Origin of the sequence: Aliivibrio sifiae (assembly GCF_002954715.1) — a bacterium.
Lineage (GTDB): Bacteria > Pseudomonadota > Gammaproteobacteria > Enterobacterales > Vibrionaceae > Aliivibrio > Aliivibrio sifiae.
The window spans coordinates 1-57,671 of the sequence record NZ_MSCP01000003.1 but is presented as its reverse complement, the minus strand read 5'-3'; the positions used below and the strand labels follow the sequence as shown (position 1 = coordinate 57,671).

Below are 57,671 nucleotides of genomic sequence, written 5' to 3'. Positions count from 1 at the left end.
TACCCGCTTGATAAATACCATAACGTGTTACTGATGATGGTCCAGGATCAGAATAGGATAGATTGTCATCAATATAACTCTTACTGACATAACGGTAATTCGCTTGGATATAACCACGATTGTGACGATATTCTAAGGTACTGTTTGCTACTTGAAGCTCACTTTCATTAGAGTCGTATTGGATACCACCGTGATAGAACAGATAGTCATCATAGTTAAAATCACTTTCTATTGCCCACGCAGATGAATTTTTATTATCATTGTTTTCAGACGTACCAGAACCATCCATATATAAGATCTGTCCAAAAGATATATTCATTCGCTCTTTATAAGCATCATCATAAAATCGAGATGTTGCACCAATACTAAATTGGTTTGCAGCAGCAATATAATCAACACCACTGTATTGACGGTCTCGGAATAAGCCATAATAGTCTAATTGAAGTTTACTACTATCATAACCACCTTCACCCTGACCGCCATAGATCTCACTTTGATCAACTTCAGGCACGTATAAGTATTGTATTTTAGGTTCTAAGGTTTGTAAGTATTCACCTAAGAATTTTTGCGTACTGTCTAAATAAATTGCACCATTAACTCTTACTTCTGGAATAGTTCGAGATGTATCTTCTTCTAAACTGGATAGTGAAGCATTTTTCTTATCAAATTCTTGGGTATAATGAGTATAAAGTAAGCTGGCTTCTGGAGTTAAAGACCACCAAGTGTCACTTAATGGTAAGCTTAATTTTGGTTCCATATGAACGCGTGTCGCAGATGGTTTAGTATCATCATCTGTGGCAAATTCACTAACATGGCTATGAAAGTTAAAATCCAGGGAATTATAAAATTGAGGTGCGTAATAGTTAAACTCAACTTGAGGCATTAGTCTATATGGTTTTTGACTTTCGACTAAAACTTGGAAGTCGCGAACTCGCATGGAGAGGTCCCAATCTTGAGAGCGATATGATACTTCTCCTGATTGTGTTAATTGGCCTTCATCACGGGTACCAATACTAGAATTTAGATCTTGGAAATAAGTAACATCACTAACTTGAGCGTATTCAACTTCAAATTTCCAGTGTTGTCTGAATATTCCTGAATGATTCCAACTGGCTCCCCAACGAGCGCCTTTATCTTGGTTTTTGGCATCGTCACCAAGGTATTCTGCATTGAGTTCACCAGCACCTAGGTCAGTTAAATAGCGGAAGTTCCCTTCTAACTGAGTACCACGTTTTTCCATGTAATTAATCGTTGTAATCGCATCATAATTTGGTGCAATATTCCAATAAACAGGTATAGAAAGTTCAAAACCATCTTTACTGTCTAAACCTGCACTTGGGATTAAAACGCCTGTTTTACGCTTATCGCCAACAGGGACAGTAATATAGGGAAGATATAAAATAGGGACGTCAAGAACTTCAAAACGAGCATTATAAAAAGTTGCCCATTCATCTGATTGGTCGAGTTCAATATCACTGGCTTTAAAGCGCCAGCTTTTATCACCAGCAGGACAAGTTGTGAATGAGGCGTCTTCTAATTGATAGATTTCTTGGCCTGTTTTTAATACACGACTAGCCTGTCCTCGAATTGGTTGGCACGACATTTTATATGCCGCATTAATCATGGTAGTGTCTTCTGTAGTTAAATCAGTTGTTACTTTGTCTGATTTTGACCTCATATCCATACTTGAATAGTCAACATTACCTTCTGCAATCGCAATATTTTCTTGTTGATGTAAAGTAATACTATCTGCTTTTATTTCTTGGCGGCCTTTAATAATATGAACGTTACCTTTATAGGTCGCTTTTGAATTATTAAGAGCTTCAAAGCTATCAGATTGAATTAATACAGGTTGTTGATCTTCTTCCTCTTTAGATGTTTTTTCAGGCACAGGGCAAGAGTTAACTGCATTAGTTTGTAAAGGGAAGATAATGCTATTTTCTGGAGATACGATTGTGCTTCCATCATCGGCAATGACGGGAGAACCGTAAAGAAGGCATCCAGCAAGTGAAGCAAGTAGGCTGCGAGAGGTAAAAGGCATCGAGTTAGACGTTCCTGTTCGTTATATTAATCCGCTGATATACTCAAAGAGACTAGACAGAGTCACTTGTTTATAATAAAGCAAAAGCCATGCCCAAACCACCCATAAGATGTCGCTATCATCGATTAATGGTTGTAAAGTAACAGGCTGCGTTTGCTCAGAGTGTGACAGAGTAAAAATAGAATAATTCATTAATTGGAATATAAAATGCAAATATTTGGCAAAATATTAGGTGGTTTTTTTGGTTTCCTATTTGGCGGCTTTTTTGGCGCGGCATTAGGGATCTTTATTGGCCATCAATTTGATAAAGCAAAGCGCATGGCAAACAGCGGTTTTACCTTTCAAACTGGCGGGGCTTCTCAAACTCAAAAACAAGCTGAGTTTTTCCATGCGGCTTTTGCCGTTATGGGTCATGTAGCGAAAGCAAAAGGGCAAGTTACCGCTCAAGAAATACAACTTGCTGCGATGATGATGGAGCGTATGAATCTAAATGCTGAGCAAAAAAGAGAAGCTCAAGAGGCATTTAGAGAGGGTAAAGAAAATGACTTCCCATTACGTGAAACATTACAAAAAATCCGCTCGATCACTGGTGGTCGTTATGATCTATTGCAATTCTTTTTAGAATTACAAATAGCATCGGCGATTGCAGATGGTGACATTCACCCTAGTGAACGAGACATTTTACATATTGTTGCTGAAGAACTTGGCTTTAGTGCTGATCAGCTTGAAAAACGCTTAAAAATGCAAGAAGCAGCATTCCGTTTTCAACAAAGCGGCGGCTTTTCTGGCCAACAAGGAGGTTCTCATCAAGGCCATGGTCAATGGCAAAAAGCGAGTTCTGCTGACCAGTTAACTGATGCTTATAATTTATTGGGTATTAGTGAAGATGCAGATGCAAAAACAATTAAGCGTGCTCATCGTAAGTTAATGAATGAGCATCACCCTGATAAATTGGTGGCAAAAGGTCTACCACCAGAAATGATGGAAATGGCAAAAGAGAAAGCACAAGAAATTCAAGGTGCTTACGATTTAATTAAGAAAGCTAAAGGGCTTAAATAATCTGATCTCTTATTGTTTATTTAACTTCCAATTATAGTCGTAACTGATATCGCCTTTGAATGATTTTAATTCAGGGCGATATTTTTTTAGATGCTCAAAAAGTTGCTGTTGATTACCAAAATCGACCGCAAACCAATCATAAATAGATGAGAGTTGGATTTTGTTATCAGTAATGAGTATTCCTTTTTCACTATTAATGAATTCAGTTGCGGCTTTATCTAATAGTTTATCTCTGTTTCTGGCTGTAAATGCTTTGGATTGTAAGTTAGGGCAGCCAAGGCTAGCGCAATTTACGGCGTAGTGAGTTCTAGGATCATTCCAAATAGGCCTTAAAATTCGATGCTCAATATCATTAAGTGTTAGTGCTTTACCTGCGACCACAACCACTTCTTCATCCCAAGGCCCAAAGCTAAACAATCCTCCCAATTTTGTGATCGATTTGATTGGATAGTTATCCAAAATGATTTTTACGGTAATAGCATTATAAAGATTTACCCAATAAGCGTATTGTTCAGATTTTTTGTAATCTCTTGGATCGATTCTTCGCATTTGGCGTAAGTAACTATTTAATGTTCGCTCATCTGCATCCGTGATATTGGCATAATCAAAAAGAGTATATTCCCCTTGAGTGATAAGGTATTTATCTAACGTTTGTTGCCAATATTGATGTGATATTGTGGTGGCATTTTTTTCATTGCTTACATCCCAATAATCCCATAATTCAGATTTTGGTGCAGCGAACGCATTGAATGAGAAAAGCAAAAGTAACGAGGAAATAAGGGTTTTCATAAAAGGTACCTGACTTTTGTTTACTAATAATTATTTAGTATAGATTGCCTGTGTTTTATAGACAAAAAAGAGGTTGATACGTTCATATCAACCTCTATTATTTCCTAAATCCTAAATCCTAAATCCTAAATCCTAAATCCTAAATCCTAAATCCTAAATCCTATTTCAAGAAACTCGGGATCTTCGCCTCATACTCTGAAATCTTATCGGCATGTTGTAACGTCAAACCAATATTATCTAAACCATTTAACAAACAGTGGCGACGGAATTCATCAATCTCAAAGCTGTATTGTTTATTGTTAGCAGTTACTAACATAGCTTCTAAATCAACGTTAATTTCAGCGTCTTCATTTGCTTCAACGAATTGGAAAATTTCATCCACTTCCGTGTCAGTTAAACGAACAGGGATCATCTGGTTATTGATTGAGTTGCCATAAAAAATATCCGCAAAGCTTGGTGCGATCATAACTTGGATACCATAATCAGCTAACGCCCAAGGTGCGTGTTCACGAGATGAGCCGCAACCAAAGTTTTCACGAGCAAGGAGAATGCTAGCGCCTTGGTAGCGTGGTGCATTCATCACAAACTCAGGGTTTGCTTGCTCACCAGCATCATCAAGAAAACGCCAATCGTGAAATAGGTGTTTACCAAAACCAGTGCGATTTACTTTCTGTAGAAATTGTTTTGGAATGATCGCATCGGTATCAATATTCGCCGTATCTAAAGGAACGACTAGACCTGTATGTTGCTTAAAACCTGACATAGTAAATTCCTTTATGCATTTTCAGTAATAGTACGGATATCAACAAAGTGACCCGCAATTGCAGCAGCGGCAGCCATTGCAGGGCTCACTAGGTGAGTTCGACCATCACGGCCTTGGCGGCCTTCAAAGTTACGGTTTGATGTAGATGCACAACGCTCTTGTGGACCTAAGCGATCGTTGTTCATAGCAAGACACATTGAACAACCAGGTAGACGCCATTCAAAGCCCGCTTCTTTAAAGATCACATCCAAACCCTCTTTTTCCGCTTGTGCTTTTACTTGCTCAGAGCCGGGAACAATTAACGCTTGAACATGAGCTGCAACTTTATTGCCTTTGGCAACGGCTGCTGCTGCGCGCATGTCTTCGATACGTGAGTTAGTACACGAGCCAACAAACACTTTATCTACATTGTAATCAGACAGGGATTTTCCGGCTTCAAGGCCCATGTAAGCTAATGCTTTTTCAGCTGATGCTTTTTCTACTGGGTCAGAAAAACTCTCAGGTGCAGGGATTGGTTGGTCAACAGCAATTACTTGTCCTGGATTTGTTCCCCAAGTTACTTGAGGTTTAATTTCAGAGGCTTCAAGTATTACCACTGCATCAAACTCTGCATCCTCATCTGTTTTTAGTGATGACCAGTATTCGATAGCTGCGGTTAAATCTTCCCCTTGAGGTGAGAATTTACGATCAGTAATGTAATCAAACGTCGTTTGGTCTGGAGCAATTAAACCGGCCTTTGCACCTAGTTCAATTGCCATGTTACATACCGTCATACGACCTTCCATTGTAAGGTCGGTAATCGCTTCACCACAGAATTCAACCACATAGCCAGTACCGCCAGCAGCCGTTGTTTTACCTATGATTGCTAGCACGATATCTTTTGCCGTAATGCCTTCGTCTACTTTTCCTTTAACTTCGATTTTCATGGTTTTAGCACGTGCTTGTTTTAGCGTTTGTGTCGCTAATACATGCTCTACTTCAGATGTACCAATACCAAATGCTAACGAACCAAATGCACCGTGAGTAGCTGTATGTGAATCACCACAAACAATTGTCATGCCTGGTAGAGTAATCCCCAGTTCAGGTCCCATTACGTGCACAATACCTTGGTATTTATGGTTTAAATCATAAAGGGTAACGCCAAATTCTTCACAGTTTTTAGACAGTGTTTCCATTTGGATTCGTGCCATTTCACCAGAGGCATTAATGTCTTTGGTTTGTGTCGATACGTTATGGTCCATTGTTGCGAAAGTTTTACCTACTTGGCGAACTTTACGACCTTTTTCACGTAGGCCATCAAACGCTTGTGGTGACGTTACTTCGTGCACCAAATGGCGATCGATGTATAAAATTGGGTTTTCGCCTTCTGCCGCTACAGCAACATGGGCGTCATAAATTTTTTCGTATAATGTTTTTGCGTTAGACATTGCTTCTTCCTTGAATTACGAATTCAAAATATATTCAGCGATTTTATCGCCCATTGCTGAGGTAGTTAGTGCAGGTTTATCACCGGCAAGATCTGCAGTTAATTCACCTGCTGACAGCGCTTTAGATACGGCAGCTTCAATACTTTGTGCTGCTTCTTCTTCACCTAGGCTGTAGCGTAGCATTAGTGCTGCAGATAAGATCTGAGCCACTGGGTTAGCAATATTCTTTCCTGCGATATCCGGTGCTGAACCACCTGCTGGTTCATACAGACCAAAGTTGCTCTCATTCAGACTTGCAGAAGGAAGCATACCCATAGAACCTGTGATCATTGCGCATTCATCAGAGATGATGTCACCGAAGATGTTTGAACATAGCATCACATCAAATTGAGAAGGGTCTTTGATTAGCTGCATGGTCGCGTTATCAATGTACATGTGGCTTAGTTTTACATCTGGGTAATCTTGAGCGACTTCTTCTACCACTTCACGCCATAGGATAGAGCTTTGCAGAACGTTCGCTTTATCAATTGAATAAACGTTTTTATTACGTAGACGAGCCGATTCAAAGGCAATCTTTGCAATGCGTTCGATTTCGTAGCGGTGATAAATTTCAGTGTCGTACGCTTTCTCTTGAGGGCCTTCACCTTCACGACCTTTAGGCTGACCAAAGTAGATACCACCAGTCAACTCACGTACAACAACTATATCAAAACCGTTACCAGAAATATCAGCACGCAGTGGAGAGAAGTTTTCTAATCCTTTATGGATTTGCGCAGGACGAAGATTACAGAATAGTTGGAAATGTTTACGTAGAGGAAGTAGGGCCCCACGCTCTGGTTGATCGTTCGGTGGCAAGTTTTCCCACTTAGGGCCGCCAACTGAACCAAATAATACGGCATCTGATTCTTCACAACCTTTTACTGTGCTCTCTGGTAGCGGACAACCATGGTTATCAATCGCGATACCACCTACATCGTGTTGTTCACGAGAGAATGAAATTGCGTGTTTTTTCTCAATTGCATCCAGAACTTTATGTGCTTGTTCCATAACTTCAGGGCCAATTCCATCGCCCGGTAAAATTGCAATTTTGTATGTTTTATTCGTCATGTTAATCCTTTAATCTTTTTATTTAATTTTGTTAATCAGAGAAGAGTAGACTCCTCCGATTTAAAATTCTGTTAAGTCGCCTTAAACCGTCGCAATCTTCTTTTGCTTAATTTCAGCAATTTGATCAGCACGGTGAATGCTATTAATGACGTGAAGTAGCGCTTGACCAGAGGCTTCGATAATATCGGTAGCTAAACCAGTACCGTGATACTTACGACCTTTATAGTTTGCGATGATATCTGCTTGGCCTAAACCATCTTCACCTTCGCCTTTAGCGGTTAAGTCAAACTTATCTAGGACAATCTCATAGCCTGTTAGTTTATAGATACATTGATAAAGAGCATCAACAGGACCATTACCGACCGCGGCTTCACATTTCTCTTCATCACCACAAAGTAGCTTGATACTGGTTGTCGCCATTACACTGCCAGATTGCACGCTTAGGTAGTTCAATTTATAGAAATCGTCTTCATCACGTAAGTTCGCAAAATGCATTAGGGCTTCTAAATCGTAATCAAATACTTGGCCTTTACGATCTGCCAGCTTCACAAAATCTGCATATAGCGTGTCTAGATTGTATTCTTCGTCTTTATAACCCATCGCATCCATGTGGCTCTTAACCGCAGCTCGGCCAGAACGACTGGTTAGATTTAACGCTTTGTTTTTAAGACCAATTGACTCAGGTGTCATGATCTCATAAGTGTTTTTATTCTTAAGCATACCGTCTTGGTGAATGCCTGAAGAGTGGCTAAAAGCGTTTGCGCCTACGATAGCCTTATTACTCTGAATTGGCATATTACAAAGCTGACTTACCAATTTACTGGTACGGTGAATCTCGTCGTTTTTAAGGCCCGTATGAACACCTAAGTATTCAGAACGAGTCTGTAAAATCATAGCAATTTCTTCTAAAGAACAGTTACCTGCACGCTCACCAATACCATTGATTGTTCCTTCAACTTGACGCGCTCCCGCTTGAACCGCAGCAATAGAGTTAGCAACAGACATTCCTAAATCATCATGGCAGTGTACAGAGATGATTGCTTTATCGATGTTTGGAACACGGTTAAATAATTGCTGAACAATACCGCCAAATTCACCTGGAATGGTGTAGCCAACTGTGTCTGGAATATTAATCGTATTTGCGCCTGCATTAATGGCTGCTTCAACCATACGGCAAAGATTATCAATTGGTGTACGACCAGCATCTTCACAAGAAAACTCGACATCATCTGTGTATTTACGTGCGTGTTTAACTGCTTTCACGCCCATTTCAACCACATCATCGTAGCTACGACGTAATTTGTCCTGAACATGAACGGTAGAAGTAGAAATAAAGGTATGAATTCGGAACGCTTCTGCGACTTTTAACGCTTCAGCAGCGGCATCAATGTCTTTAGCTACGGCGCGGGCAAGTCCACAAATACGGCTGTTTTTAATATGTTTGGCAATGGTTTGAACTGATTCAAAATCACCTGGAGAAGAGACTGGAAAACCAGCTTCAATAACATCAACACCTAGACGCTCAAGCGCATAAGCAATCTGCAATTTTTCTTTTACGGTTAAACTTGCTGATAGTGCTTGTTCGCCATCACGTAAGGTGGTGTCGAAGATTATGACTTGATCGCTCATGGGTTTGCTTCCTTGTGTATGTCATGCGCTTTAATGACGGTTATCCATAAAAAAACCCGCCATGTTCAGCGGGTTTTAAAATTTGGTTTATGGCTTCTTTTGTTCCACAACCTACCCGCGTGAGATGTTCACGATCAGGAGGAGGTTTAGAAATAAAGAAGATACTGTTTTCATTTGAAATACATTCCATAAAAATAATTAACAAATTAATATCGTACTCAGCTCATATCGTCAACCTTTAAATAGGTTTTTTACCTAATATGAATGTTTTTTGGGTTAAATGTTAAAAAAGAGAGATAAAACGATTGCGTGGGTGTGTTTTTATACAAAGTAGGCGTATTTTTAATTCTTAATAGTACAATTTAAAAATATCGGCTTTATCTGGCATGGCGTTTAGCAAATAGAAGAGATGCACATAATGAAAATAAATAAAAAATTCCTCTTTTTCCCTGTTGTTGCTCTAGGGGTAATAACGCTTATTGTTGTGACTAAATTGCGTCCATCGGTAGAAGTAAAACCATTAGAAGACCGCTCAAAAATTGTAAAAACGATTTCTTTAGAACAACAGAATATTGCACCTCAAGTGATAGGGTTTGGCAAAATAAGACCTAAATTTGAATGGAAGGCGATTGCAGAAGTATCGGGTAAAGTGGTTTATCGTCATCCTGATTTAAACAAAGGTAATATTTTGTTAGCGGGCACAGAAGTTTTACGTATCGATCCACTCGATTATGAATTAAAGCTTGCTCAAGCTGAAGCAGATTTAGGATCAAGCCAGACACAATTAGCGAAAGTGGATCTCGAAGAAAAAAATATCCGCAATACGTTAAAAATTGAGAAGAACCGTTTAACAATCAGTAAAAAAGAACTGAATCGTAAAGTAAATCTTCAGAAAAAAGGGTTAACGTCTCAATCAGATTTAGATCAACAAAATCAATCGTATTTAGCACAACAAAAAGTAGTGCAAGATATTCAAAATCAAATCCTCTTACTGCCAGATGAACGTAAAGTTGCACAAGCAATGGTGAAAGTGAATCAAGCAAAGTTAAAAGAAGCACAACGCTCTTTAGATAAAACTTCCATTATATTACCTACGGATGTTCGTATTTCAGAAGTAAATATTGAAGCAGATCAAGTAGTTAATTTACAGCAAGAAATGTTTGTTGCTCATGGTATTAAAATCATGGAAATGGAAGCGCAAGTATCGATTCATGATATGCAAACCTTAGCGCAAAGCTTTCGTGTATTTAAGTCTAATGAACAAGGAATGCCAAATATTGATTCATTACCGCTTCAAGCAATAGTGCAGTTGAGCAGTGGTCGTTTTAATGCTCAGTGGAAAGCTCAAGTTGAGCGTATCAGTGAAACTGTCGATCCAAACCAAGCTACTGTTGGTGTAATTTTAGAGATCCAACAAGACTATAAAATGCTAAAACCAACATCAGTACCTCCGTTGGTTAATGGCATGTTTGTAAAAGCATTAATTGAAGGAGAGGCTTCACCGCAGTGGGTGATCCCAGAAAGTGCCCTTCATGGCGATAAGATTTATTTGTTAAATCAAGATAATCAATTAACTATACTTCCTATAAAAATAGTCTTTAGAAGAGATAACCAAGTGGTCATTTCTGGTGGCATTAATGAGGGAGATTTATTGATCTTAAATGATCTCCTTCCTGCTATTAATGGCATGCAACTGCGTTCAGTCGTTCCTAAGAAGGAGCTTGTGGAATGATTAAGTTTTTTGCAAGACACCCAACGGCTGCCAATTTATTAATGCTCTCTATATTGCTGCTTGGTTTAGTGTCGTTATCTCAATTAAAGCGTGAAACTTTTCCTGAATTTAGTCCACCTTATATTTTAGCTGGTGTCGTTTATCCTGGAGCATCGCCACAAGAAGTGGAAGAGAGCATTTGTGTTCGAATGGAGGATGCCGTTGATGGCTTAGGAAATATAGAAGAAACCAAATGTGAGGCGATAGAAGGCTCTGCTCGTTTAGTGATTAAGCTGAATGAAAAAGCAGATATAGGACGAATGCTGGTTGATGTTCAAACTCAAATTGATTCGATTAATGATTTCCCTAAAGAGATAGAATCTCCGATAGTTCAAGAACTAGATTGGAATGAGCCAGTGGTGGATGTGGCAATTACTGCTGATACCACATGGCCAGAGTTGAAGGCATATGCTGAAAAATTGAAACAAAGTTTAAAGCTTGATTATGATGTTTCTTTGGTTGAAGTAAGTGGGTTTTCTGATCATCAATACCGTGTTGAATTAAATGAAAGTGCGATTCGTCAGCTTGGCTTAAATGTCAGTGATATTGCAAATAAACTGGCTGAGCAAAATGTAAAGTTACCCAGCGGTAGCATTGAAACACCAGAAAAAAACTTTTTAATTCGTTTCGATGAAAGAAAAACAACGCCTCAAGAATTAGCTAAAACGGTGATGGGAGCATCGGATAATGGCGCATTGATCCGTTTAGGTGATATTGCCACGATAACCGATCGCTTTGAGCTTGATGAGCAAAAAGTATTGTTTGATGGTAAGCCGTCAGCCTTACTTAAGATCAGTAAAAATAAAGAAGAAGATGCCTTACGAATTAAAGATCGTGTGACTGAGTTTGTTAAATATCAGCAGTCCATCGCTCCTGATGGTGTCGCATTAGAAATGACCAATGATCTTTCTTCTTTATTATGGGATCGATTAACCATGATGGTGAAAAATGGTTGGCAAGGGATCATTCTTGTATTTTTAACCATGTGGTTATTTTTTACTTTCCGTTACTCTTTTTGGGTTGCGGCAGGGCTTCCGGTTGCTTTTCTTGGTGGCTTATTTTTAATGGCGAGTTTAGGGCTCTCTATTAATATTATGTCACTGGTCGCACTATTAATGGCAATAGGGATCATGATGGATGATGCCATCGTAATTGCGGAATCGATCGCCTCACATTTAGATCGAGGGCAAGAGATAGATGATGCGGTGTATAACGGCGTCAAAAAAGTCTTCCCTGGCGTATTGTCTTCTTTCTTAACGACAGTATGTATTTTTGGTAGCTTGATGTTTTTACAAGGAGAGATGGGGGCGGTATTAAAAGTCATTCCTCAAGTGCTTATTCTTGTATTGACTCTGAGCTTAATTGAAGCGTTTTTAATTCTTCCTAATCACCTTAGCCACTCTTTGCATAAGTCAAAAAATGATAAGCCAATTACTGGTTTTAAAAAGAAAGTGTTAGACCGTTTTGAACATTTTAGAAATGTCACTTTAGTGAAAGCAGTAACAAAAGTGGTGGAATGGCGTTATGCCTTTTTAGGTGCCGTGATTGCCAGTTTATTGATTTCTTTTTCACTTATTTCTGGAGGTGCTCTGAAGTTTGTCGGTTTTCCAGAGTTAGATGGAGATATAGCAGAAGCACGAATTATTTTACCACCGGGTACCTCACTTTCTCAGACTGAGATTGTGGTTGATAAAATTGTTTCTGCGGCAGAAAAACTAAATAAGGAATGGAGTGAAAAGAACGAAGGGGGTCGCCAACTTGTCGAACATATCACTCAGCAATTTAATACCAATGCAGATGCGAGTGAATCTGGACCTCATCTAGCGACCATTCGTTTAGATTTATTAGGGGCAGAAAAACGAAACACACTAATTGATGATTTTATTGATGCATGGCGTGCAGAAGTTGGAGAGTTAGCAGAGCCAATAACCATGGTTTATAAGCAACCGACGATGGGGCCGGGTGGTCGAGCGATTGAAATTCGCATGATGGATGATGATTTACATACGTTAAAATCAGCGTCATTAGAAGTGCAAGCCTATTTAAATGAGTTTGCAGGGGTTTATGGTGTGCTTGATGACATGCGAATGGGGAAAGAAGAAGTACTTGTTAAGCTTCGACCAGGGGCTGAAACCTATGGAGTGACAGGTCAACTGGTTGCTAATCAATTACGTGCTGCGTATTTTGGGCAAACGGCTGATGAGATCCAATTGGGTGTTGAAAATATTGAAATTGAAGTACGTTTGAATAAAGATCAAGCAGGGGATTTACATACATTAGAGAACTTCCCTATCATTTTGCCTACAGGAGGCCAAATACCACTAGCCTCTGTTGCAACATTAGATTTTCAGCGTAATTATGTTCGAATTCAACGTATTAATGGGTTAAGAACTTTAAGTGTATTTGGTGATGTTCATGCCTCGCAAGTCAGTTCTTCGGAAATACTGGCGCAATTTAGAACAGAGCTTGCTCCTGAACTTCAGAAAAAATACCCAAGCTTACGTTTTGATTTTGAAGGGGAAGCGAAAGATACCGCTGAAACAGGACAATCAATGGGCACAGGATTCATGCTGGGTTTATTTGGTGTCTTTGTTATCTTAAGTTTTCAATTCAGAAGTTACCTTGAACCCTTTGTGGTGATGCTTGCGATTCCATTAGCTTTGATTGGTGTGCTATGGGGGCATGTATTATTAAATCATCCACTGAGTATGCCGAGCATTATGGGATTTGTTTCATTAGCGGGAATAGTGGTTAATGACTCTATTTTATTAGTGCAATACATTCGACATCATGTTGATGATGGAGATTCGGTGTATGAATCAGTTGTGAAAGCGAGTCAAGAAAGGTTTAGAGCAGTATTTTTAACATCAATTACGACTGCTGCTGGTTTGTTGCCTTTATTGCTTGAGACTAGTTTACAAGCTCAGGTTATTCAGCCACTCGTCGTTTCTATCGTGTTTGGTATTTTTACATCAACATTATTAGTGCTCTTCATGATCCCTGCTGCCTATGCGATATTGGCTGATTTTGGATTAGTAAAGAAGCATGAAGAGCTACATTAAGTAAGTAAGTGAGCTGAATAATTAAAAAAGAAACAGTAAATTAACAGAAAAAACAGAATCGGTTTTACTTAGCCCTGGCGGCACACGATCTAAATATTCTTGAGATTGTGCGATCTTCAGGGCAATTTCTTCTGTAATGTTATTTGTCACGCTGATTTCAGAATCGACACGAGTATTACTTTTACCACTAATTACAGTGACTTCTGATGCAAGGGTAATTACGTCCATCGGTTTCCACGATAAGGTCATATTTGTTCGTATAATTGCTTCGGCAACCGTCTCCGGAAAAATAAGATCATCATCATCAATTTCATCAAGATTTGGGTTTTGGTAACGATAACCAGGACCTAATTCTAATTCTAATACTAATGTTTCAGTGTTACTTGCTTGGTAACCGAGACCACCCGAAAACGTATAATCTTTAAAATAGGCACTGTATTTAGTTTCTAAACCTTTAAAGTTGGCATAAAGGTAATAATCAGGGCTTATTTTATAGTCACTCTGTAAATTAAGGCTTAATTGGTCTTTATCTGTTTCGCCGTCGTCTTTCGATAAGTAATATTTTACTTCACCAGTATGACGATGCTGTCCAGAAGTATAGCTTGCTTCTAAACGACCATTAAGGGATTGAGAGTCATCGTTTCCCTTGCTTGATTGATAACCAAATTCGACTTGGCTCTCCCATGGTGAAGGAGGTGTTGTATCCTGTTCTTCTGCTTCAATTTTACTTGCTGTAGCAATGATACTTGGTGTTTTTTCAAGAGTTAACTCTTCTGTCTCTGCTTCACAATCATCTTTTGATAAGTAATATTTTACTTCACTGGCGTGACTATTTTTCCCAGAGGTATAAACCGGTTCTAGACTACAATTAAGAGATAGTGAGTTGTCGCTTCCATAAGTTGTTTCGACTTGATTTTCCCTAGGAGAGGGAGGTGACGTATCCGCGTCTTCAGTATCGTTCTCACTTGCATGAACAGATGCACTAATTGCGATAAGCCCTGTAAGTAAAACTTTTTTTAACACGTATCAATCTCAGAAAAAGTAAAGAGGTTAGATAGTATAGGTTTTTTATTGGATTAAAGAGTTAAATTTGAGTCAAAATCTTTATTTTGCGAATGGTGAGGTTGGTATGGAAGGATTGTTATTTCATCCATGTTTCTTTTGGTTATAATGTAGAGCTAAATTTAGGATGGTGAAAAAGTAGTAATGGCCGATAATCGAAATCAAAACCGTAAACACGATGCACAAGTTGATGCGTTAAAAGTACCGCCGCATTCATTAGAGGCAGAGCAATCTGTACTTGGTGGTTTACTACTTGATAATGAGCGTTGGGATTCTGTTGCAGAAAAAGTAGTGGCTGGTGATTTTTATAGCCGACCACATCGACTGATTTTTGAATCAGTTAAATCCATCCTAGAAAATAGTATGCCTCTAGATTTGATTACTTTATCTGAGCATCTTGAACGTCATGAAAAACTAGATTCAGTGGGTGGTTTTGCCTATCTTGCTGATTTAGTCAAGAATACCCCAAGTGCGGCGAATATTAATGCCTATGCAGATATTGTTCGTGAACGTGCCATGGTACGTAATCTTATTGGTGTAGCTAATGAGATTGCAGATGCTGGTTATGATCCTCAAGGTCGAACGTCTGAAGATTTGCTTGATATGGCGGAAAGTAAAGTATTTGCTATTGCCGAAGAGCGTACGACTGAAAATGAAGGTCCACAGAATGTCGATTCAATTCTAGAGAAAACATTAGAGCGTATTGAAATCTTATACCAGACACCGCAAGATGGCGTGACTGGGGTTTCTACTGGTTTTACTGATCTCAACAAGAAAACGGCTGGTCTTCAAGGTTCTGACTTGATCATTGTCGCTGCTCGTCCATCGATGGGTAAAACCACCTTTGCAATGAACTTATGTGAAAATGCGGCAATGGATCAAGATAAACCAGTGCTTATTTTCTCGCTAGAGATGCCTGCTGAACAATTGATGATGCGTATGTTGGCATCGATGTCTCGTGTTGACCAAACTAAAATTCGTACAGGTCAATTGGATGATGAAGATTGGGCGCGTATTTCGTCTACGATGGGCATTTTGACTCAAAAGAAAAATATGTATATCGATGATAGTTCAGGTCTTACACCAACAGAGCTTCGTTCTCGTGCTCGCCGAGTTGCGCGTGAAGCCGGTGGTCTAAGTATGATCATGGTCGATTACCTTCAGTTAATGCGAGTGCCAGGCCTACAAGACAACCGTACTCAAGAAATCTCTGAGATATCTCGCTCTTTAAAAGCACTTGCGAAAGAGCTGAACGTTCCTGTTGTTGCTCTATCTCAGTTGAACCGTTCCCTAGAGCAACGTGCCGATAAACGTCCAATTAACTCGGATCTTCGTGAATCTGGAGCGATTGAGCAAGATGCCGATTTAATCATGTTTATTTACCGTGATGAGGTTTATAACCCTGAGAGTAATCGTAAAGGCATTGCAGAAATTATTTTGGGTAAACAGCGTAATGGTCCTATCGGTTCGGTAAGTTTGACATTCCAAGGACAATTCTCACGCTTTGATAACTACGCAGGTCCTGCGTTTGATGATGAATAAGGCAATAATATGAGCTACATGAAAGCGGCGGCTGCCCAAGTTGATATGTCAGCTTTAGCGCATAATTTGCAAAAGATTAAACAACAAGCACCAAACAGTAAACTTCTTGCTGTAGTAAAGGCCAATGGCTACGGCCATGGTTTACTTCATATCGCAAAAGGGGCACAAGGTGCAGACGCTTTTGGTGTAGCTCGTATTGAAGAGGCTTTACAGCTTCGCGCTGGCGGTATTGTTAAGCAAGTATTGTTACTTGAAGGTTTTTATTCTGCTTGTGATTTACCTATTCTGGTCGCAAATAACATTCAGACTGCGGTACATTGTAAAGAGCAATTAGAAGCATTAGAAGGCGCAGAGCTTGAAGGGCCAGTAGTTGTTTGGCTTAAAGTGGATTCAGGGATGCATCGTTTAGGTATCCGCCCTGAAGAATATCAAGAGTATGTTGACCGTTTGCATGCATGTAAAAACGTAGCTAAACCATTACGTTACATGAGCCATTTTGGTTGTGCTGATGAACTTGATAACCCAACAACCAATAAGCAAATAGATACCTTTATGTCATTAACGGATGGTTGCCAAGGTGAGCGTTCTCTGGCGGCATCTGCAGGGTTATTAGCATGGCCTGATAGCCAACTAGACTGGGTTAGACCTGGTATTATTATGTATGGCGTTTCACCATTTGCGAATCAGTCTGCACAAGAGCTAGGTTACTTGCCTACCATGACCCTTACCTCTCATTTAATCGCAGTTCGTGATGTGAAAGCCGGTGAAAGTGTTGGCTATGGAGCAATGTGGACCAGCGAACGTGATACAAAAATTGGTGTCATTGCGATTGGTTATGGCGATGGTTATCCAATAGCCGCTCCTAATGGTACGCCCGTTTTGGTGAATGGACGTAAAGTTTCAATTGCTGGTCGTGTTTCTATGGATATGTTGACGGTTGATTTGGGACCTGATGCAAAAGATAAAGTGGGTGATGAAGCGGTTTTATGGGGGCGAGATCTTCCAGCCGAAGAAGTTGCCGAGCATATCGGAACTATTGCTTATGAGTTAGTGACTAAACTAACATCACGAGTACAGATGCAATACATTTAATGAGATCTACTTTGAATTTGTTTTCACTTAAAAGCGCTACTGGTTTAGCGCTTTTTCTTATTTTACCTTTTTCTTTTTTAAGCAATGCGTTTGCAGAAGAAGATATTTGGCCAACTTCATTACCTGAAACATCAGCTGTTCCTTTTATGTTTTCATCTGAGAGCTTGGGGACTACAGTAGGCGCAGCTGCTGTGATGAAGGGGGTCGGTCAACCTCAAGCGACATTATTTGCAGCGGGACTCTATTCCAATAAGGGGTCTTACATGACATATTTGTCTGCTAATAACTTCCAAGTTGGTCATTCATGGTTGGTGGGAGCCAATGCTTATAATGCTAATTTTAAGGATATGGATTATCACCTTGGAGCAGCCGGCAGTAACAGTTCTTCTGTTAATGATGAAGTTTTTACTGATGGTGTTGAATCACAATATCACCTCACGGCTAATTATATTCTACCGATCGGTAATGCAGAAGATATAGGTGCAAAAGCTGCTTATATGCCTAATCGAAAAGTGAAAAACTATAACCCATTGGAAAGTGGTGTTTCTAGCATTGAGTTAAGCCCTTTCTATTATTCTCGTGTTTTATCCGATGTTGCTGGATGGGATGAGCCAGACGCTAATTGGGGTATAAAGGTAAATTTTGATTGGGATAACCGAAATAGTGTAAGAAACACGACTCACGGTTCGCGAACAGAGTTAGATTTTGCCTATTCGCCAGAAACTAGTGAACAAGAAGAGTGGTGGACATGGGAGTTTCAACAGAGTGCTTTCTTTGATTTAGGTAGCTTGGGGAATGTGATAAATAAACAGGTTCTGGCCTTTGATTTTTATATCGCGGATACACCAAGTTGGCAATCTGATTCGCATCAACCTCCAGAATATGCAGGTATAAAACTCGGTGGACTTTATCGTCTACGTAGCTACGGTGGTGGACGGTTCCATGGACGCTCAGCCATTAATTATTCTGCGGAATATCGAGTAATGCCAGATTGGCAACCCTTAGAAGATTGGCCCATTTTTAATCTTTATGATGTGCCTTGGTGGCAGTGGGTTGCATTTGTTGATGCAGGACGAGTTGCTGATGAGTTTTCATTATCTACATTGCATGATGATATGAAGTGGAGTGTAGGTGGCGCGATACGTTTTCAAGTTGAAGGTATTGTTGTGCGAACCGAATTATCGAAAGGCACCGAAGAAAGCATCTTTCGAGTCATGATTAATCAGCCATTTTAATCGATTAATTACGAGAAAAATGACTTGAGCACTAGAGTTCTGTAATTTTGACAGAGATAATGTTCACTTATAGAAGTTTTAATGTGACCTAACTCAAAAAGGGTGAGCGTAGTTTTGGTCATAATATATAAAGTTCACCATATTTTTTAGATTCGTATAAACGGGGTGTTCAGATCTTATTTCTGAGCCAACAAACCTACTACACGGGATATTTTTACCATGTTAAAAAACATCAACCCAACAGAAACTCAAGCTTGGGCAGAGTTAACTGCACATTTTGAAACCGCACAAAACATGAATTTGTCAGATTTGTTTGCTGCTGATGCTCAACGTTTTGATAAATTCTCAACAACGTTTGGTCAAGATATCTTAGTTGATTTCTCTAAGAACCTAGTAACTGAAGAGACAATGAAAAATCTGTTCTCTTTAGCTGAGCAAACTGAATTATCAGAAGCAATTAACGCGATGTTCAGTGGTGAAAAAATCAATAAAACTGAAGGCCGTTCAGTGCTTCATACAGCACTGCGTAATCGCAGCAACACTCCAGTGATTGTTGATGGTGAAGATGTAATGCCTGCAGTTAATGCGGTACTAGAAAAAATGAAAGGCTTTACTGAGCGTTTAATTTCTGGTGAGTGGAAAGGTTATACTGGTAAAGAAATTACAGATATCGTAAACATCGGTATTGGTGGTTCAGATCTTGGGCCATACATGGTATCTGAAGCGCTTGCACCATATAAAACACGTCTAAACATGCACTTTGTTTCAAACGTTGATGGTACACACATTGTTGAAACTCTGAAGCCATTAAATCCAGAAACAACCCTGTTCTTAATCGCATCGAAAACATTTACAACTCAAGAAACAATGACGAATGCACACAGTGCTCGTGATTGGTTCCTTGCTGAAGCTGGCGATCAAGCACACGTTGCTAAACACTTTGCAGCACTATCAACTAATGCACCATCAGTGTCTGAGTTTGGTATCGATACAGACAATATGTTTGAGTTCTGGGATTGGGTTGGTGGTCGTTATTCTCTATGGTCTGCAATCGGCCTTTCAATTGCATTAGCGGTTGGTTTTGATAACTTCATTGAGTTGCTGGAAGGTGCTCATGAAGTAGATAAGCATTTTGCTGAAACGGATCTTGAAAATAACGTACCAGTTATTCTTGCTCTTATTGGCCTATGGTATAACAACTTCCATGGTGCAGAATCAGAATCTATTCTTCCATACGATCAATACTTACATCGTTTTGCTGCGTACTTCCAACAAGGAAATATGGAATCAAATGGTAAATGTGTAGATCGTAACGGTAACCCAGTTGATTACCAAACTGGCCCAATTATTTGGGGCGAACCTGGTACAAATGGTCAGCACGCGTTCTACCAATTGATCCACCAAGGTACTAAATTAATACCTTGTGATTTTATTGCACCTGCAATTAGCCATAATCAAGTGGGTGATCATCACCAAAAATTAATGTCTAACTTCTTCGCACAAACAGAAGCATTAGCGTTTGGTAAAACGGAAGAAACAGTTCGCGCAGAGTTTGCTGCGGCAGGTAAAACTGAAGCAGAAGTTGCTGAGCTAGTTGCATTCAAAGTGTTTGAAGGTAACCGTCCAACAAACTCTATTCTTGTTAAGCAAGTTACGCCTAAAACACTAGGTAACTTGATTGCAATGTATGAACACAAAATCTTTGTTCAAGGTGTTATTTGGAACATTTTCAGTTTTGATCAGTGGGGCGTAGAACTTGGTAAGCAACTGGCTAACCAAATCCTTCCTGAGTTAGCAGACGATAAAGCCGTGACTTCTCACGACAGTTCAACTAACGGCTTAATTAACGCATTTAAAGCATACAAAGCTTAATCGTTAATAATAAAAAAGAGCTGACTTCGGTCGGCTCTTTTTGTATCCGTAGTTTATAAATAATAAAAAAGGTTGATACCTAAATATCAACCTCCATCATTTCCTGAATCCTAGTTCTTGCTTTTACTCTTATAGAAGCGAAGCGTTCTAGTCTCTGTTACTCAAAACAGATCTCAATAAACGCATTACCCCATTCCGAAGTAAATGGCATGATAATAATTGCGCCTTCGCATTTGTGAGTAATAGTATGGCCTTTACCAGAAACGACCATAGGTGTTGCCATATTAAATTCAAAACCGCTTTCAGAAAGAATACGTTTCGCACCACCAGTAACCATATTAGTGATTTCACCCACCATATCAGTGACTTCTTCATTAATACTGTTTGGGCGTTCACCCAACATGTTTTGCATAATTTGCAGTGCAAGTTGCTCGTCAAAAGTAATAGACATTGATCCTTTACTTTGTGACGCAACCATACCAATTAAACCAGAAACATCACCACGAGCAATTTCATCTTTTTTAATACGAGGTTTCTGTGGTTTCAAGTCCATTGAAGCCATCGTTTTAAGTACATTCATTAATGAAGCTAAGAATGGGTTTACAAATTCAGCGCGCATCGTAGGGGTGTCCTTTAATTAATTTTTATTATTACTATCTATACAAGTTTTGCAAGTTCCATGAGTTTCAACAATGTGGTTCTCAACAGAAAAGCCAATGTTCTCAGCATGTTTTGTTAGCTGCTCTGTAATTTTCATATCATGGAACTCAACAACATCATCGCAAGTGCGACAGATAAAAAGTTGTGAAAAATGGGCATGTTCGCCAATAACACAGCAAGAAATATAGCTATTGATTGATTCTACTTTATGGACAAAACCCTGAGTCACTAAAAAATCTAAAGCACGATAAATAGTGGGTGGTTTTGCCTGAGGCTCTATTTTTTTTAATTGCTCTAAAAGATCATAAGCACTTACTGCACCATGATGGGTAACAATAAGCTCTAAAACAGTTAATCTTTGTGGCGTTAGTCTAACTCCACGTTGTTGGCATAACAGCTCAACTTTTTCTTTTTGAGAACTATTCAAGGATACATGTCTTATTTATGAACAAGTGAGGCAGTTTATCATAAATGTTTTGATTTTAACTTCACTATTTAGAGAATTATTATTTACTGAAGTGAATATCCTTGATGAGTAAAAGAAGTAATAGGTTGGCTGTTTGTGTTCTGATTATGTTAGAATTGAGGCCTTGATCACTGAACGAATATATCTATGAGCTCTTACCCACTACAACGTTTCTCTGTTGCTCCAATGCTTGATTGGACTGACCGTCATTGTCGCTATTTTCACCGTCAACTATCAGAACATGCTTTGTTATATACAGAGATGGTAACGACGGGTGCGATCATTCATGGTAAGGGAGATTTCCTTGCTTACAATGAAGAGGAGCATCCAGTTGCATTACAACTAGGTGGTTCGAACGTTAAAGATTTAGCTCATTGTGCGAAATTAGCGGCTGATCGCGGCTATGATGAAATTAACTTAAATGTAGGTTGTCCATCCGATCGTGTTCAAAATGGTCGTTTTGGTGCTTGCTTAATGTCAGAGCCTGAATTGGTTGCTGAATGTATTGCAGAGATGAAAGCAGTTGTCGATATCCCTGTAACCGTTAAAACTCGTATAGGTATTGATGATCAAGATAGCTATGAATTTTTAACTCGCTTTGTTTCTGTTGTTCATGAACAAGGCGGTTGTGATCAATTTACTATTCATGCACGTAAAGCATGGTTAAGTGGATTGAGTCCTAAAGAAAACCGTGAAATTCCACCGCTTGATTACCCAAGAGCATATCAGATAAAAAAAGACTTCCCTCAACTGGTTGTTGCTGTGAATGGTGGCATTAAAACGCTTGAAGAAGCGAAAAAACATTTAGCGCATTTAGATGGTGTGATGGTTGGTCGTGAAGCGTATCAAAGCCCATACTTATTGGCAGAAGTTGATCAACAATTATTTGGTAGCGATAAACCAATTAAAAAGCGCCGTGAAATTGTTGAATCAATGTACCCATACATTGAACGTCAATTAGAGAACGGAGCACACCTGGGCCATATTACTCGTCATATGTTAGGTTTATTCCAAAGTATGCCTGGTGCTCGTCAATGGCGTCGTTATATTAGTGAAAATGCACATAAACCGGGCTCAGGTATCGAAGTCGTCCAAACGGCTTTAGCTAAAATCCCTGCGGAATTAGATGTATAGAAGCTGAAACGATTACCGATAGATTTAACGAGAAAAAAAGAAGAGTACATAAATAAACCAAATCGTTTATTATGACCGCATATGAACCAAATCGCGTCGCAAATGGAGACTACGCATGAACAAACTATCCCTCGCCACTGTTGTTGCTTCTGCTGCCTTAGTATTGGCAGCTCCTGCACATTCAACAGAAAAGGAGTTTACAACAAAAGTGGCAATTTATGCGTGGTTCCCTGATGGAAAAGTAGGGTCTAAAGATGGAGCTGTCCGAGATAATGACGTAGATGCTTCGCAAGCATTTTCAATTGCGTTTGAACATCCATACCCATACATTCCTAATGTAAAAGTACGTTATACTCCAGTAAAAGCCGATCGTTTTGAATACGACCAAATTGATTACACTGGTTACTACAAATTATTAGACACCAATGGCCTTCAATTTGATGTGGGTTTAACGTTAATGCAGTTTGCTAATGGTGAATTTAATAAAGGGGGCTCTGTTGACTCAAATAAACTAGCAAATCAAAGTTTTGATGAAACGGCATTGAACATGTATGCGGATGCGTCTATGCATATCCCAAACACAAACTTCCACATTTTTGGTCAATATGATTTTGGTAGCAGCAGTGATACCCGAACTATGGATGGCCAAGCAGGGGTTAAATATATCCTTCCTGTAGATGCGGTAGATGTTGAATTTAAAGTCGGTTATCGCGTAATGGATCATGAGTTTGGTTATTTTGAAGGCTTTGATAGTGACCAAGCAAATGTCATGGTTGACGGTTGGTTCGGTGGTTTGTCATTTGATTTCTAGTCAATAACAAATATTGTTAAGATAGCGACGCAGGTGACTGAGTCGCTATTTTTTTATTTTAAATTTGCTCAATCGTCGATCATTGACCATTCTTATATAATGGATATTACTATGATATTCATATTTGGTAAGGATGCAGTTATGACGACATTAAGTGAACTAAAATTGATGTACCAAGAAGATCAATTGGTTGAAGCGGTAATTGAACCAATATTAGTTGAAGATTCTTGGATTGTAGAATTTCGCCATGTGCGTGGAGGTCTTGTTTTGCTTACTGATTTTAAAGGTGGTGAGATGAAATACAGGGATTTAGAATCCGCCTCAAAGAGTGCGTTAGCCGTTGGATTTAATCAAGTTAGGATTAATGACTAGATTATTTTTGGTATAAATTAGGTAACGCAAACTTTTCTTTCTTCCAAAAAGTTATAAAACATTCTTATCTATTCTTTCTTGTTATAGAAAAGAGTCGCTAATCTAACATGACGCAATGAATAGGGATGTCGTCATGTTATTAAAGGAACTCTCCGCACTCGCTAGTCCACTTAATGATCAACAAATAGGTCAATTACAACTAGCTGCTTCAGAATTATCTCCACAACAACTTGCTTGGGTAAGTGGTTATTTTTGGGGTGTAAGCCAAACATCTGGTGCAGCACAACCAATTAATCAAGCCGCTGCGGCGGTATCAAGTGAGCCTGCTGGTAAGCTATCAATTATTTATGCCTCTCAGACTGGTAACGCAAAAGGCGTGGCTGAAGCATTAAAAGAAGAAGCATCGGCTTCTGGGATTAGTGTTGAGCTGTTTGATGCCAGTGACTACAAAGGTAAAAACCTCGCTAAAGAAACTCACGTTATTATTGTTGCATCCACTAATGGTGAGGGTGAAGCCCCTGATAATGCCATTGAGTTACATGAATATCTTCAATCTAAAAAAGCACCAAAATTAGATAACTTAAAATACGCAGTGATTGGTCTAGGAGATTCGAGCTACGAGTTCTTCTGCCAAACTGGTAAAGATTTTGATGCGTACTTATCTAAGAAAGGCGCGACGCCATTTATTGAGCGTATCGATTTAGATGTGGATTATGAAGCACCAGCCGCAGACTGGCGCAAGCAAGCGTTAGAAAAAGTAAAAGAAACCTTATCTACTGGTGATGACTCTAAAAATGGACAGGTAGTGCAATTACCTGTTGGTCAAGCTGCACATAGCCATTCTCAATATTCAAAACAAAACCCTTATACAGCGACGCTATTAGCTAGCCAAAAAATAACGGGCCGAGATTCTGGCAAAGATGTTCGTCATATTGAAATTGATTTGGAAGATTCAGGCTTAACTTATCAACCGGGTGACGCGCTTGGTGTTTGGTTTGAAAATAGTCCTGAGTTAGCGGCTGCGATCTTAAAACAAATCGGTTTAACTGGCGAAGAGCTAGTTGAGGTTGATGGAGAGTCTATTTCTCTGCAAAAAGCGTTAGTCGAAAAATATGAAATTACTTCGGCAAACCCACAGCAAGTGGCTAAATTTTCAGAATTATCAGGCAGTAAAAAATTAGAGAAGCTAGCTCAAGACAAAGATAAGTTACGCCAATATGCGGGCAATACCCAAGTCATTGATCTGTTATCAGAAAAGAAAACAAAATTAACCGCAGAGCAATTAGTTGGTTTACTGCGTCGTTTAACTCCCCGTTTATATTCTATTGCTTCAAGTCAAACTGAAGTGGATGAAGAGGTACATTTAACGGTTGCTGTTGTTGAATACCAACAAGGCGATGACACTCGATTTGGTGGCGCCTCTAGCTTCTTATCTCACCGCCTAGAAGAGGGGGATGAAGTTAAAGTGTTTATTGAACACAATAATAATTTCAAACTTCCCCAAGATGATAATACCCCAGTGATCATGATTGGCCCTGGTACTGGTATCGCACCGTTTCGCTCATTTGTGCAAGAGCGTGACAACCGTGATGCTGAAGGTAAAAACTGGTTATTCTTTGGTGATAGAACTTTCACGCAAGATTTCTTATACCAAGTGGAATGGCAGAAATACCTTAAATCAGGTGTTGTAAATCAACTAGATGTTGCCTTTAGTCGAGATCAACAAGAGAAAGTCTATGTACAACATCGTATTCTTGGGCATTCCGCACAAGTGTGGCAGTGGCTACAAGATGGTGCTTATATTTACGTATGTGGTGATGCAACTCGCATGGCAAAAGATGTACATGATGCATTGATTACTATTGTTGAACAACAAGGTAAAAAGAACAGAGAAGAAGCAGAACAATTTGTAAATGATCTGCGTAAGGCGAAACGTTACCAAAGGGATGTGTACTAATGAGCGAGCAAATAGCAGTAAAAACAATCTTATCAGGCACTGAACTTGGCCCATTAGCGGATAACGAGCGTCTAAAGCGTGAAAGTAAAAGTCTTCGAGGGACGATCGTAGAAGATCTTCAAGATCGCATTACCGGTGGTTTTACCAAGGATAACTTCCAATTGATCCGCTTTCACGGCATGTATCAACAAGATGATAGAGATATTCGTGCTGAGCGTGCAAAGCAAAAATTAGAACCATTGCATAACGTAATGCTTCGTGCACGTATGCCTGGTGGAATTATCACCCCAAAACAATGGTTAGCGATTGATAAGTTTGCTGAAGAAAATACCTCTTATGGCAGCTTACGTTTAACGACTCGCCAAACGTTTCAGTTTCATGGGGTATTAAAACCAAATATTAAATTAATGCACCAAACATTGAATAGCATTGGCATTGATTCGATTGCGACTGCGGGCGATGTAAACCGAAATGTTCTTTGTACCACCAATCCTGTTGAGTCTGAGTTACATCAAGAAGCGTATGAGTGGGCGAAAAAAATAAGCGAGCATCTGCTGCCAAAAACACGTGCCTATGCAGAGATCTGGTTAGATGGTGAAAAACTAGAAACCACAGATGAAGAGCCAATTTTAGGCAGTAATTATCTTCCTCGTAAATTTAAAACTACCGTGGTTATTCCACCGCAAAATGACGTAGACGTGCACGCTAATGACTTAAATTTCATTGCTATCGCTGATAATGGAAAGCTGGTTGGTTTTAATGTATTAGTTGGTGGTGGTCTTGCGATGACGCATGGTGATACTGCTACGTATCCACGTAAAGCGGATGATTTTGGTTTTGTTTCACTAGAAAAGACACTAGAGGTGGCAGCTGCGGTGGTTACGACTCAACGTGATTGGGGTAACCGTTCAAATCGTAAAAATGCAAAAACAAAATACACGTTAGATCGTGTTGGTGTTGATGTCTTTAAAGCGGAAGTTGAAAAACGTGCTGGTATTCAATTTGAAGCAAGCCGCCCTTACGAGTTAAAAGAACGTGGTGATCGAATTGGTTGGGTCGATGGCATTGATGGTAAGCATCACCTTGCACTATTTATCGAAAATGGTCGTTTATTAGATTACCCAGGTAAGCCATTAAAAACAGGGGTTGCTGAGATCGCTAAGATTCACCAAGGTGATTTTAGAATGACAGCCAATCAAAACTTAATTGTTGCTGGTGTACCTGCTGAGCTAAAAGATCAGATAGAGCAAATTGCTCGAGAGCATGGCTTAATTGATGATGAACACTCAGAGCAGCGTAAAAACTCAATGGCATGTGTGGCATTTCCTACTTGTCCATTAGCGATGGCTGAAGCAGAGCGTTTTTTGCCTGAGTTTGTTACTGAGATTGAAGATGTCTTAAAGAAACATGAACTCCCAAAAGAAGATAATATTATTTTCCGTGTCACTGGATGCCCAAATGGTTGTGGTCGTGCGATGCTTGCTGAAATTGGTTTAGTGGGTAAAGCGCCTGGTCGTTATAACTTCCATTTAGGCGGTAATCGCAGTGGTACTCGTGTCCCTAAAATGTATAAAGAAAACATTACAGATCGTCAAATTTTATCTGAAATAGATGAACTTGTTGGCCGCTGGGCAACTGAGCGTAAAGGTAATGAAGGCTTTGGTGATTTTACCATCAGAGTTGGAATTGTGGATGAAGTGAAAGTATCAAAAAGGGACTTCTATGCTTAAATTGCAACTGTCAGAGCTGTTGTCATTAAATAAAGTTGAGCAAATTTTACGCTTGGCTGAAATTAATACCGAGCTTGAAAAATTGACAGCTCAAGAGCGAGTATCTTGGGCTTTAGATAACTTAGAAGGGAAACCAGCGGTTTCTTCAAGTTTTGGAATTCAGGCTGCGGTAATGTTGCAACTAGTTACGGATGTTAAATCCGATACTCCCGTCATTTTAACTGATACTGGTTACCTGTTTCCTGAAACGTATCAATTTATTGATGATCTAACAAAACGGCTTAATTTGAATTTGCAGGTATTTTCTGCAGATGAAAGTCCAATGTGGCAAGAAGCTCGTTACGGTAAATTGTGGGAACAAGGCGTTGAGGGGCTAAAACAATATAACCGCTTAAATAAAGTTCAGCCCATGAGAAGGGCATTAGATAAACTAGAAGTGAGCGTTTGGTTTTCGGGATTACGTCGTGGTCAATCTTCTTCTCGTTCACATTTGCCTATTTTAAGTATTCAAAATGGGGTATTTAAATTTCTACCGGTTATCGATTGGAGTAATAAAGATGTCCACTATTATTTGGAAGAGAAAGGATTACCTTATCATCCATTAAGAGATGAAGGATATCTGTCTGTTGGTGATACACATACAACTCAGAAATGGGAACCGGGAATGAAAGAAGAAGACACTCGGTTTTTTGGATTAAAGAGAGAGTGTGGGTTACATGAAGATGATGCAGAGGCGGAAGGCTCTGGCATTTAATTCTAATACTAATGACATTAATAAATAAAAAGACAGCGAGTAAAATCGCTGTCTTTTTTATTTACGATTAAAAAATCATTATTTCCATAATGACGTTAGAGAATCAAGCAGGCCTGAACTTGCATCTTGTGATGTTAGGTATTGAGTAATTAATGGCGTGAATTGTGAAATTAATGCAGGGTCTAGACCTAGAGCAGAAAATGCAGTTTTAACACTGTCCATGTTTGAAATCATGCTACCTAATCCTCCAGGGATTGCTCCAGTTAGTGATTCAAGGCCTGGAACCATGCTATTAAGTTCAGAGCTCTCAGAGCTTGATAAACCATTACCTGCCATTGCGAGTAATGCACCAGCACCACCTGCGGCTTGATCGGCAGAAATACCTAGGTTTTCAGTCAGCATACCAACTAACGGATTTGAAGCTGTTGCTTCTTCTGTTTTTGCTGCGTCATCACCGCCAAAAAGGCTAGATAAAAAAGCGTTAGCAGGTGCAGCAGCGGTTAATGATAGTGCGAGTGTTGATAAAATAAGTGTTTTTTTCATTGTCATTTCCTTTTAACATTATTGTTCTGTTTTTATAACATGCTATTAGAGTATGACATAAAAAAAGCGATGCCTATAGGCATCGCTTTCTAATTTTATTTTTAATCTTTTTTGAGAAAGATTAAACGATTTCTAGTAATTCTACTTCAAATACTAGAGCAGCATATGGAGGGATTGCAGCGCCAGCGCCACGCTCACCGTATGCTAGGTTTTGTGGAATAGCTAGTTTCCACTTAGAACCTACAGGCATTAGTTGAAGAGCTTCAACCCAACCAGCGATAACACCAGTTACTGGGAATTCAGCAGGTTGACCGCGATCTACAGAGCTGTCAAATACTGTACCGTCAGTTAACATACCGTGGTAATGAACACGTACTGTTTTATCAGAAGTTGGAATCTCACCAGTACCTGCAGTTAGTACTTCATATTGAAGACCAGATTCAAGTACAGTTACTTCTGAACGAAGAGCGTTATCAGCTAGGAAAGCTTCACCGTCAGCAGCAGCTGCTTTAGATGCTTCAGCGCGAGCTTCTTCAGCACGCATGTGAAGTGCTTGAAGCGCTTCGTTGATAGCGTCAACTTCGATTTCTGGCATGTCGCCAGTTAATGAAGTTGCGATGCCTTTAGCGATAGCTGCAACGTTTAGGCCTTCAAGACCCGATTGTGCAAGTTGTTGGCCCATTTGAAGACCAATACCGTAGCTTGCTCTTTGCTCTACTGTTTCTAATTTAACTTCAGACATGCTGTCTCTCTTTCTTTATATGGTATAAACGAAAGACTAAAGGATACAGAGATCTAAGCTTAAGGTAAACTTTTGTACTTCTTTGCACTCTGATATTAGAATAAAACGTGAGCTCACCAGTTTCGCATGAGGCGATGGTATGAATAAAAAAAATAAAATGAACATAAAGCGTCCAGATTTTTCAGAGCAATTGACCATATTTAAGAAAAAGTGCGCACCTCTTATCGAAAGTGTTTCGCCTTATTGGCTACGTTTACCTGTATTTCATCGAAAAGCATTACGAGTTTTAGTGCCAGTTACTTGTGTTTTATTTTTATTACCAAGTGGCGAGAAAGGAGAAGGGGAGAGCATTCAGCCTGCAGCGATCCTTGCGGCTGAAATGCAAAGACAAAGTGTTAGCCTGAATTTAGAAGGATTAAGTGAGCAAGAAACTGAACTCAGAAATGCCCCTTCACCTTATGAAAAAGAACAAGAAAAAAGAATAGCGAGATCGGTAGAAAAGACAACAGAAGCATCAATATCAGAACCGGAACAACGCGCTGCAAAATGGCATGATTACAAAATTCAAGAAGGTGATACGCTGTACCAAGTCTTTAGGAAAAATAATTTATCACTGACAGAATTAAATAAAGTGGTAAAAATTGAAGGTGCAGATAAACCATTAAGTAATGTTAAAAAAGGCCAACTTTTTCGCTTTAAATTAAATACAAAAGGCGAATTAGACATTGTTCAAATTGAACGTCAGGGCGAAGCGATTATGTTCTTTAGGATGTCCGATGGGAATTTTGGACGCAGTAAATAATACAATCCAACGACTATTATCTTTTTCCTCTTATGCGTAAAAGCCATTCTTTTGGCATGAGAGGAAAAATAATTAATCCTATTCCTATTAGGGTTAACGCATCAGGCACTTCATCAAACCACCATACCCCGAATAAAACCACAAAAATAAGTCCAGAATATTCAGCCAATGATATTTGTGTTGCAGGTGCCTTTTTATAGGCCATTGTCGCAAGTCCATTGTACGTAATAATACAACTCGCACTTAGTGCCACCCAGAAAAAAGTGTGGAGAGTCAGTGGCTGCCAGTACAACAGGGCGAGAGTTCCTGAGGCAGGTAATGAGAATAATGTTGTCCACAATAGTGTGGTAATAACCGATTGTTCATTTGGTATTCTTCGGATCAAAATATTAAATAAGGCTAAGGTTATCGCTGTACCTAACGCAAAAATCGCAGCCCAATGAAACTGAGAAGGTCTTAAAATAATAAGTACACCCACGAAACCAATGAGGGTTTGAATTACTTTTTTTGTTGATGGCTTTTCCTTTAACAGCAGCATAGATAAAGGGATCATTAGCAGAGGAGCAGTGTAAAAAATAGCATTCGCAGTTGCTAAAGAAAGATAAGTAATAGAAACAACCATGCAACCACTGCCTATGAGGACGATATGAGCACGAATTGCGGTTATTTTGATATTACTTATTTGCCGTTTTTCACGAGATTGCCTAATCCAGAAAGGGAATATAAGAACTAATGAAACTAACTGACGAATAAAAATGTACTGAAAAGGCGATACCCCACCTTCCAAAACTTTTACCGCGACATCAGACAGTGATGCCATTAGATTACCGAGAACAAGTAATAAAATGGCTAGGTTAATAGATGACATTTTTAGTTTCATTAGAGAGATTACTTAACTAGCAGCATATCGACATGAGGAATATCGTCTTCTAAATACATATCAGACGTCACTAAAAACCCATGGTTTTGATAAAAATTGGTCAAGTGTTCTTGAGCTCCAATTTCAATATCGGTATTCGGCCACAGTTGCTCACATTGGCGTAATGCTTCAGAAAGTAACTTATGACCAAGTCCATTGCCTCTGGCACTCTCTTTGGTCGCAACACGGCCGATACTTACATTGTTATAAGAAATACCAGCAGGGAGTAACCGTGCGCAAGCAACGATATTATTATCTATATAACCGATTAAGTGGTGCACGCCTTCAGCGCAGTCTTTACCGTCTAATTCAGGATAAGGGCAAGTTTGTTCAACAACAAAGACATCGACTCTCAGGCGGAGTAATTCATATAACTGAACCGTTGTTAATTGATGAAAAGGAATGCTTTGCCAGTGGATCATAATGATATTCTCTGTGCGTAATTGAAATGACAAGATAGCAATTCCGACTTTTTTGAGCATTAACTTATGTTAATTTATTTTTTATTCTGCCTTTAATTCTACTTAAACTGATATGAGTAATTCCTAAATAAGCTGCAATTTGATAATCATTTAATTTTTCAATTAACTCAGGGTATGTTTGGCAGAAAATTTCATATTTTTCTTGAGGAGAATAAAGCAGCATGAAGCGCTCTTTTTTTTCTTTATACATTAGTTGAGTTTCTAATAATTTAATATAAAGAGGGTGAGATTGTGTTCGCCATTGTTTCATATAAGAAATAGGTAAAGACAAAAGTGTCGTCGGAGTTAATGTTTCAAGAGTATAAGGTGATTTAGTGTTATTTATAACGCCTTCAAAACAAACAATCCAATCGCCTTGCCAGTAAAACTCCTTACTAAATTGTTTCCCATGATCAGTAAGATAAGAAGCATGGCAAATACCATCTAAAAGAAAGTAGAGATTATCAGCTACGTCATCTTGTCGAGTAATGATTTTTTTTGAGGTTAATTGTGCTTGATGGCTATGTTGAATTAATTCTGCAATCTCTTCAGTGGTAAAACCATAGCCATCGAGTTGGTTAATAAAATTTGTGAGCATTATTTAAATTGGTCTAAGTCAGCAACGATGATGTTTTTCAAGGTAGCACATCGCTTCTTCTTTCCCCATGTATTTACTTAATGTTTTATGTGGCACATTACTCATATCTACCACTATTAATCCATCGAGGGCATCATTGAAATCAGGATCAACATTAAAGCAAACAAGCTTTCCATTTAGACCTATGTATTGACGCAGTAGAACGGGTAAACCTTTCCCTTTCTCAATTCGACTTAATACTTTTGATAACAGCTTGAGATCTCCGAGCAGAGATAGCATATCGCCATTCCATACTTTTTTTAGTGCAGGTTTTAATGGTGTTGTTGCGGAGACTAAAGCGGCTTTTTTATTATCGTAATGATGGATAGCAAGCGTAGATGCGATTAATTGACGAGCAGATAAACTGTAATCATTACTAATACTTACAGGACCAAATAAATGAGTATATTTAGGTCGCTGATAAACAAACGTTGAGATTCCTTTCCACAACAGAAGTAATGAACTGACATTTCGTTGATATTTTTTAGCAACAACAGATCGCCCAACCTCAATAGAATAATTGAGCGTATCAATAAATGGTTGTTGATAATTAAATAGGCTTCGAGAATACAACCCATCTAATCCAAAATTAGAGATGAGCTCGTCCACTAATCCTAATCGATATGAACCTACAACTTCTTGATTATCTTGGTGCCAAATAAAAAGATGATAATAGTGCGTATCATATTCATCTAAATCACAAGCAAGACCTGTACCTTCACCTACCTCTCTGAAAGTGACCTCTCTTATCCGTCCTATTTCCTGCATTATATTGGGAATAGCTTTGCTTTTAGTGCAGTAAACAGAAAGTCCATTTTGCTCCAATAATTTAGCATCACTGGGGAGTGATTCTATTTCGTGTTTTAAAATCGAAATGTCAATTGGTGAAATTACTGGAGATAAAGCTTGAGATGGTGCCTTTACTGGCGTTTCGTTGTCAGTATTGGTAGCGAGTAAATAGGTATTTAGTCTTAAATAATTAATTACTTCAATAGGAGAATTGAAACTAGAGAGTTCTTTGTGAGGAATTGCAGCCCCGATAGATAGGTGAATAGTATTCTCTTTTTTATTGAGCATTTCTCGACCCAACATTAATGTTCTTAATAATGGATGGAGCTTTCCAGCAAGGTAGAACGTTTGGCTATTTTTACCATCAATGTAAATAGGTACGGTCGTGGCATTGTGTTTTTCAATAAACTTTGCAGCAGAATAGCTCCACCGTTTATCGGATAATAGTTTTGTTTCTTTATTGTAAGTAGAGACTTCACCTGCGGGAAAAATAATTAAAGCCCCCTTATTTGCTAAGTGTTGATGGGCTTCTCGTAAAGCGTTGGTATTGTTTTTTTTTGCCTGCTTTGTTTCAAAAACATCGACGCCTATAAATAATTCACTAATTTCAGGTATTTGTTTTAAATATTTATTAGCTAATACTTTTACATCTGGACGAATGCGTCCTATCATTTCAGCTAATATCACCCCTTCTAAAGCTCCTAATGGATGATTAGCTACAATTACGACTGGCCCTGTTTTTGGAATGAAATTTAATTTACCTTGATGAATATCATAAGTCACATTCAAGCGTTGAAGGGTATAACGCATAAACTCAAAACTATTTAATCCCAGAGGACGATCTTGATAATGGGAATCCAAACGATTTAATCCAGTAACCCATTCTGCAAAAGATTCTCCAATCCCAAAAGGTGTAACTCTAGGAAGTCTAAATGGACTCGTAACCATAAATTATATTCCTTTAATTTTTTAATAACTTAGGCCAGTTTTTATCGCCTTTCGTGATGAAGCCCTGAATGTCTTTTTCCCACAGAGCTTTGACGCCTGCGTCATAATTTAAATACAGTTTCCCATCAACAATTGAAAATTGATTCGGATCACCAGGAGCTCGATCATTTTTTGCTGCGATAGCCCAAGCACAGAACCCCCCATATTGAGGCGCGTATTTTGTAGGATTTTCGCTAAATAAATCTAAGTTTTCTTGAGATATAAAATACCAATCGGCATTCATATAAGAGGTTACAAATTCAGAGCTTCCTTTTAGTGGTTTTTCTGCAGTGAAGTAGCTAACACTGTCATAACCATCAATTGCTTTATTACTAAAAAAACCAGTATAAATAGCGTCTGATGCAAACGTTGCTTGGCTAAATAATAATATAAAAAAACATAATAACTTTTTCATAATCATGACCTTATGGGTTAACTGTATGAGTGAGTATTGTCGTATGAATGGGAGGGTACATCATAGGCCAAATACTTTTTTGTTTGACATGGTGAACTCGGAAGATAACGTAATGTATTCTTTTTATTATCGACAATGATGTGAGTAAAACTGACCGTTTGGGCATCTTGACGATGCATACAAGGAGAACGATGTCCTAGTTTAGAATGATGGTGTTGATGGAATTGATTCAGTGTTTGTCTGTTTACTCCAGAGTCTGTTAGTTGCTTATAAACAGATAAGCGATGCTTGATGACATTATCAGCATCGACAGAAGAGGAGATCATGGGTGAACTAGGAGCAATTGATGTAAACCGCTTTCCATCCCAGCGAAACCCTTGAACGCTTTTATGTTTTATTGAGTCATCAGAGTGAAAGATTAATAAAGTAAAGGAAGCAAAGCGTGATAGGTCCATGTTAGAAAGTATTTTCTGAATGGAATTTACACCATCACAAGATGCTAGCTCTTTTACAAGTAATCCGCGACTTAATGCATTGTTAGGGGCAATTTCCCCCTGATAGTAATTTAATAGACAGAGTGAGATCCCGTGATTGTTAAGTGAAATCCAGCTGCCTTCACCAACAGGATCGATTGGCATAATGTAATACACATTATTTTCTTGGAATAATTGGGGCGCTAATGCATCTGTTCTAGAGCGTTGCTCATCTCGATTAAAAAATAATTCATAACCTGTTGGGGTACTAAACCAAGAAAGAGTACACATTAGGCTTCCCCTCGCAAATAGGTGGTTGTCGTTGGTGCTAATCCAAAGTTTGATTGAGTAGTTATACCGATTGAAAGGGTGATAACTTTAATTAACGCGTAATGATGAGACGCATGGAGAGCAGCAAAGGTAATTTCTCGTTCAATGCTTGAAGTCATAGTGTGCTCTTGTTTTTTATAAGGACAAACCTCGGTAATTAATGATATTGAAGAGGTGAGGCGCCCAATAGGGAAAAGATCTAACCAACGAATAACATCATTAAGTTCTGTGATGGCTAGTTTCTTATTTGTTTCTATCTCATGACCTCGACGACGAACATTGTAATCAATTGGCCCATGATGATCTTTTTGAATTAATGATTGAAACAAATCTAATATATGTCGGAAATGCTCACCGATAGTACTTTCTACATAAGGCAAAGCAAGGTGGATATAATCACTATCGCTAATTGAATTTAATAAAGAAATTCCTTTTTGTAATTCATCTATACAACCACTAATAACTGGTGATTGATGTATGTCTTGTAAGGCAGGTGTTGGCATGAAAAACTCCTTTATCTAATCGGTTGGTGGGTATTGAAGAGTCAGTTGCTTTTCTTCTTTCCATGCAGCCAATAGTTCTTTTATTTTTGGGGAGTGATGACCTTGTTTTTTTTGCAGTGCACCAATTTCAAATAAGATTTTGTATTGCAGTAATAAGGTGGAAAAAATCGTTTTTAGAGGCGTATTTCTATCCCAAATATGAGCGGCTTCGCTGCTCGCCCCATTAATTTCTAAAATAGTAAAATTATCGCCATTCATTAAATCGAAAATGTCTTTAAATTTCACATCCAACCTACCGTAGTGAAATCCTTCTAAATCATTAAATATTTGGTCTAGTCGTTCAGCTAATGCTTCTGTGATGTATTGATTCCCATCTCTAAAAATAGATCCTCGGCTATGGCTACCAGCAAAGGCGAGTTGGAATTCTTTTCCCTTTTCTAAAATGGTATTTAACTTTTCTTCATGACGAGGTAAGTACAAATGAGCCAATTGTCCGGCTCTGCTGTCATTTTCTATTAACTGTTTTAATGTGCTAGTGCCATCTCCAACAACAAACGGAGAATATTTAAGGGTTATCGAAATTATTTTTCCTTTTTTTTCATTTGGATAACGAACATAAAAAATTCCCGCTTCAGCTGAGTAAGGTGCTTTTTCTTGGATTAAAAAACGTGCATTGATGGGAAAAGAACTAAAATATTCACTCAACTGCTTTGGGGATTGAATTAATTTAACGCCAACACCACGACAACCTAAATCAGGCTTAGCAACAACAGGGAAAGAAAGGTGTTGCTTATCCATGGCTTCAATGGCGTTTTGAGTTTGCTGCAAAATAGGGGTGCTAGTCGTTGTGATAGTGGTAAATGGAGATATCCATTGCTGAGCTATTGGACCTGCAAGAGTTAAAATATCGTGTTTAGACTCACCAATCATGCCACTTAATTTTATTGATGGATTAGCAATCAGAGGAAGTGCGAAATCAAAATGTTTTATACCAAGAAAAAAACTTTGTATAACTACTGGAGTGTAAAAAAACCAGCTTGGTAAAAATTCATAAGGCGACACACTACGATGAGTGTCTGACTCTAGTTGTGGCATACCTGCATTGATATGACCGGTGGTAATCGTATTGATGTTATTAACCATTACGTCAGTTCCTTTGAAATTTTCTTTTTTGCAAATCGATTTGTGATAAATAAAACCAATGTCATGACTGGAATTAATAGCCATTGATGTTCACTAGTTTTTACCCAGTGACTACTCCCCAAAAAGTACACACTAGGAAAAACAATGGATGTCCACACTGCCGTTGCTCCCATTACTGCGATAAAAAAGGTGAATATACGGATATGAAATACGCCACTCAACGTAAAGCCAATGGTCCTTAATCCCGGAATAAAACGAATAATGAATAAATTAAGCATAGGATTGGATTGGAGTTTTTTCCTTAAGTAACGTAAATGAGTATTGGTTAAAGTTTTATATCGAAGTAGTCGAAAGCGAATAGAGAGTCGGCCTAAGAAATACAATCCTAAATCCCCACTGGCGATACCAATAAAAGCTGCCGTTAGGCCTATGATAGGTGTAATCATTTCTTGTGAAGATAGGCTTGCTGCAGTGATGATGGCTAAGTCTTCAAGTAAGTAAGACAGTAGAATTATGCCGATAAAAATAGAGAGTTCAGAGCTCTGATATGTAAACAATGCTTCTTGTATATTGGTGATTAAATCATTCATAAACCCTCCTTTTCTTATTTATTTAGAGTGGCACTCTATTAAAAAAATGTAAATATATGTTTCTCATTTGTTTTAATTTGAGCTTGTGATTAATAATTGGTTCATTTTGATTTGGTTTATTTATGAATATAAGGTTTTGGTTACACCTAGATATTGCGGCAGGCTTTTTTGTCGTTTTCTTTATTGCGGCTTTCGTTTTTCATATTTATGAAGTGTTTTATTTTTTCTCATTTTTGGCTTATGGCGTTTTAATTTTTAATTTACTTAGTGCAATCGTATATGCAGACCAATGGTTTCATTATGTACTTTGCAGTGTGCTATTAATTATTTTAGGGACGTTTGCATCAATAGATGTACTGTCTGCAAAAGAGGAATTGTTAGCGAGTTGGATAGAAGTGGAGTGGCTAGGGCTAACCAAGATAAATATTGATGATTATATTCAAGTGTTACTTATTTTAATTAATATTTTTACGGGGAGCTTGGCTGCTAATACGTTATTTTATGGTTTATGTAAAAAAACAGCACCGTTAAATAACGATGCTATTTCTATTTTTCACCATCAATCTAATGACTTAACGAAATTATTTACTCAGGTTAATACTGTAAACGGCAAAGCCAACATCGTCCGTTGCGACTTTCTTCATTGGGTATTGACCTTTGTCTTTAATGAATTGAGCTGCTTTTTCTGTTGGTGATGTTTCAAAGCGGATATCCAGTTTTTCCCCACCTTCAATTGGTGCAAAAGACCAGTTGTTATCTGCTGATGGCTTAACTTGTCCCTCTTCTTTACTTACTCGTGTTATGTAATTAGAAAGAACGGTACGGTTTTCATCAGGAGAATCAAACGCGATAAAGTCAGTACCAGTACCCGGGAACTTATTGCTGTAAGCACGGTAGTTATTGGTTGCGATAAGAAAATCTTGTTTCGCATCAATTGGTTTGCCTTGGTAAGTTAAACCGACAATACGTTCAGAACCTTCGTTAATGACATTACAGTCGCCATCATATTTTGCAGGTTGAGTTATATCAATTTGGTAGTTAACGCCATCAATGACATCAAAGTTATAAGTACGGAAACCATCCCAATCAATTAACTGTTGAGGTGCTGTACTATTGATGTCGATTTGTTGGAACTGACCAGCAGAACACTCAAGCCATTCTTTCACTTCTTTACCTGTTACCTTCATCGCAACTAGCGTATTAGGGTATAGGTATAAATCAGCCGCATTACGGAACGTTAATTGGCCCGATTCAACTTCAGTGAAGTTTGTTGGGTCATTTCCACGACCGCCGGCTTTAAATGGAGCAGCAGCAGAAAGTACAGGAGTACCATCTAAATCAGGGTCCCCTTGAATGAAACGCTCCACGTAATCTTTTTGCGCGAGGTTAACGATTTGAACTGTAGGGTCATCTTGTACTAATGCTAAGAAGCTATACATAACATCGTCAGCTTTACCAATCGGTTGATTTACGAAATCACGAGTACCTTTATGATCCGCTTCTAATGCTTTTACGATACCTTCATCAGCAACAGCTAATGATTTGTTGTTTTCTTTATCAAAGATAGGGCGAGCTTCCGACTCTCCATTAACAACCGACCATTTACCATCTTTCTGTTTAAGTGTTAAATCCATCACACCGACGTGGCTACCCCAACGTCCAGGCATTACTGCTGCTACGCCATTCATCGTACCGTTTTCATTATCGATACCTTGTAGGTTGTCAAACCCTTTGCCAGGGAAAACAGCATGAGAGTGACCAAAGGCTATCGCATCAATACCGTCTACTTCAGATAAGAAATAAGTAGAGTTCTCCTCACCTTGCTTGTATGGATCTGTTGATACACCTGAATGAGGAATTGCAACGATTACGTCTGCACCTTCTTTCTTCATTTGTGGGATCAGTTCTTCCGCTGTTTCTTTGATATCACGAGCGAATACTTTTCCTTCAAGGTTTTTCTTATCCCACACCATAATTTGTGGTGGGACAAAACCGATATAACCAACCTTAATTTCATGATCTACGCCCGCAGTGTCTTTAAACGTGTGAGTTTTAATTACATAAGGCTTGAAATAATGTTCTTTTGTTTTTGCGTCATAAACATTAGCACTGATATAAGGGAAATCGGCGTCATTGATAGATTCCGCTAAGAAATCTAAACCGTAATTGAATTCATGGTTACCGATGTTGCCCGCATCGTAATCTAATTGGTTCATTGCTTTGTAAGCAGGGTGAACTTCACCAGCTTCCAAGCCCTTATCTGCCATATAGTCACCCATTGGGCTACCTTGCAGCAAATCACCATTATCAACAAGAACACTGTTTATCACTTCGCCGCGAGCTTCTTTTACTAGTGTTGCTGTACGTGCTAAACCAATTTTTTGAGATGGCTTATCTTTGTAGTAATCGTAATCCATTAGGTTGGTATGGATATCTGTTGTTTCGACAACACGCAATTTAATCACTTCGTTTGTATCTACTGGCGATGGTGTGCAGCCAGAAATCGTTAGTAAGCCTAAGCCAGCTAATACAGCAAGTGAAACAGGTTTAGCAGAGAGTTTCATAGTGTTCTCCAAGGGTGATAATCATAAAAGCACCAAGTAAGATAACAGATTGATAATGTTATAAATGTAATCGTTCTCTCAATGTGTGCTGCTGATCGCGTTCCAGTGTGCTTTACGGTAACTAGATCACAGCTTAACTATAAATTCATCTTCTGCTTTTAATTTACGATTTTTAAATGAAACCTTTTTATTCATAGTCGTTAGCATTAAATCGAATAAAAAATGAAATTTTAGAATTTCAGGTAATAAAGTAACCCGTCTATAGTGCTTCTATTGGAATGAAAAATAGCTACCTAATGGAAAAGAAAATTGATGCAATCAATACGCAATCAATTTCGATAATAGGTGCCATTACCAAATTTAGCCTAAAGGACAAAACACATGGACGCACAAAGACTAACCCACCTACAACAACTAGAAGCCGAAAGTATTCACATTATCCGTGAAGTGGCGGCGGAGTTTGATAATCCAGTCATGATGTATTCGATTGGTAAAGATTCCTCAGTAATGTTGCATCTTGCTCGTAAAGCTTTCTACCCAGGAAAAATTCCATTCCCACTTCTTCATGTTGATACAGATTGGAAATTTAAAGAGATGATTGAGTTCCGTGAGAAGACTGCCGCAAAATATGGTTTTGACTTATTAGTACACAAAAACCCTGAAGGCATGGAAATGGGAATTAACCCATTTGTTCATGGGTCATCAAAGCATACCGACATCATGAAAACTCAAGGATTAAAACAAGCACTTAATAAATACGGTTTTGATGCGGCATTTGGTGGGGCTCGTCGTGATGAAGAGAAGTCTCGTGCAAAAGAACGTGTTTATTCATTCCGAGATAAAAATCATACGTGGGATCCGAAAAATCAACGTCCAGAGTTATGGAATACTTATAACGGTCAAGTGAATAAAGGGGAGAGTATTCGAGTATTCCCATTATCAAATTGGACAGAACTCGATATCTGGCAATACATCTATTTAGAGAACATTGAAATTGTTCCGCTCTATTTATCTGAAAAACGCCCAGTTGTTGAACGTGATGGCATGTTGATCATGGTAGACGATGAGCGCTTAGAGTTAGAAGAGGGTGAAGAGATTCAACATAAAGACATTCGTTTTAGAACCCTAGGTTGTTACCCATTGACAGGGGCTGTGGAATCTACCGCTAATACCTTACCTGAAATTATTGAAGAGATGTTAGTTGCGACCTCTAGTGAGCGTCAAGGACGGGCGATAGACCATGATTCATCGGGGTCGATGGAGCTGAAAAAACGTCAAGGTTACTTTTAATATCGGGCATCTAAGGAAGGATTAAATTATGAATAGTGCAGTAGAGCAGCAACTGGAAGAGCTTGGTATTGAAGCTTATTTGAAAGAACATCAATACAAATCATTACTTCGATTTTTAACCTGTGGTTCGGTGGATGATGGTAAAAGTACCCTCATAGGCCGATTGCTACATGATTCAAAGCAAATTTATGCAGATCAACTCGATGCGGTTCATGCCGATAGTCAGCGAGTGGGGACAACGGGCGATCGCCCTGATTTAGCTTTGTTGGTTGATGGCTTACAAGCTGAGCGTGAACAAGGGATCACGATTGATGTTGCTTATCGTTATTTCTCAACTCAAAAGCGTAAGTTTATTATTGCAGATACTCCGGGACATGAGCAGTACACTCGTAATATGGCAACGGGAGCATCAACCTGTAATGTTGCTGTTATTTTGATTGATGCACGTAAAGGTGTGCTTGACCAAACTCGTCGTCATTCTTATATCGCGAACCTTTTAGGTATCCGTCATTTTGTTGTAGCGGTAAATAAAATGGATTTAGTTGATTATTCTGAATCTCGTTTTGAAGAGATTAAAGAAGAATACTTAACGTTTTCGAAAAAGTTGAATAATCCTAATCTAGAAATTTCTATTTTACCGCTCTCAGCATTAGAAGGAGATAACGTTGTTAACCCTAGCGAAGCCTTAGCTTGGTATCAAGGTGCTCCGTTATTAGAGGTTCTTGAGAATATTGATATTGATGCTGATCGAGGTAATGGCGAATTTAGATTCCCAGTGCAGTATGTGAATCGCCCTAATTTGGACTTTCGTGGTTTTGCTGGAACCGTTTCGGCAGGAGGGATTTCTGTTGGGGATGAGATCATCGCTTTGCCATCAGGGAAAAAATCAAAAGTTGCTCGTATCGTAACGTTTGATGGTGATTTACCTTCGGCACAAGCTGGCCAAGCAGTGACGTTAACGTTGGAAGATGAAATTGATGTTAGCCGTGGTGACTTGTTAGTTAAATCGAATACAAATCTACAGGCGACAGATCAATTTAAAGCTGAAATTGTATGGATGACAGAAAAAGGCTTACAACCTGGTCGTCAATACGATATCAAAATTGCAGGTAAGAAAACGGTAGGTCAAATTGATGCCATTCATCACCAAGTGAACATTAATAGTTTAGATACATTTGATGCCACAGAGCTACCATTAAATGGTATTGGCTTATGTGATGTATCACTAACTGAGACGGTAAGTTTAGATCGCTACCAAGATTGTGCAGATACTGGTGGTTTCATTTTTATTGATCGCTTAACGAATGTAACGGTAGGAGCAGGGATGATCCAAAACCTTTCTGAACTGAGTGATGTGAAACCTATTAATGATAATGTCAGTGCGTTTGAGGTGGAGTTAAATGCGTTAGTTCGTAAACATTTCCCTCATTGGGGAGCACAAGATATTTCTAAGCTGTTAGGTTAATCGCTTAAAAGGAATATTTTATGGCATGGGAACAAGGATTCGTTCTAGCATTGTTGGCATTTATTATCGTTAGTTTACTAGCGAGTAAATTAAAACCTAGTGTGATTTTTGCAGGCTCGGCGTTTATTGCTTTTATGGTAGGTATGCTTGATTTACCTAGCTTGGCAAAAAACTTTACTAACTCGTCATTATTGACGTTAGTGCTATTGATCCTGAGTTCTTGTGCTTTAGAAAAAACACGTCTTATCAGTTGGGTTGGGCGTTATATTTCAGAGGGAAGGTTAGGGAGTGTGGTAGGCAAATTAGGTCTATCGACTGCTGTCCTTTCTTCTTTTACTAATAATACCGCGGTAGTGGTTTCTTTAATTGGTGCAATAAAACGCAATCAACGTCATGCTCCATCCCGTCTTCTTATTCCTCTTTCTTATGCTGCTATTTTAGGTGGAACACTGACTCTAATTGGCACATCAACCAACCTTATTATTAATAGTTTTGTTGAAGATGCTGGTTTACCAAGTTTGAGTTTCTTTGCCCCAACCGCAATTGGATTAGCTGTATTGTTTGGTGGGCTATTAATTTTAATTCCATTGAGTTATTTATTACCGGCATACGATGAAGGTAGTAATGATGAATTACCTTATTTTTTAGAGGCAAGGGTTGAAGGTGGCTCTCCATTGGTTGGTAAATCAATTGCAGAGAATAATTTACGAGCTTTACGGAAACTATTTTTAGCAGAAGTGATAAGAGAAGGGAAAACCATTGCATCAGTTGATCCTGAAATGGTGCTGCTTGCAGGAGACCGACTGCTTTTTTGTGGTGATATTGAAAGCGTTACTACGTTGCAAGAAATCAATGGGTTAACACTTTTTGGTCAACATCATTTAAATGGGCAAAATTTAATTGAAGTAGTGGTAAGTCAGTCAGCTTCTATTCGCGGGAAGAGCATTAAATCGTCACAATTTAGAGATCGATTTGATGCGGTAGTCGTAGCTATTCGACGTGGGCACGAACGCCTTGAAGGTGGTTTGGGGAAAATTGAATTGCAAGCTGGCGATACGTTAGTCTTAGTGCCAGGTAAAAATTTTGAACAAAGTAAACAGCAGCTTAAGCGAGAGTTTGTCATTATCAGTGATTTAGATTCAGCAGCAAAACTAGATGGAGATAAAAGCGCTTTAGTTTTATTAGGGTTTGCAGGAGTTGTTGCCGCTGAGTTGTTAGATATATTTCCAATTATTAAGGGGTTGTCTGTTTATTTGTTGGCTCTTTTGGCGTTAGGAGTGGTTAATGTTGGTGAGTTACGTCGTCGATTTCCCATTGATATCGTTGTTATTGTTGGCGCCGCATTATCAATCGCTCAATTGATGTTGTCATCAGGATTGTCAGTTCAGCTTGGCGATATGTTTATCACATTGTTTAATGGATGGGGAGTGATGGGGGCGTTAATTGCTGTCTATTTGATTACTCTCGTATTAACAGAATTAATTACCAATAATGCAGCAGCGGCTCTCGCTTTTCCTATTGGCTATAGTATGGCGCTTGGCTATGGCGTTGATCCTATGCCATTTATTATGGCGGTTCTTTTTGGAGCCAGTGCGAGTTTTATTTCTCCCTATGGTTATCAAACTAATTTATTAGTATTTAGTGTGGGTAACTACACGCTACTTGATTACGTAAAAGTGGGATTGCCTATGTCGATTATTTATTCGATATTGGTATTGACGCTAATCCCCTATTTTTTCCCATTTTAATTCAAGGATGAAACATGACAGTTAAAGACGTTGTTAAAAATGAAAATATCGTTTGGCATCAACACCTAGTAACGAAAGAAACTCGTTCGATATTGAAGAAACAAAAACCCGCAGTGCTATGGTTTACGGGATTGTCAGGCGCAGGGAAATCAACCATTGCTGGTGCACTAGAAATTAAACTTGTTGAGCTTGGCTATCATACTTATTTGTTGGATGGTGATAATGTTCGCCATGGTTTATGTCAGGATCTAGGCTTTTCGGATCATGATAGGCAAGAAAATATTCGACGTATTGGTGAGCTAGCAAAACTAATGGCAGATGCGGGTCTAATTGTATTAAGTGCATTTATCTCACCTCATAGAGCTGAAAGAGAAATGGTGAGAAATTTATTACCTAATAATGAGTTCTTAGAAGTATTTGTAAACACATCATTGAGCGAGTGCGAAAAAAGAGATCCGAAAGGGTTATATAAGAAAGCAAGAGCGGGAGAGATAAAGCATTTCACAGGTATTGATTCAGAATACCAACAACCGCTCAATCCTGAGATTGCTCTACCAGCTGGTAGTCAGTCAATTGATGCGCTTGTTGATCAATGCCTAAATGAATTAAGAGTTCGAGAGATTATTTAACTTTAAAATGAATAATATTTAAGCGCCCAAATCGAGGTAGGTTTGGACGCTTATTTTTAAGCCATGGTTGAAATGCTTTTCTTTACGTCAGTTTCCACAATAAATTTTTGGCTGAGTAAAGCAATGACATTATCGTAATAACTTTCGTTGGGCTTATTACCTAATAATTTACACAGTTCAGCACCTGTTGGGCTAAAGCGGTAATACACAAGGCGAGAGCCTTTTTGCATTGGCTTTATTGCTAATTGTTTTCCTTGATATTGAAGGGGCAGTGCTGGTTCAAATTCAATTTCACCAGATTCAAGTTCAGTACCAAGTAATAAACCGAGCTCAATTAATAACAACAAGCTTGAATAGGGAAGTTTATAGTTACCTAAGTGAACTAATTGTGGGCCGTCAGCTTTATAGAAATTGAATAAAGTGCCGGCACACTTATAACCTAACAAAAGCTTTTTGCTATTGTCTTGCCCAAAACTACAAGCTAATGATGCCGCACGCTGAAAAGTTTGAGCTTCACGTTGAGTCATGTCTTTTAATACTTTCAATGCTTTCATTGAGGTAGAACCAGGAGTTATTACCTCTTGTTTGAAAATTTGACTCCATAAGCGCTGCATTGAGGGATCATGAATGTCTTTGGCCATTTCAAAGAATCGATGGAGCCAGTCAGGGTCAGGATCTCCGGCAGTTTCATCTTTACAATAATCATGAGCAAACTTGATAATTTGTTCTAAGTTTTGTTGTTGTTGCTCTCGTAGGAGCTTTTCTCTATATAGGGCACGCTTTAATAATGTTTCTTCTGGTTTTGGTGGATGAAGTTTAGCGGCTAAACCTTGCTTTAGTGCGATTTCTTTTAGGCGTCGAGCACTACTAACAACATAGTGCTCTTTTTTATGTGTTTGTTGTTCTTTAGGTTGTTCATCTTTTGTGATGACACTTTGTTGTGAGTTCATGGGATCGCTTAGCCTTAATCACTAATAGTTCTATTTTTATATTATCGGTATTAGGAAATAAAAACTTTAATATCGGAACAATATTTAGAAAATACTTATAAAAAACCACTTGAAATGTAGCTAAATGATAAATATTTGTTAAAATATTAATTCTGCATTTGTGTTAGATAGGAAGAGTTATGAAAGGATTAAGTTTTAAAAAAATATTACTTGGCGCTACCTTAGCTAGTGGTTACGCAGTAACACTGGTTTATCTTTCTCATTATGTATGATTATTTAAAATAAACCAGTGTTTGCAATTATGTTATTACTATTTATTCGTCCTCATATTCTTCTAAGCGAACACCTTCAATAAGATACCCTGTTTCTGCAAGTTCACTATTAATGGTTTCAGTCTTCAATTTCCCTACAATATAAATCACATCCCATAGTTGTTGGATCGGTGCTCCTTTTTCAAATTTGACGTAGATGATTTGGTTTGGTGGTGGTGGCGGAACATGGATACAAGCACCAAAATAAGGGACAAGTAAGAACTCGGTAATCATTTTGTCATCCCCTTCTAGTGGAATAACAAAACCGGGGATTTTCACCATACTTCCGTTTAATTCCTGTCTAACCCCACCAACAAGAGATTGCTGCATGGTGCCACCATTATGATCTATTTTTGGCATACCCATTGAATCAAATTGATTACGTTCTTGTTGTGGAATTAAGTCTAACCAATCAAGCTTTAATACATCATCACTGTGTGCGAATAATGGCAATATTAGTAAGATAAAAGCGAGTAGTTTGTTCTTCATGAGTACCTCTTAAAGTCTAATTGTCATGCCGTCGCTGAGTGAATTTTTATAGGCTTGAATTGCTGGTATTACCCCAATAATAAATCCTGAGAACAAGACAATAGCGAGCAGTTTTAACTCGTATAATGTTGGCAATGTGAGTTCAATGGCGATGCCATAATATTGCTGAATTATAGGTTGTAATATAACTAATGATAAGTATAAGCCTATAAGGCCTACAATGATCCCAAAGCTTGTGATTACGATTGCCTCACTAACCAGTAAAGTAAAAATATGCTTAGGCTGCGCTCCCATTGATCTTAAAATTGCCATTTCACGACGTCGCTCTTGTAAGCTCGTTAATAAGCTTGTTAGCATTCCCATTAAACCTGCAACAACAACAAAGATAGAAACCGCAAGTAGTGCTTGCTCGGCCACAGACATCATTCCCCATAATTCATGCAAGGCAATTCCAGGAAGGATGGCGCTTAATGGTTCTTTTGTGTAGTCATTAATATAACGTTGTAATGCAAAAGTCTGAATTTTTGAGTTCAGTCCTAACATAAATGCAGTGATTTCTTTTGGTTCAAATTTATGCTGTTCTAGCGTATTAGCATCAGGTGTATTACCTAGGTGGGCACCACTTTCCCAACCGACATGTATTGCTTCTATTGCACCCAGTGAGACATGCAATGTTTTATCTACTGGAGTACCTGTTGGTTCTAAAATACCAGTAACCGTAAAAGGTAATTTATCATGACGAGTAAATGATTTATCGCTAATACCATGCGCTATTATCAGCTTATCTCCAAGATGATAGTTCAGTTTTTTTGCAACATCTGCACCGAGGACAACATCGAATAATTGAGTAAAAGGCTTACCTTCTTTAAAAGCTAACGGTTGTTTTTTTCCATATTGATAAAACCGGAAGTAATCTTGATTGGTTCCCATGACTCGAAAGCCTTTGTGTGAATCACCAAGAGAAATAGGGATTGACCATTTTACAGAGCGTTGATTGCTAATCTCTTGATAACTTTTCCAGTCAATATTGTTGGTTGCATTACCGATTCTAAATACAGAATAAAGTAAGAGGTTTACTTGTCCTGAGCGTGCTCCAACGATTAAATCTGTATTGGAAATTGTGTTGGCAAAGCTTGTTTTCGCTTGTGTTCTAATGCGTTCAACGCCCATCAATAACATGACAGAAATAGCGATAGTTACAATGGTTAGAATTACGGTTGTTTTGCGGTTTTTTAAACTTTTCCAAGCCAGCTGTGCGATACCTATCATGTGATATCTCCTACTTTATTTAACTCTCTTAAATCAATACTGTGGTCAAACAAAGATTCTAAACTAGGATCATGACTGACAAATAATAAGCTTGCGCCACTTTCTTCACACTCATTCATTAAGAGCTGAATAAAAGCAAAACGAGTTTCGTGATCTAATGCAGAGGTCGGTTCATCTGCAATAATTAATTTTGGCTTTCCAATAAAGGCTCTTGCTGCTGCTACTCGTTGCTGTTGACCAATGCTGAGGTCAGTTATTGGTTTATCAAAATGAGAAGAGGGTAATTGAAGTGTAGTTAAAAGTCGTTTAGATTCATTGCTAAGCTCTTGTTTTGATAGCGATTTTTTTGAAGAAAATTGATACGGTAATATGACGTTATCAATAACCGATAAATAAGGAAGAAGATTAAATTGTTGGAAAATATAGCCAATATTATCTGCTCGAAATCGATCCCTTTGGTTCGATGTAAGTTGATTTATGTCTACACCATTTATAATAACTGTACCTTCTGTTGGTGACAGTATCCCGGTAAGTAGGCTAAGCAAGGTTGATTTACCACTGCCGCTTGGACCTTTGATAAATACTTTCGATCCTTGTTTTTGTTGATAAATTGGAATATCTAACGTTCTTTCTGTCTGATTTGGCCAGTAAAACGTAAGATTTGATAATTCAATAATATTCATCATTATTATGGCGGCGTTACCACCGCCATGCCTACTTATAGGGTTACAGTCGGTGCATCAGCAGTTAGTGTTGTGGCTTTTTGGCCTGAATCACCTAAATATTGAACGGTCATTTTTTGGCTATGAGTAAAGTGCATAAACCACTGAGTTTCAATTTGATTCAGTTTTGATATAGCTTCACAATGATATTCATATTGAGCATTAAATTCACCATGCTTGCTATGTTCTTTATGGTGTTCACCATCATGCTGGTCGTGGTCGTGGTCGTGGTCGTGGTCGTGGTCGTGGTCGTGGTGTTCATCATCACCGTTAGTTAGATTGTGAGAAACATGAACCTCTTCTAAAGTGCATTTTGCATCTTTTGGCAATGTGAAAATCACATTTGGATTATTCAACGTTTTTACTGCTTGAGAAAGAGTTTGTTTTTGCTCTTCATTTTTAGGGGCGTGTTCAAAACCCACAACATCAGCTCCAGGAGCTGTCACTTCAAATAGTAGATGCTCACCGTCTTGAGCAATATTAGCCTCAATAACACCATGAACATGAGCACCATGTTGACGGTGTTCACTTCCATGATCATGGTGGTCGTGGTCATTAGCGCTTGCTGAATAAGAAATTGAAAATAAAGAGCTTGAAATAGCGATGCTAAGTAGCATTTTTTTATTAGAGATAAGCATGTGTGCTTCCTATTATTTTAGAGTGATAAATTAATGTATTTATTGAATTAAAAAATAAGAAAAGGTGGAGCACGCGAGTGTACTGTAATAGATGATGGGTTATTATTTTCTACACTAGAGAATAATGACGATATAATTTGTTGAGGAATTATAGGGAGAGAAGCAACGTGAGTAATAATACCGGATCCAATTGAGTGAAATAATTGGCAATGATGGTTTTCATGATGCTGTATGTTTGAATCGATTTGATGGTTTGCAATCTGAAAACCAAACAGCACTAAAAGAGTAACAAAACTCCAAGTTAACCAGCACTGTTTAGTAAAGAAATACGATTGCATTATACCGCCCTAAAGATATCTAGAGCTGTAAATGTAATAATATAACAATTCATAAGCAAGGCATTTATTTAAAACTGGTTGTGAATCAACTCGATCACTTGCTTGATTTTGTTAGGTGATAATTTACCTTCTTGAACAAAAAGAACGTTTCCTTGTTGGTTTTGCACAATAATGGTTGAATTTTCTTCTTTAAGATCCCAAGCTTTTGCTACGGTACCATTTTCGTCAAGAACCATAGAAGACCACGAAAATTCCTTTTTACTTTCTTCAGCCGAAGATTTTACAAAACCACCAGTACCCCAAATAGAATCGTCTTGGTTGATGATAGTTGTTGTTTGATATTTTGTTTCAGGGAACTTTTCTAGCGTAATTGCACTCATAAGATCAGCGTTCATTGCTTTAGCACTACTACGACCTGCAATAACTTGCAGAACTCTTACTTTGCCTTTGAGTTGTTCTGTATTCCACTTGCTGTATTGGAATGCGTTATCAACATAAAAAATTTCACCATATTGAGTGACTGAGACCGATGGTACTGGTTGATTTAGCATAATATTGTGAGCAAAAGAAAGAGAAGGTAATAGGCAAGTTGTAAGTGCTAATAGTTTTACTTTTTTCATTATAGTTATCCTTAGATATGAGTACGGGTAGTGTAGTGCAGAGAAAAAGAAAAAGCGATTCGACCAGTAATATGTGATTATTGATATTTGTTAATTAAATGTGAAATCTAACTTGCTGTACGTCATTCTGTTATTCAAATGTATTCAAATGTATTTAAAGGCATTTTTAGGTAAGACATAGTGACGATGTACAATATGTTTTGATGGACTATTAATAAAACCTTATATGGATTATTGAGGTAATGGCTATGTTTAGAAATTTTAAGGCTTATCGACCGCTTCAAGTTGCTCGGTTTGTAAAAACGTTATTTAAAGGAAAGCTTCATATTGAAGGAATTGGCTCATTTGAATTTGATGGCGGAAAACTCCTTATGCCAAATAATGAAAATAAAAAAATGCTGTCAGTTATGAGTGAGGTTAATCAGCATATTCGTCAACTTTCTCTTATGCCTGCTTAAATAAATGAATAAAAAGAAAAGGTGCTTCTGAAAAGAGCACCTTTTTTAGTTATATGAAACAGACACCTGTACCGCCTAAACCACAGTAACCGTTTGGATTTTTTGCTAAGTACTGTTGGTGCTCTTCTTCAGCGAAATAGAAGGCTGATGTTGACTTGATTTCAGTCGTAATAAGGCGAGTAATGTTTTGTGCTTGTAAAGCTGCTTGGTATTGTTGTTTTGTTTTTTCAGCAATGGATTTTTGGTCACTTGAATGAGTATAAATTACAGAACGGTATTGTGTGCCGATATCATTGCCTTGGCGCATTCCCTGAGTAGGGTCGTGTTTTTGCCAAAAAGAATGAAGTAAGGTTTCAAGGGATATGACTGAAGGATCAAAAACGACTTTAACAACTTCAGTATGTTCAGTATGTCCTGAACAAACATCTTTATAAGTAGGGTTCGTTGTTATTCCGCCACTGTACCCAACGGCGGTAGAATAAACACCGGGTAATTGCCAAAAGAGGCGCTCTGCTCCCCAGAAACACCCCATCCCAAAGTAGATAACATTATACCCTTTAGGTTGTTCATCTAAATTCACGTTAAAGATAAAATGAGGGGAGAGATTCATTGTGTTACTTTTATTTATCGTCATGTCGCATCCTTCAACTGAGTCATTTGGAAGAGTTTTACCTTGTGCTACTCTACAAAGCGAGTAAATTACCATTACATAGAATGTATTATTGAATCAATAGAATAATTATCAGTATGACAAAGAAGTTACCCCTCTTTTTTATTTCCTGTTTGTTTATTATGCCAGCTCACGCGATAGCAGAAACAGAATTAGACATTGAGGGTTTAGAAGGACCTTTATTGAGTAATGTAGAGGCTTACATCTCAGGAATCCCAGAAGAAGATTATTCAGTTTCTCTTCGTTTTCAATCTCGCCTTGAAGAAAGTATTAATGAAGCATTAAAAGCATTAGGTTACTACCAACCAATAACGGCCTTTACCGTGGAAGGTGAAAAGGGAGATCATACTCTTTTAGTCACTATCGATCCTGGTGAACCTGTGTATATATATGTCAGTGATATAGTCATTACGGGTGAGGCTAAAGATGACGTCGATTTTATTCGAGCTGTAGATAATTCTGGTTTGAATTTAGGACAAGTATTAAATCACGGTAATTATGAAAGCTTGAAAAGCACATTACAAAATTTAGCGCTAAGAAAAGGCTATTTTGATGGTGACTTTTTATTAAATCAATTAGAAGTCGCTCCTGGACGACATCAGGCAATGGTGCGTCTGCATTATGATAGTGGTCAGCGCTATAGCTTTGGCGCAACAACTATTGAAGGCAGTCAGATTGAAGAAAAACGTGTCCGTTCAATAATTCCTTTTAAAGAAGGCGATCCATATCTTGCGAGTCAAATTGGTGACCTCAATCAGTCCCTTTCTAATACTGAATGGTTTTCCTCTGTTTATGTTGAGCCGGATCTTGATTCGGTAGGGAAAAACCGACAACTACCCATGAAAGTGCACTTATCACCGCAAGTACGTAATCAAATTGAAACCAGTATTGGTTATTCCACGGATGTTGGTGTTAAAGGTAAGATTCGTTGGAAAAAACCATGGTTAAATCAATATGGACACAGTTTAGATAGCGCTATTTCTGTTTCAAAGCCAGAACAAGAAGCTACGGTGTCATATAAAATACCTCTCGAGCAAGTACTTAAGGATTATTACATTGTTAAGTATGGGTTGAAGAATGTAGATAATAGAGATACCGACAGTTTAGAATCAAATTTGGCTTTTGAAAGGCATTGGGTGTTTGATTCTGGTTGGCATCGTACTGTTTATACTCGTTTTCTTTATGAAGAGTTTACTCAAGGTATTCAAGATGGTACTGCGTGGTTAGTTCTTCCTGGTATTTCGTTTTCGCAGACACGAACTCGTGGTGGAACGATGCCAATGTGGGGGGATAAAAAAGCCTTCACAATTGAAGCAACAGATCAGGCGTTAACTTCTGATGCAAAGCTACTTCGGCTTCAAGTACAAGGGGCGATAATTCGTAGTCTTGGTGAAAACCATCGAGGTGTTGCTAGGGCAGAAGTCGGGGCGATTTATACAGATGATTTTTATAAATTACCTCCGTCTATTCGATTCTTTGCTGGTGGTGATAACAGTATCCGTGGTTATGGCTATGAAGAGGTGTCTCCAAAAGACAGTAAAGACAATTTAACGGGTGGTCAATTCATGGCAACAACAAGTTTAGAGTATCAATATCGAGTTGTTGGTGATTGGTGGTTAGCAACATTTGTTGATTATGGTGATGCTTGGATAGAAACACCTGATTGGAAAATGGGTGCAGGTATGGGGGTGCGATGGGCATCACCTGTGGGACCTGTTCGATTAGATTTTGCATGGGGCTTTGATGCCGAACCGGGTGATGAATTTAAAATTCATTTTACGTTAGGGCCTGAAATATGAGTTCTTTAGATATAACAGAAGACAAAACAAACACATTAAAAAAGAAGCACCGTTTAAGTCGTCATTGTATTTGTTTGGCATTATTTTTTCCTAGTTTTCTACTTATTGTTCTGTTAATGGTTGGTTCTCTCGTTTTTACTAATACAGGATTAAATTTGATTGTTTGGGCGGCAGAAAAAGCGTTACCTCAATTATCAATTAAAAGTACAAAAGGAAGTCTACTTCCTGAGTTTACCTTATCTGAAATATCCTATAAAAATAAAGAACTACTCGATGCTGACATTTCCGATTTTCATTTAGCAATTACAACTAAGTGCTTAATGAAACCCTCTCTTTGCGTTGATGATATTACTATTAATGGATTGACTTTAGATTTACCTAAATTACCACAATCAACTGAAGAAGCCGTTGATACAAAGGCGACACCAAATAAACTGCTTTCTATTCCATTGCCCATCAATGTATCCAACATTACTCTTAATAACGTTAACGCTAATATCCTAGGTAATCATCTTCAATGGGAAACTTTTTCTACTGGAGTAAAATTATATAAAAGTGATTTAACAATTACCCCCTTGAAGTGGAAACGTGTTCGTGTTGAGTTAGCTAAGAGTGAAATTAAAGAATCGCCGAAAGAAAAAAAAGTCCTATCACCAACAGAAACCGCAATTAGTCTGCCTGATGTTTATATTCCTCTTAATATTAATGTTGAGCGGTTTGAACTGAGTGATTTCATTTTAGAGCAAGAGACTCCTGTTAAGATCAATCGATTAGAATTTAAAGGGTTTGCGGGTGAGTCTAACGTAAGCATTTCAGACTTTTATTTAGATATGCCACAGGTAAATGTATCTTTAAAAAATGACATTACCTTAAAGGGCGATTATCCGTTAAATCTAGAAGCGACCGCAGAACTAAAAGAAACAGAATTAAAAGGACATAAAGCGAAACTTATTGCTACTGGAAGTATTGCGGATTTAGATGTTGATTTAACTGTACTTGGTGGTTTAAGAACAACGATAGATATAGACATTCACCCATTAGAGAAAACATTGCCTTTTGATCTTCATGTATCCAAGACTAATTTATATTGGCCACTATCTGGCGAAAAAGAGTTTAAGTTATCGGTTCCTAATATAAAAGCAAAAGGAAACATCGATAAGTACCAGTTTTCTGGTGCTCTATATATAGAGGGAAAAACAATCCCCCAAACAGATGTTCGACTTGAAGGTAAAGGAGACTTACAAGAAGTTAATTTATCTGACTTCATGATTGATACATTGGGTGGAACTATCTCTGGTAATGCTCAAGCTAATTGGGCTTCTTTAGCTAATTGGAAAGGCAAAGTCTATTTACAAAATATTCAACCAGGATTGCAATGGCCAGAGGCTGAAGGGAACATTAGTGGGGAAATAGTTACTACCGGAAATTTAACGAAAGAAGGTGGGTGGGAAGTCAACGCTCCTCTCATTGATATCAATGGCATATTTAGAAAATATCCGTTGAATATTAATGGCGCCTTAAACGCAAATGATATTAGCGGTGTTGGTGAACCACATATTGATATTTCACAGTTGACATTAAACCATGGCGATAACGGGCTTTCTATTTCTGGTTCTTTAGATAAAGAATGGAATCTTGATGTAGATATCGATTTTCCTGAATTATCAGATAGCGTCCCAGATGTTCAAGGTAAGATTATTGGTAGTATTGAATTAACGGGGAAACTAGCTGAGCCGCGAATTAATCTTGATATAGATGCTTTAGGTCTAAAATTAGCTAAAGAAGGCTCTCTAAACAAAGCGTCTATTGAAGGATATATCATACCAAGCCCTATGATTGATGCAGACGTGAGTATCAAGCTATTAGATGGTCAATATCAAAAGCAAATTCTTAAAGATTTAGTGATCCGTTTTAGTGGTAAAGAAAACAACCATAAATTACAAATTGATTTAGATTCGAATGTAATTGACTCCCATCTGCTATTTAAAGGTGCATTAAATCGAAAAACAGGATGGCAAGGTGAATTGAGTGAGGCCGATGTTAATACTGATATTGGTCCATGGAAATTAGATCAGAAGGCCTCTCTTAGTTATGATATTAAAAAAGAAGAGTTCTTTATTCAAGCCAATTGTTGGAGTCAGGGAAATACATCTTTATGCCTTAATAAAGATTTAAGAGCAGGGAAATCAGGCAGTGCAGATGTCAGTATTAAGCATTTTGAATTCAATAAAATTAAGAAGTTTTTACCAGAAGAAACTGCTATTACAGGAGAGGTTAATCTTGATGTATTAGCCAAGTGGTCGAGCGGGGCAAAACCATATATTAAGGCTGCCCTCTATTTACCTGAAGGTAATGTGCAACAAGATATGGAAGAAACACTTAAAGTAGGCTGGGATAAAATTCTTATTAATGCAGAAATGCAAAATGATGAACTATCAACGGATTGGTTAATTGCATTAACCGATAATGGGCAGTTGAAAGGAAACCTTAAGATAGCTCATCCTACTGGGAGTAAGGAATTAAGTGGTAACTCAAAGATTGATCAACTTTCATTAAAGATGCTCAAACCTCTTCTTGGTGAATACAGTCAACTAAATGCAATGATTAACTCAGATATTAGGATCTCAGGTCAGGCTGAACATCCTAAGTTATTAGGGGATTTTAAGGTTGAGAATGTTGAAGTTAAAGGTGAAGTATCGCCAGTAGATATTAATGATGGAAATATAAATATAAACCTTGCTGGTCATCGTGGAAAACTAACGTCAATTATAACAACATCAGATGGTGATCTTAATATTAAAGGAACTGGTGATTGGTCTGATCTAGCTAACTGGAAAGTAGGGTTAGATGTTTATGGTAAAGAGCTTCAAGTTAATGTCCCACCTATGGTCAAATTAAAAGTAAAACCTGATATGAAAATTAGGATAATTCCGACATTGGCAAAAATCACAGGGTCTATTGGTATCCCATGGGGAAGGGTTGTTGTTAAAGAGTTACCTGAGAGTGCTATTGCGGTATCAAAAGACGAAGTCATTTTAAATGATGATTTACAACCAGTAGAAAAAAGTACGGCATTACCCATGAAGGTTGAAACTGATATAAATATTAGTATTGGTGATGATGTTCTTTTATCTGCATTTGGTTTAGAGGGAGGATTGATTGGTAAGTTAAATATCACTCAGAAGAATAAAGGTCCGTTTATTACAGGTGAAGTAAATATTAAAGACGGAACGTATCGCTCGTTTGGACAAGATCTTGAGATTACTAAAGGTAAGATATTATTCAATGGTCCAGCAGATCAGCCTTACGTCGATATTGAAGCTATTCGTAATCCTGATAATACTAGAGATGATGTCATTGCTGGAGTCCGAGTTAATGGCCCTGCGGATACACCTAAGATAGAAATTTTTTCCTCTCCTAGTATGCCGCAAGCGAATGCACTCTCTTATCTGTTAAGAGGGCAGGATATTGGTAGTGATACTGGTGGGAATGCAATGACGACAACTTTGATAGGATTAAGCTTAGCAAAGAGTGGCAAAGTTGTCGGCGAAATAGGTCAAGCTTTTGGTGTGCAAGATTTGCAATTAGATACGGCAGGGTCTGGAGAGGAGTCTCAAGTAACGATTAGTGGTTATATAGCTCCAGACTTACAAGTTAAATACGGTGTTGGTATATTTAATTCTCTTGGGGAGTTTACATTAAGGTACCGAATTATCAGTGATCTATATATAGAGGCGGTTTCTGGAGTTGATAGTGCAGTAGATTTAATTTATCAATTTTCTTTTGATTAAAATAGCAAATGTGGATAAGTCTGTGAACAAGTTGTGTTTCTAGTAAGGGTAATAAAGTATAACTTTACTATCGTTTAAATGGTCATCAAACAGTAAGAAAATATAGAAAAAAGAGCATTTAAAGCTTGCTAATATGATCGAGCTCTCTATAATGCGACCTCACTGACACGGAGCGCTCAACATAGAGCAGCTAAGGGTTGGTGAGGGAAACGGTTAAAAATTAAGTTTCAAATAAGTGCTTGACACTGAGA

The 57,671-nt window shown here is 38.3% G+C and carries 51 protein-coding genes (1 of these 51 running past the window's edge); 22 read left to right on the top strand and 29 right to left on the bottom strand.

Annotated features, from left to right (window positions below):
• On the bottom strand, positions 1-2,041 hold the 5' portion of the coding sequence (gene lptD, locus BTO23_RS18575; protein ID WP_105064319.1) for an LPS assembly protein LptD. 314 nt of this gene lie to the left of the window's left edge; 2,041 of the gene's 2,355 nt are visible here — the first part of the coding sequence; it begins with the start codon at positions 2,039-2,041; its stop codon lies beyond the left edge, outside the window.
• 207 nt (positions 2,042-2,248) lie between these two features.
• Here lptD and djlA point away from each other — a divergent pair, with 207 nt between their 5' ends.
• Entirely contained in the window at positions 2,249-3,100 is an 852-nt protein-coding gene (djlA, locus tag BTO23_RS18570) for a co-chaperone DjlA (protein WP_061014098.1), read from the top strand.
• Between the two features lie 9 nt (positions 3,101-3,109).
• Here the strand turns inward: djlA and BTO23_RS18565 are convergent, their stop codons facing one another.
• The 5 genes from BTO23_RS18565 to leuA form a co-directional block, all read right to left on the bottom strand.
• Positions 3,110-3,889 (bottom strand): DUF547 domain-containing protein, encoded by a 780-nt coding sequence (locus BTO23_RS18565; RefSeq protein WP_105064318.1) that lies wholly within the window; start codon positions 3,887-3,889, stop codon positions 3,110-3,112.
• 160 nt (positions 3,890-4,049) lie between these two features.
• Positions 4,050-4,652: a 3-isopropylmalate dehydratase small subunit gene (leuD, locus tag BTO23_RS18560; protein ID WP_061014101.1), complete on the bottom strand. Its 603-nt coding sequence runs from the start codon at positions 4,650-4,652 to the stop codon at positions 4,050-4,052.
• 11 nt (positions 4,653-4,663) lie between these two features.
• A complete protein-coding gene (gene leuC / locus BTO23_RS18555; RefSeq protein ID WP_105064317.1) occupies positions 4,664-6,079 on the bottom strand; it encodes a 3-isopropylmalate dehydratase large subunit in 1,416 nt (471 codons plus the stop codon).
• A 15-nt stretch (positions 6,080-6,094) separates the two neighbouring features.
• The gene (gene leuB / locus BTO23_RS18550) at positions 6,095-7,186 is read right to left on the bottom strand and encodes a 3-isopropylmalate dehydrogenase (protein WP_045103005.1); all 1,092 of its coding nucleotides are present in this window, start codon (positions 7,184-7,186) and stop codon (positions 6,095-6,097) included.
• An 81-nt stretch (positions 7,187-7,267) separates the two neighbouring features.
• Positions 7,268-8,815, bottom strand: a complete 1,548-nt coding sequence (gene leuA, locus BTO23_RS18545; RefSeq protein ID WP_105064316.1) for a 2-isopropylmalate synthase — start codon at positions 8,813-8,815, stop codon at positions 7,268-7,270.
• Positions 8,816-9,233: 418 nt separating this feature from the next.
• On the opposite strand from leuA, the gene BTO23_RS18540 reads away from it, so the two are divergent.
• On the top strand, positions 9,234-10,547 hold the full coding sequence (locus tag BTO23_RS18540) for an efflux RND transporter periplasmic adaptor subunit (protein ID WP_105064315.1): 1,314 nt from the start codon (positions 9,234-9,236) through the stop codon (positions 10,545-10,547).
• A complete protein-coding gene (locus BTO23_RS18535) occupies positions 10,544-13,648 on the top strand; it encodes an efflux RND transporter permease subunit (RefSeq protein ID WP_105064314.1) in 3,105 nt (1,034 codons plus the stop codon). The genes BTO23_RS18540 and BTO23_RS18535 overlap by 4 nt, the downstream gene beginning before the upstream one ends.
• A gap of 21 nt (positions 13,649-13,669) precedes the next feature.
• On the opposite strand, the gene BTO23_RS18530 is transcribed toward BTO23_RS18535, so the two are convergent.
• Positions 13,670-14,392 (bottom strand): DUF481 domain-containing protein, encoded by a 723-nt coding sequence (locus tag BTO23_RS18530; protein WP_245922155.1) that lies wholly within the window; start codon positions 14,390-14,392, stop codon positions 13,670-13,672.
• A gap of 462 nt (positions 14,393-14,854) precedes the next feature.
• On the opposite strand from BTO23_RS18530, the gene BTO23_RS18525 reads away from it, so the two are divergent.
• From BTO23_RS18525 to pgi, 4 genes are all read left to right on the top strand, one after another.
• Positions 14,855-16,252 (top strand): replicative DNA helicase, encoded by a 1,398-nt coding sequence (locus tag BTO23_RS18525; RefSeq protein WP_060993923.1) that lies wholly within the window; start codon positions 14,855-14,857, stop codon positions 16,250-16,252.
• Positions 16,253-16,261: 9 nt separating this feature from the next.
• Positions 16,262-17,344 carry an alanine racemase gene (gene alr / locus BTO23_RS18520; RefSeq protein ID WP_105064312.1) on the top strand — a complete coding sequence of 361 codons (1,083 nt, stop codon included), beginning with the start codon at positions 16,262-16,264 and terminating at the stop codon, positions 17,342-17,344.
• Entirely contained in the window at positions 17,344-18,579 is a 1,236-nt protein-coding gene (locus tag BTO23_RS18515; protein ID WP_061030565.1) for a BamA/TamA family outer membrane protein, read from the top strand. The genes alr and BTO23_RS18515 overlap by 1 nt, the downstream gene beginning before the upstream one ends.
• A gap of 219 nt (positions 18,580-18,798) precedes the next feature.
• The gene (pgi, locus tag BTO23_RS18510) at positions 18,799-20,451 is read left to right on the top strand and encodes a glucose-6-phosphate isomerase (RefSeq protein ID WP_060993920.1); all 1,653 of its coding nucleotides are present in this window, start codon (positions 18,799-18,801) and stop codon (positions 20,449-20,451) included.
• Positions 20,452-20,608: 157 nt separating this feature from the next.
• Here the strand turns inward: pgi and BTO23_RS18505 are convergent, their stop codons facing one another.
• Together BTO23_RS18505 and zur are read right to left on the bottom strand one after the other, a co-directional pair.
• The gene (locus BTO23_RS18505) at positions 20,609-21,070 is read right to left on the bottom strand and encodes a chemotaxis protein CheX (protein WP_060993919.1); all 462 of its coding nucleotides are present in this window, start codon (positions 21,068-21,070) and stop codon (positions 20,609-20,611) included.
• Positions 21,071-21,088: 18 nt separating this feature from the next.
• The gene (gene zur, locus BTO23_RS18500; protein WP_060993918.1) at positions 21,089-21,538 is read right to left on the bottom strand and encodes a zinc uptake transcriptional repressor Zur; all 450 of its coding nucleotides are present in this window, start codon (positions 21,536-21,538) and stop codon (positions 21,089-21,091) included.
• Between the two features lie 186 nt (positions 21,539-21,724).
• Here zur and dusA point away from each other — a divergent pair, with 186 nt between their 5' ends.
• The 6 genes from dusA (at position 21,725) to BTO23_RS18470 (ending at position 28,335) form a co-directional block, all read left to right on the top strand.
• Positions 21,725-22,711: a tRNA dihydrouridine(20/20a) synthase DusA gene (gene dusA / locus BTO23_RS18495; RefSeq protein ID WP_061005585.1), complete on the top strand. Its 987-nt coding sequence runs from the start codon at positions 21,725-21,727 to the stop codon at positions 22,709-22,711.
• A 115-nt stretch (positions 22,712-22,826) separates the two neighbouring features.
• Positions 22,827-23,522 (top strand): TIGR04219 family outer membrane beta-barrel protein, encoded by a 696-nt coding sequence (locus BTO23_RS18490; RefSeq protein ID WP_105064311.1) that lies wholly within the window; start codon positions 22,827-22,829, stop codon positions 23,520-23,522.
• 141 nt (positions 23,523-23,663) lie between these two features.
• Positions 23,664-23,894, top strand: a complete 231-nt coding sequence (locus tag BTO23_RS18485; RefSeq protein ID WP_060993895.1) for a hypothetical protein — start codon at positions 23,664-23,666, stop codon at positions 23,892-23,894.
• 133 nt (positions 23,895-24,027) lie between these two features.
• Positions 24,028-25,851: an assimilatory sulfite reductase (NADPH) flavoprotein subunit gene (locus BTO23_RS18480; protein ID WP_105064310.1), complete on the top strand. Its 1,824-nt coding sequence runs from the start codon at positions 24,028-24,030 to the stop codon at positions 25,849-25,851.
• Positions 25,851-27,581, top strand: a complete 1,731-nt coding sequence (gene cysI / locus BTO23_RS18475) for an assimilatory sulfite reductase (NADPH) hemoprotein subunit (protein ID WP_060993893.1) — start codon at positions 25,851-25,853, stop codon at positions 27,579-27,581. Before BTO23_RS18480 ends, cysI begins: the two co-directional genes overlap by 1 nt.
• A complete protein-coding gene (locus BTO23_RS18470; RefSeq protein ID WP_060993892.1) occupies positions 27,574-28,335 on the top strand; it encodes a phosphoadenylyl-sulfate reductase in 762 nt (253 codons plus the stop codon). Before cysI ends, BTO23_RS18470 begins: the two co-directional genes overlap by 8 nt.
• Positions 28,336-28,413: 78 nt before the next feature.
• Here the strand turns inward: BTO23_RS18470 and BTO23_RS18465 are convergent, their stop codons facing one another.
• Together BTO23_RS18465 and bamJ are read right to left on the bottom strand one after the other, a co-directional pair.
• Positions 28,414-28,878, bottom strand: a complete 465-nt coding sequence (locus BTO23_RS18465) for a DUF2780 domain-containing protein (protein WP_060993891.1) — start codon at positions 28,876-28,878, stop codon at positions 28,414-28,416.
• 121 nt (positions 28,879-28,999) lie between these two features.
• Complete coding sequence (bamJ, locus tag BTO23_RS18460; protein WP_060993890.1) at positions 29,000-29,620, bottom strand: BamJ family beta-barrel-assembly machinery protein; 621 nt, start codon at positions 29,618-29,620, stop codon at positions 29,000-29,002.
• A 139-nt stretch (positions 29,621-29,759) separates the two neighbouring features.
• Between bamJ and BTO23_RS18455 the strand changes: the two genes are divergently transcribed.
• Complete coding sequence (locus BTO23_RS18455; RefSeq protein WP_105064309.1) at positions 29,760-30,422, top strand: LysM-like peptidoglycan-binding domain-containing protein; 663 nt, start codon at positions 29,760-29,762, stop codon at positions 30,420-30,422.
• A 16-nt stretch (positions 30,423-30,438) separates the two neighbouring features.
• Here the strand turns inward: BTO23_RS18455 and BTO23_RS18450 are convergent, their stop codons facing one another.
• The 9 genes from BTO23_RS18450 to BTO23_RS18410 all read right to left on the bottom strand — a co-directional run bounded on the left by BTO23_RS18450 (position 30,439) and on the right by BTO23_RS18410 (position 37,669).
• Positions 30,439-31,290: a DMT family transporter gene (locus BTO23_RS18450; protein ID WP_060993888.1), complete on the bottom strand. Its 852-nt coding sequence runs from the start codon at positions 31,288-31,290 to the stop codon at positions 30,439-30,441.
• Positions 31,291-31,310: 20 nt separating this feature from the next.
• Entirely contained in the window at positions 31,311-31,763 is a 453-nt protein-coding gene (locus tag BTO23_RS18445) for a GNAT family N-acetyltransferase (protein WP_060993971.1), read from the bottom strand.
• A gap of 64 nt (positions 31,764-31,827) precedes the next feature.
• On the bottom strand, positions 31,828-32,400 hold the full coding sequence (locus BTO23_RS18440) for a Crp/Fnr family transcriptional regulator (RefSeq protein WP_060993887.1): 573 nt from the start codon (positions 32,398-32,400) through the stop codon (positions 31,828-31,830).
• Between the two features lie 18 nt (positions 32,401-32,418).
• Entirely contained in the window at positions 32,419-34,176 is a 1,758-nt protein-coding gene (locus tag BTO23_RS18435; protein ID WP_105064308.1) for a bifunctional lysophospholipid acyltransferase family protein/GNAT family N-acetyltransferase, read from the bottom strand.
• A 13-nt stretch (positions 34,177-34,189) separates the two neighbouring features.
• The gene (locus tag BTO23_RS18430; protein ID WP_060993885.1) at positions 34,190-34,630 is read right to left on the bottom strand and encodes a YHS domain-containing (seleno)protein; all 441 of its coding nucleotides are present in this window, start codon (positions 34,628-34,630) and stop codon (positions 34,190-34,192) included.
• Between the two features lie 17 nt (positions 34,631-34,647).
• On the bottom strand, positions 34,648-35,394 hold the full coding sequence (locus BTO23_RS18425) for an NRDE family protein (protein WP_105064307.1): 747 nt from the start codon (positions 35,392-35,394) through the stop codon (positions 34,648-34,650).
• Positions 35,394-35,936 carry a hypothetical protein gene (locus BTO23_RS18420; RefSeq protein ID WP_105064306.1) on the bottom strand — a complete coding sequence of 181 codons (543 nt, stop codon included), beginning with the start codon at positions 35,934-35,936 and terminating at the stop codon, positions 35,394-35,396. The genes BTO23_RS18425 and BTO23_RS18420 overlap by 1 nt, the downstream gene beginning before the upstream one ends.
• 15 nt (positions 35,937-35,951) lie before the next feature.
• Entirely contained in the window at positions 35,952-37,079 is a 1,128-nt protein-coding gene (locus BTO23_RS18415; RefSeq protein WP_105064305.1) for an ATP-grasp domain-containing protein, read from the bottom strand.
• On the bottom strand, positions 37,079-37,669 hold the full coding sequence (locus tag BTO23_RS18410; RefSeq protein ID WP_061005557.1) for a DedA family protein: 591 nt from the start codon (positions 37,667-37,669) through the stop codon (positions 37,079-37,081). The genes BTO23_RS18415 and BTO23_RS18410 overlap by 1 nt, the downstream gene beginning before the upstream one ends.
• Positions 37,670-37,791: 122 nt before the next feature.
• Between BTO23_RS18410 and BTO23_RS18405 the strand changes: the two genes are divergently transcribed.
• Entirely contained in the window at positions 37,792-38,364 is a 573-nt protein-coding gene (locus BTO23_RS18405) for a hypothetical protein (protein WP_245922153.1), read from the top strand.
• Here the strand turns inward: BTO23_RS18405 and BTO23_RS18400 are convergent.
• Positions 38,251-40,233, bottom strand: a complete 1,983-nt coding sequence (locus tag BTO23_RS18400; protein WP_060993879.1) for a bifunctional 2',3'-cyclic-nucleotide 2'-phosphodiesterase/3'-nucleotidase — start codon at positions 40,231-40,233, stop codon at positions 38,251-38,253. The two genes, BTO23_RS18405 and BTO23_RS18400, sit on opposite strands and share 114 nt — an antisense overlap.
• A 381-nt stretch (positions 40,234-40,614) precedes the next feature.
• Here BTO23_RS18400 and cysD point away from each other — a divergent pair, with 381 nt between their 5' ends.
• The 4 genes from cysD to cysC are packed head-to-tail and all read left to right on the top strand — an operon-like array spanning position 40,615 to position 45,365.
• The gene (gene cysD / locus BTO23_RS18395) at positions 40,615-41,523 is read left to right on the top strand and encodes a sulfate adenylyltransferase subunit CysD (RefSeq protein ID WP_060993878.1); all 909 of its coding nucleotides are present in this window, start codon (positions 40,615-40,617) and stop codon (positions 41,521-41,523) included.
• 28 nt (positions 41,524-41,551) lie between these two features.
• Positions 41,552-42,988 carry a sulfate adenylyltransferase subunit CysN gene (gene cysN / locus BTO23_RS18390; protein WP_061005554.1) on the top strand — a complete coding sequence of 479 codons (1,437 nt, stop codon included), beginning with the start codon at positions 41,552-41,554 and terminating at the stop codon, positions 42,986-42,988.
• 20 nt (positions 42,989-43,008) lie between these two features.
• The gene (locus tag BTO23_RS18385; protein ID WP_060993876.1) at positions 43,009-44,736 is read left to right on the top strand and encodes an SLC13 family permease; all 1,728 of its coding nucleotides are present in this window, start codon (positions 43,009-43,011) and stop codon (positions 44,734-44,736) included.
• A gap of 14 nt (positions 44,737-44,750) precedes the next feature.
• Positions 44,751-45,365 carry an adenylyl-sulfate kinase gene (gene cysC / locus BTO23_RS18380; RefSeq protein ID WP_105064304.1) on the top strand — a complete coding sequence of 205 codons (615 nt, stop codon included), beginning with the start codon at positions 44,751-44,753 and terminating at the stop codon, positions 45,363-45,365.
• A 56-nt stretch (positions 45,366-45,421) separates the two neighbouring features.
• Here cysC and BTO23_RS18375 read toward each other — a convergent pair whose 3' ends face one another.
• From BTO23_RS18375 to BTO23_RS18345, 7 genes are all read right to left on the bottom strand, one after another.
• Positions 45,422-46,315 (bottom strand): TIGR03899 family protein, encoded by an 894-nt coding sequence (locus BTO23_RS18375; protein WP_105064303.1) that lies wholly within the window; start codon positions 46,313-46,315, stop codon positions 45,422-45,424.
• A gap of 314 nt (positions 46,316-46,629) precedes the next feature.
• The gene (locus tag BTO23_RS18370; protein ID WP_105064302.1) at positions 46,630-47,115 is read right to left on the bottom strand and encodes a DUF3299 domain-containing protein; all 486 of its coding nucleotides are present in this window, start codon (positions 47,113-47,115) and stop codon (positions 46,630-46,632) included.
• A gap of 9 nt (positions 47,116-47,124) precedes the next feature.
• Complete coding sequence (locus BTO23_RS18365; RefSeq protein ID WP_060993872.1) at positions 47,125-48,384, bottom strand: ABC transporter permease; 1,260 nt, start codon at positions 48,382-48,384, stop codon at positions 47,125-47,127.
• Positions 48,381-49,067, bottom strand: coding sequence for an ABC transporter ATP-binding protein (locus BTO23_RS18360; RefSeq protein WP_105064402.1), 687 nt, complete (start codon positions 49,065-49,067; stop codon positions 48,381-48,383). The genes BTO23_RS18365 and BTO23_RS18360 overlap by 4 nt, the downstream gene beginning before the upstream one ends.
• A gap of 35 nt (positions 49,068-49,102) precedes the next feature.
• Positions 49,103-49,744, bottom strand: coding sequence for a zinc uptake protein ZrgA (zrgA, locus tag BTO23_RS18355; protein WP_105064301.1), 642 nt, complete (start codon positions 49,742-49,744; stop codon positions 49,103-49,105).
• 47 nt (positions 49,745-49,791) lie between these two features.
• Positions 49,792-50,082, bottom strand: a complete 291-nt coding sequence (locus BTO23_RS18350) for a DUF2607 family protein (protein ID WP_105064300.1) — start codon at positions 50,080-50,082, stop codon at positions 49,792-49,794.
• Between the two features lie 68 nt (positions 50,083-50,150).
• On the bottom strand, positions 50,151-50,702 hold the full coding sequence (locus tag BTO23_RS18345) for a YtfJ family protein (protein ID WP_061005548.1): 552 nt from the start codon (positions 50,700-50,702) through the stop codon (positions 50,151-50,153).
• A 248-nt stretch (positions 50,703-50,950) separates the two neighbouring features.
• On the opposite strand from BTO23_RS18345, the gene BTO23_RS18340 reads away from it, so the two are divergent.
• On the top strand, positions 50,951-51,160 hold the full coding sequence (locus BTO23_RS18340) for a DUF1107 domain-containing protein (protein WP_060993969.1): 210 nt from the start codon (positions 50,951-50,953) through the stop codon (positions 51,158-51,160).
• Between the two features lie 49 nt (positions 51,161-51,209).
• Here BTO23_RS18340 and msrA read toward each other — a convergent pair whose 3' ends face one another.
• Positions 51,210-51,794, bottom strand: a complete 585-nt coding sequence (gene msrA, locus BTO23_RS18335) for a peptide-methionine (S)-S-oxide reductase MsrA (protein WP_245922152.1) — start codon at positions 51,792-51,794, stop codon at positions 51,210-51,212.
• 113 nt (positions 51,795-51,907) lie between these two features.
• Here msrA and tamA point away from each other — a divergent pair, with 113 nt between their 5' ends.
• Both tamA and tamB read left to right on the top strand, forming a co-directional pair.
• Complete coding sequence (gene tamA, locus BTO23_RS18330) at positions 51,908-53,629, top strand: autotransporter assembly complex protein TamA (RefSeq protein ID WP_105064298.1); 1,722 nt, start codon at positions 51,908-51,910, stop codon at positions 53,627-53,629.
• On the top strand, positions 53,626-57,420 hold the full coding sequence (tamB, locus tag BTO23_RS18325; RefSeq protein ID WP_105064297.1) for an autotransporter assembly complex protein TamB: 3,795 nt from the start codon (positions 53,626-53,628) through the stop codon (positions 57,418-57,420). Before tamA ends, tamB begins: the two co-directional genes overlap by 4 nt.
• Positions 57,421-57,671: the final 251 nt, after the last annotated feature.

Coding starts and splice junctions, on each gene's coding strand:
- djlA (WP_061014098.1), top strand. CDS start 2,249: ATGCAAATATTTGGCAAAATATTAGGTGGTTTTTTTGGTTTCCTATTT.
- BTO23_RS18525 (WP_060993923.1), top strand. CDS start 14,855: ATGGCCGATAATCGAAATCAAAACCGTAAACACGATGCACAAGTTGAT.
- BTO23_RS18505 (WP_060993919.1), bottom strand. CDS start 21,070: ATGCGCGCTGAATTTGTAAACCCATTCTTAGCTTCATTAATGAATGTA.
- msrA (WP_245922152.1), bottom strand. CDS start 51,794: ATGACGATAAATAAAAGTAACACAATGAATCTCTCCCCTCATTTTATC.
- BTO23_RS18435 (WP_105064308.1), bottom strand. CDS start 34,176: ATGGTTACGAGTCCATTTAGACTTCCTAGAGTTACACCTTTTGGGATT.
- BTO23_RS18540 (WP_105064315.1), top strand. CDS start 9,234: ATGAAAATAAATAAAAAATTCCTCTTTTTCCCTGTTGTTGCTCTAGGG.
- BTO23_RS18515 (WP_061030565.1), top strand. CDS start 17,344: ATGAGATCTACTTTGAATTTGTTTTCACTTAAAAGCGCTACTGGTTTA.
- cysD (WP_060993878.1), top strand. CDS start 40,615: ATGGACGCACAAAGACTAACCCACCTACAACAACTAGAAGCCGAAAGT.
- BTO23_RS18385 (WP_060993876.1), top strand. CDS start 43,009: ATGGCATGGGAACAAGGATTCGTTCTAGCATTGTTGGCATTTATTATC.
- alr (WP_105064312.1), top strand. CDS start 16,262: ATGAGCTACATGAAAGCGGCGGCTGCCCAAGTTGATATGTCAGCTTTA.
- BTO23_RS18340 (WP_060993969.1), top strand. CDS start 50,951: ATGTTTAGAAATTTTAAGGCTTATCGACCGCTTCAAGTTGCTCGGTTT.
- leuB (WP_045103005.1), bottom strand. CDS start 7,186: ATGACGAATAAAACATACAAAATTGCAATTTTACCGGGCGATGGAATT.
- BTO23_RS18535 (WP_105064314.1), top strand. CDS start 10,544: ATGATTAAGTTTTTTGCAAGACACCCAACGGCTGCCAATTTATTAATG.
- BTO23_RS18360 (WP_105064402.1), bottom strand. CDS start 49,067: ATGAATATTATTGAATTATCAAATCTTACGTTTTACTGGCCAAATCAG.
- cysI (WP_060993893.1), top strand. CDS start 25,851: ATGAGCGAGCAAATAGCAGTAAAAACAATCTTATCAGGCACTGAACTT.
- BTO23_RS18565 (WP_105064318.1), bottom strand. CDS start 3,889: ATGAAAACCCTTATTTCCTCGTTACTTTTGCTTTTCTCATTCAATGCG.
- BTO23_RS18345 (WP_061005548.1), bottom strand. CDS start 50,702: ATGAAAAAAGTAAAACTATTAGCACTTACAACTTGCCTATTACCTTCT.
- BTO23_RS18415 (WP_105064305.1), bottom strand. CDS start 37,079: ATGGTTAATAACATCAATACGATTACCACCGGTCATATCAATGCAGGT.
- BTO23_RS18455 (WP_105064309.1), top strand. CDS start 29,760: ATGAATAAAAAAAATAAAATGAACATAAAGCGTCCAGATTTTTCAGAG.
- BTO23_RS18480 (WP_105064310.1), top strand. CDS start 24,028: ATGTTATTAAAGGAACTCTCCGCACTCGCTAGTCCACTTAATGATCAA.
- BTO23_RS18490 (WP_105064311.1), top strand. CDS start 22,827: ATGAACAAACTATCCCTCGCCACTGTTGTTGCTTCTGCTGCCTTAGTA.
- BTO23_RS18350 (WP_105064300.1), bottom strand. CDS start 50,082: ATGCAATCGTATTTCTTTACTAAACAGTGCTGGTTAACTTGGAGTTTT.
- BTO23_RS18445 (WP_060993971.1), bottom strand. CDS start 31,763: ATGATCCACTGGCAAAGCATTCCTTTTCATCAATTAACAACGGTTCAG.
- BTO23_RS18420 (WP_105064306.1), bottom strand. CDS start 35,936: ATGCCAACACCTGCCTTACAAGACATACATCAATCACCAGTTATTAGT.
- BTO23_RS18430 (WP_060993885.1), bottom strand. CDS start 34,630: ATGAAAAAGTTATTATGTTTTTTTATATTATTATTTAGCCAAGCAACG.
- dusA (WP_061005585.1), top strand. CDS start 21,725: ATGAGCTCTTACCCACTACAACGTTTCTCTGTTGCTCCAATGCTTGAT.
- BTO23_RS18450 (WP_060993888.1), bottom strand. CDS start 31,290: ATGTCATCTATTAACCTAGCCATTTTATTACTTGTTCTCGGTAATCTA.
- tamA (WP_105064298.1), top strand. CDS start 51,908: ATGACAAAGAAGTTACCCCTCTTTTTTATTTCCTGTTTGTTTATTATG.
- leuD (WP_061014101.1), bottom strand. CDS start 4,652: ATGTCAGGTTTTAAGCAACATACAGGTCTAGTCGTTCCTTTAGATACG.
- leuC (WP_105064317.1), bottom strand. CDS start 6,079: ATGTCTAACGCAAAAACATTATACGAAAAAATTTATGACGCCCATGTT.
- BTO23_RS18365 (WP_060993872.1), bottom strand. CDS start 48,384: ATGATAGGTATCGCACAGCTGGCTTGGAAAAGTTTAAAAAACCGCAAA.
- bamJ (WP_060993890.1), bottom strand. CDS start 29,620: ATGTCTGAAGTTAAATTAGAAACAGTAGAGCAAAGAGCAAGCTACGGT.
- BTO23_RS18425 (WP_105064307.1), bottom strand. CDS start 35,394: ATGTGTACTCTTTCTTGGTTTAGTACCCCAACAGGTTATGAATTATTT.
- pgi (WP_060993920.1), top strand. CDS start 18,799: ATGTTAAAAAACATCAACCCAACAGAAACTCAAGCTTGGGCAGAGTTA.
- cysC (WP_105064304.1), top strand. CDS start 44,751: ATGACAGTTAAAGACGTTGTTAAAAATGAAAATATCGTTTGGCATCAA.
- BTO23_RS18410 (WP_061005557.1), bottom strand. CDS start 37,669: ATGAATGATTTAATCACCAATATACAAGAAGCATTGTTTACATATCAG.
- BTO23_RS18485 (WP_060993895.1), top strand. CDS start 23,664: ATGACGACATTAAGTGAACTAAAATTGATGTACCAAGAAGATCAATTG.
- cysN (WP_061005554.1), top strand. CDS start 41,552: ATGAATAGTGCAGTAGAGCAGCAACTGGAAGAGCTTGGTATTGAAGCT.
- BTO23_RS18440 (WP_060993887.1), bottom strand. CDS start 32,400: ATGCTCACAAATTTTATTAACCAACTCGATGGCTATGGTTTTACCACT.
- tamB (WP_105064297.1), top strand. CDS start 53,626: ATGAGTTCTTTAGATATAACAGAAGACAAAACAAACACATTAAAAAAG.
- BTO23_RS18465 (WP_060993891.1), bottom strand. CDS start 28,878: ATGAAAAAAACACTTATTTTATCAACACTCGCACTATCATTAACCGCT.
- BTO23_RS18400 (WP_060993879.1), bottom strand. CDS start 40,233: ATGAAACTCTCTGCTAAACCTGTTTCACTTGCTGTATTAGCTGGCTTA.
- zrgA (WP_105064301.1), bottom strand. CDS start 49,744: ATGCTTATCTCTAATAAAAAAATGCTACTTAGCATCGCTATTTCAAGC.
- BTO23_RS18470 (WP_060993892.1), top strand. CDS start 27,574: ATGCTTAAATTGCAACTGTCAGAGCTGTTGTCATTAAATAAAGTTGAG.
- leuA (WP_105064316.1), bottom strand. CDS start 8,815: ATGAGCGATCAAGTCATAATCTTCGACACCACCTTACGTGATGGCGAA.
- BTO23_RS18375 (WP_105064303.1), bottom strand. CDS start 46,315: ATGAACTCACAACAAAGTGTCATCACAAAAGATGAACAACCTAAAGAA.
- BTO23_RS18405 (WP_245922153.1), top strand. CDS start 37,792: ATGAATATAAGGTTTTGGTTACACCTAGATATTGCGGCAGGCTTTTTT.
- BTO23_RS18370 (WP_105064302.1), bottom strand. CDS start 47,115: ATGAAGAACAAACTACTCGCTTTTATCTTACTAATATTGCCATTATTC.